Source organism: Paraburkholderia sp. GAS448 (assembly GCF_050435685.1).
In the GTDB taxonomy this organism is placed as follows: domain Bacteria; phylum Pseudomonadota; class Gammaproteobacteria; order Burkholderiales; family Burkholderiaceae; genus Paraburkholderia.
Genome location: NZ_JBNDKT010000005.1, coordinates 397,213 through 453,929, shown reverse-complemented (window position 1 = coordinate 453,929; position 56,717 = coordinate 397,213). Strand labels below are relative to the sequence as shown.

Annotated in this window: 54 protein-coding genes and 1 pseudogene (2 of these 55 only partly in view); 17 read left to right on the top strand and 38 right to left on the bottom strand. The window is 63.1% G+C overall.

Translation table 11 applies throughout. The annotated features are described in order from the left end of the window. From P3T23_RS13465 to P3T23_RS13440, 6 genes are all read right to left on the bottom strand, one after another. Positions 1–828, bottom strand: partial view of an anti-sigma factor family protein gene (locus P3T23_RS13465; protein ID WP_429316650.1) — the 5' portion only. 45 nt of this gene lie to the left of the window's left edge; only the first 828 of its 873 coding nucleotides appear in the window; it begins with the start codon at positions 826–828; its stop codon lies off the left edge, out of view. Continuing rightward, positions 825–1,343, bottom strand: coding sequence for an RNA polymerase sigma factor (locus P3T23_RS13460; protein WP_429316649.1), 519 nt, complete (start codon positions 1,341–1,343; stop codon positions 825–827). Before P3T23_RS13460 ends, P3T23_RS13465 begins: the two co-directional genes overlap by 4 nt. A gap of 129 nt (positions 1,344–1,472) precedes the next feature. Next, entirely contained in the window at positions 1,473–2,201 is a 729-nt protein-coding gene (locus P3T23_RS13455; RefSeq protein ID WP_429316648.1) for an anti-sigma factor family protein, read from the bottom strand. Between the two features lie 446 nt (positions 2,202–2,647). Next, the gene (locus P3T23_RS13450; protein WP_429316647.1) at positions 2,648–2,845 is read right to left on the bottom strand and encodes a DUF3562 domain-containing protein; all 198 of its coding nucleotides are present in this window, start codon (positions 2,843–2,845) and stop codon (positions 2,648–2,650) included. A gap of 558 nt (positions 2,846–3,403) precedes the next feature. Next, positions 3,404–4,045: a DsbA family oxidoreductase gene (locus tag P3T23_RS13445; RefSeq protein WP_429316646.1), complete on the bottom strand. Its 642-nt coding sequence runs from the start codon at positions 4,043–4,045 to the stop codon at positions 3,404–3,406. A gap of 1,023 nt (positions 4,046–5,068) precedes the next feature. Continuing rightward, positions 5,069–5,860, bottom strand: a complete 792-nt coding sequence (locus P3T23_RS13440; RefSeq protein ID WP_429316645.1) for a carboxymuconolactone decarboxylase family protein — start codon at positions 5,858–5,860, stop codon at positions 5,069–5,071. Positions 5,861–5,979: 119 nt separating this feature from the next. Here P3T23_RS13440 and P3T23_RS13435 point away from each other — a divergent pair, with 119 nt between their 5' ends. Further along, positions 5,980–6,933 (top strand): LysR family transcriptional regulator, encoded by a 954-nt coding sequence (locus P3T23_RS13435; RefSeq protein WP_429316644.1) that lies wholly within the window; start codon positions 5,980–5,982, stop codon positions 6,931–6,933. Between the two features lie 52 nt (positions 6,934–6,985). On the opposite strand, the gene P3T23_RS13430 is transcribed toward P3T23_RS13435, so the two are convergent. Beyond that, entirely contained in the window at positions 6,986–8,677 is a 1,692-nt protein-coding gene (locus tag P3T23_RS13430) for an acyl-CoA synthetase (RefSeq protein ID WP_429316643.1), read from the bottom strand. Between the two features lie 224 nt (positions 8,678–8,901). Here P3T23_RS13430 and P3T23_RS13425 point away from each other — a divergent pair, with 224 nt between their 5' ends. Together P3T23_RS13425 and P3T23_RS13420 are read left to right on the top strand one after the other, a co-directional pair. Beyond that, entirely contained in the window at positions 8,902–9,651 is a 750-nt protein-coding gene (locus tag P3T23_RS13425) for a Crp/Fnr family transcriptional regulator (RefSeq protein ID WP_429316642.1), read from the top strand. Between the two features lie 58 nt (positions 9,652–9,709). Continuing rightward, positions 9,710–11,725 carry a VTT domain-containing protein gene (locus tag P3T23_RS13420; RefSeq protein WP_429316641.1) on the top strand — a complete coding sequence of 672 codons (2,016 nt, stop codon included), beginning with the start codon at positions 9,710–9,712 and terminating at the stop codon, positions 11,723–11,725. Between the two features lie 87 nt (positions 11,726–11,812). On the opposite strand, the gene P3T23_RS13415 is transcribed toward P3T23_RS13420, so the two are convergent. The 5 genes from P3T23_RS13415 to P3T23_RS13395 form a co-directional block, all read right to left on the bottom strand. After that, positions 11,813–12,118, bottom strand: a complete 306-nt coding sequence (locus tag P3T23_RS13415; protein WP_429316640.1) for a hypothetical protein — start codon at positions 12,116–12,118, stop codon at positions 11,813–11,815. A 278-nt stretch (positions 12,119–12,396) separates the two neighbouring features. Next, positions 12,397–12,699: a hypothetical protein gene (locus P3T23_RS13410; protein WP_429316639.1), complete on the bottom strand. Its 303-nt coding sequence runs from the start codon at positions 12,697–12,699 to the stop codon at positions 12,397–12,399. A gap of 199 nt (positions 12,700–12,898) precedes the next feature. Beyond that, complete coding sequence (locus P3T23_RS13405; RefSeq protein ID WP_429316638.1) at positions 12,899–13,150, bottom strand: hypothetical protein; 252 nt, start codon at positions 13,148–13,150, stop codon at positions 12,899–12,901. Between the two features lie 79 nt (positions 13,151–13,229). After that, positions 13,230–14,387: a patatin-like phospholipase family protein gene (locus P3T23_RS13400; protein ID WP_429316637.1), complete on the bottom strand. Its 1,158-nt coding sequence runs from the start codon at positions 14,385–14,387 to the stop codon at positions 13,230–13,232. A 517-nt stretch (positions 14,388–14,904) separates the two neighbouring features. Continuing rightward, positions 14,905–17,142, bottom strand: a complete 2,238-nt coding sequence (locus tag P3T23_RS13395) for an NADP-dependent isocitrate dehydrogenase (RefSeq protein ID WP_429316636.1) — start codon at positions 17,140–17,142, stop codon at positions 14,905–14,907. A 182-nt stretch (positions 17,143–17,324) separates the two neighbouring features. On the opposite strand from P3T23_RS13395, the gene P3T23_RS13390 reads away from it, so the two are divergent. Further along, complete coding sequence (locus P3T23_RS13390) at positions 17,325–18,296, top strand: LysR family transcriptional regulator (protein WP_429316635.1); 972 nt, start codon at positions 17,325–17,327, stop codon at positions 18,294–18,296. 6 nt (positions 18,297–18,302) lie between these two features. On the opposite strand, the gene P3T23_RS13385 is transcribed toward P3T23_RS13390, so the two are convergent. The 11 genes from P3T23_RS13385 to P3T23_RS13335 form a co-directional block, all read right to left on the bottom strand. After that, entirely contained in the window at positions 18,303–18,707 is a 405-nt protein-coding gene (locus P3T23_RS13385; RefSeq protein ID WP_429316634.1) for a helix-turn-helix domain-containing protein, read from the bottom strand. After that, entirely contained in the window at positions 18,704–19,864 is a 1,161-nt protein-coding gene (locus P3T23_RS13380; protein ID WP_429316633.1) for an NAD(P)/FAD-dependent oxidoreductase, read from the bottom strand. Before P3T23_RS13380 ends, P3T23_RS13385 begins: the two co-directional genes overlap by 4 nt. After that, on the bottom strand, positions 19,861–21,231 hold the full coding sequence (locus tag P3T23_RS13375) for an NAD(P)/FAD-dependent oxidoreductase (RefSeq protein WP_429316632.1): 1,371 nt from the start codon (positions 21,229–21,231) through the stop codon (positions 19,861–19,863). The genes P3T23_RS13380 and P3T23_RS13375 overlap by 4 nt, the downstream gene beginning before the upstream one ends. Further along, positions 21,216–21,527, bottom strand: a complete 312-nt coding sequence (locus tag P3T23_RS13370) for a (2Fe-2S)-binding protein (protein ID WP_429316631.1) — start codon at positions 21,525–21,527, stop codon at positions 21,216–21,218. Before P3T23_RS13370 ends, P3T23_RS13375 begins: the two co-directional genes overlap by 16 nt. Further along, on the bottom strand, positions 21,524–23,371 hold the full coding sequence (locus P3T23_RS13365; RefSeq protein ID WP_429316630.1) for an ABC transporter ATP-binding protein: 1,848 nt from the start codon (positions 23,369–23,371) through the stop codon (positions 21,524–21,526). The genes P3T23_RS13370 and P3T23_RS13365 overlap by 4 nt, the downstream gene beginning before the upstream one ends. After that, on the bottom strand, positions 23,368–24,318 hold the full coding sequence (locus P3T23_RS13360; RefSeq protein ID WP_429316629.1) for an ABC transporter permease: 951 nt from the start codon (positions 24,316–24,318) through the stop codon (positions 23,368–23,370). The genes P3T23_RS13365 and P3T23_RS13360 overlap by 4 nt, the downstream gene beginning before the upstream one ends. Next, positions 24,315–25,271, bottom strand: coding sequence for an ABC transporter permease (locus P3T23_RS13355; protein WP_429316628.1), 957 nt, complete (start codon positions 25,269–25,271; stop codon positions 24,315–24,317). The genes P3T23_RS13360 and P3T23_RS13355 overlap by 4 nt, the downstream gene beginning before the upstream one ends. Before the next feature lie 122 nt (positions 25,272–25,393). Continuing rightward, positions 25,394–27,010 carry an ABC transporter substrate-binding protein gene (locus P3T23_RS13350; protein ID WP_429316627.1) on the bottom strand — a complete coding sequence of 539 codons (1,617 nt, stop codon included), beginning with the start codon at positions 27,008–27,010 and terminating at the stop codon, positions 25,394–25,396. Positions 27,011–27,065: 55 nt separating this feature from the next. After that, positions 27,066–28,343: an NAD(P)/FAD-dependent oxidoreductase gene (locus P3T23_RS13345; RefSeq protein WP_429316626.1), complete on the bottom strand. Its 1,278-nt coding sequence runs from the start codon at positions 28,341–28,343 to the stop codon at positions 27,066–27,068. A gap of 64 nt (positions 28,344–28,407) precedes the next feature. Then, positions 28,408–29,076 carry a haloacid dehalogenase type II gene (locus P3T23_RS13340; protein WP_429316625.1) on the bottom strand — a complete coding sequence of 223 codons (669 nt, stop codon included), beginning with the start codon at positions 29,074–29,076 and terminating at the stop codon, positions 28,408–28,410. Positions 29,077–29,287: 211 nt separating this feature from the next. Continuing rightward, positions 29,288–30,766 (bottom strand): aldehyde dehydrogenase family protein, encoded by a 1,479-nt coding sequence (locus P3T23_RS13335; RefSeq protein WP_429316624.1) that lies wholly within the window; start codon positions 30,764–30,766, stop codon positions 29,288–29,290. 269 nt (positions 30,767–31,035) lie between these two features. Between P3T23_RS13335 and P3T23_RS13330 the strand changes: the two genes are divergently transcribed. From P3T23_RS13330 to P3T23_RS13315, 4 genes are all read left to right on the top strand, one after another. After that, positions 31,036–31,896, top strand: coding sequence for a GNAT family N-acetyltransferase (locus P3T23_RS13330; RefSeq protein ID WP_429316623.1), 861 nt, complete (start codon positions 31,036–31,038; stop codon positions 31,894–31,896). A gap of 5 nt (positions 31,897–31,901) precedes the next feature. Beyond that, positions 31,902–32,828 carry a 2-hydroxyacid dehydrogenase gene (locus tag P3T23_RS13325; protein ID WP_429316622.1) on the top strand — a complete coding sequence of 309 codons (927 nt, stop codon included), beginning with the start codon at positions 31,902–31,904 and terminating at the stop codon, positions 32,826–32,828. A 169-nt stretch (positions 32,829–32,997) separates the two neighbouring features. Next, positions 32,998–34,395, top strand: coding sequence for an aspartate aminotransferase family protein (locus tag P3T23_RS13320; RefSeq protein ID WP_429316621.1), 1,398 nt, complete (start codon positions 32,998–33,000; stop codon positions 34,393–34,395). A gap of 53 nt (positions 34,396–34,448) precedes the next feature. After that, entirely contained in the window at positions 34,449–34,946 is a 498-nt protein-coding gene (locus P3T23_RS13315; protein ID WP_133666997.1) for an Lrp/AsnC family transcriptional regulator, read from the top strand. Here the strand turns inward: P3T23_RS13315 and P3T23_RS13310 are convergent. Next, on the bottom strand, positions 34,943–35,881 hold the full coding sequence (locus P3T23_RS13310) for a LysR substrate-binding domain-containing protein (protein WP_429316620.1): 939 nt from the start codon (positions 35,879–35,881) through the stop codon (positions 34,943–34,945). The two genes, P3T23_RS13315 and P3T23_RS13310, sit on opposite strands and share 4 nt — an antisense overlap. Before the next feature lie 121 nt (positions 35,882–36,002). Here P3T23_RS13310 and P3T23_RS13305 point away from each other — a divergent pair, with 121 nt between their 5' ends. Genes P3T23_RS13305 through P3T23_RS13290 form a run of 4 tightly spaced genes read left to right on the top strand, consistent with a single transcriptional unit; the run spans position 36,003 to position 39,972 of the window. Next, the gene (locus P3T23_RS13305; RefSeq protein ID WP_429316619.1) at positions 36,003–37,085 is read left to right on the top strand and encodes a tartrate dehydrogenase; all 1,083 of its coding nucleotides are present in this window, start codon (positions 36,003–36,005) and stop codon (positions 37,083–37,085) included. Between the two features lie 60 nt (positions 37,086–37,145). After that, the gene (locus P3T23_RS13300) at positions 37,146–38,618 is read left to right on the top strand and encodes an NAD-dependent succinate-semialdehyde dehydrogenase (protein WP_429316618.1); all 1,473 of its coding nucleotides are present in this window, start codon (positions 37,146–37,148) and stop codon (positions 38,616–38,618) included. Further along, entirely contained in the window at positions 38,615–39,631 is a 1,017-nt protein-coding gene (locus tag P3T23_RS13295) for a M14 family metallopeptidase (RefSeq protein WP_429316617.1), read from the top strand. The genes P3T23_RS13300 and P3T23_RS13295 overlap by 4 nt, the downstream gene beginning before the upstream one ends. Continuing rightward, positions 39,628–39,972: a cupin domain-containing protein gene (locus tag P3T23_RS13290; protein WP_429316616.1), complete on the top strand. Its 345-nt coding sequence runs from the start codon at positions 39,628–39,630 to the stop codon at positions 39,970–39,972. The genes P3T23_RS13295 and P3T23_RS13290 overlap by 4 nt, the downstream gene beginning before the upstream one ends. 126 nt (positions 39,973–40,098) lie before the next feature. Here P3T23_RS13290 and P3T23_RS13285 read toward each other — a convergent pair whose 3' ends face one another. From P3T23_RS13285 to P3T23_RS13260, 6 genes are all read right to left on the bottom strand, one after another. Next, positions 40,099–42,024 (bottom strand): bifunctional sugar phosphate isomerase/epimerase/4-hydroxyphenylpyruvate dioxygenase family protein, encoded by a 1,926-nt coding sequence (locus P3T23_RS13285; RefSeq protein ID WP_429316615.1) that lies wholly within the window; start codon positions 42,022–42,024, stop codon positions 40,099–40,101. 120 nt (positions 42,025–42,144) lie between these two features. Further along, positions 42,145–42,975, bottom strand: coding sequence for a 3-keto-5-aminohexanoate cleavage protein (locus tag P3T23_RS13280; RefSeq protein WP_429316614.1), 831 nt, complete (start codon positions 42,973–42,975; stop codon positions 42,145–42,147). Between the two features lie 227 nt (positions 42,976–43,202). Next, complete coding sequence (locus P3T23_RS13275; protein ID WP_429316613.1) at positions 43,203–44,423, bottom strand: porin; 1,221 nt, start codon at positions 44,421–44,423, stop codon at positions 43,203–43,205. A gap of 61 nt (positions 44,424–44,484) precedes the next feature. Next, a complete protein-coding gene (gene aroQ, locus P3T23_RS13270; RefSeq protein WP_429316612.1) occupies positions 44,485–44,922 on the bottom strand; it encodes a type II 3-dehydroquinate dehydratase in 438 nt (145 codons plus the stop codon). A gap of 214 nt (positions 44,923–45,136) precedes the next feature. Beyond that, complete coding sequence (locus P3T23_RS13265) at positions 45,137–46,531, bottom strand: MFS transporter (RefSeq protein ID WP_429316611.1); 1,395 nt, start codon at positions 46,529–46,531, stop codon at positions 45,137–45,139. An 85-nt stretch (positions 46,532–46,616) separates the two neighbouring features. Continuing rightward, positions 46,617–46,868: an SDR family NAD(P)-dependent oxidoreductase gene (locus tag P3T23_RS13260; RefSeq protein WP_429316610.1), complete on the bottom strand. Its 252-nt coding sequence runs from the start codon at positions 46,866–46,868 to the stop codon at positions 46,617–46,619. A gap of 208 nt (positions 46,869–47,076) precedes the next feature. On the opposite strand from P3T23_RS13260, the gene P3T23_RS13255 reads away from it, so the two are divergent. The 3 genes from P3T23_RS13255 to P3T23_RS13245 all read left to right on the top strand — a co-directional run bounded on the left by P3T23_RS13255 (position 47,077) and on the right by P3T23_RS13245 (position 49,932). Beyond that, the gene (locus P3T23_RS13255) at positions 47,077–47,223 is read left to right on the top strand and encodes a hypothetical protein (protein ID WP_429316609.1); all 147 of its coding nucleotides are present in this window, start codon (positions 47,077–47,079) and stop codon (positions 47,221–47,223) included. Between the two features lie 133 nt (positions 47,224–47,356). Next, the gene (locus tag P3T23_RS13250) at positions 47,357–49,075 is read left to right on the top strand and encodes an FAD-dependent oxidoreductase (RefSeq protein WP_429316608.1); all 1,719 of its coding nucleotides are present in this window, start codon (positions 47,357–47,359) and stop codon (positions 49,073–49,075) included. 41 nt (positions 49,076–49,116) lie between these two features. Beyond that, positions 49,117–49,932 carry a sugar phosphate isomerase/epimerase family protein gene (locus P3T23_RS13245; protein ID WP_429316607.1) on the top strand — a complete coding sequence of 272 codons (816 nt, stop codon included), beginning with the start codon at positions 49,117–49,119 and terminating at the stop codon, positions 49,930–49,932. A gap of 75 nt (positions 49,933–50,007) precedes the next feature. On the opposite strand, the gene P3T23_RS13240 is transcribed toward P3T23_RS13245, so the two are convergent. Beyond that, complete coding sequence (locus P3T23_RS13240) at positions 50,008–50,841, bottom strand: shikimate dehydrogenase family protein (protein WP_429316606.1); 834 nt, start codon at positions 50,839–50,841, stop codon at positions 50,008–50,010. 497 nt (positions 50,842–51,338) lie between these two features. Here P3T23_RS13240 and P3T23_RS13235 point away from each other — a divergent pair, with 497 nt between their 5' ends. After that, positions 51,339–51,692, top strand: a complete 354-nt coding sequence (locus P3T23_RS13235) for a DUF4148 domain-containing protein (protein WP_429316605.1) — start codon at positions 51,339–51,341, stop codon at positions 51,690–51,692. Between the two features lie 67 nt (positions 51,693–51,759). Beyond that, a complete protein-coding gene (locus P3T23_RS13230; protein ID WP_429316676.1) occupies positions 51,760–52,110 on the top strand; it encodes a DUF4148 domain-containing protein in 351 nt (116 codons plus the stop codon). 78 nt (positions 52,111–52,188) lie between these two features. Here the strand turns inward: P3T23_RS13230 and P3T23_RS13225 are convergent, their stop codons facing one another. The 7 genes and pseudogenes from P3T23_RS13225 to P3T23_RS13195 all read right to left on the bottom strand — a co-directional run. Continuing rightward, entirely contained in the window at positions 52,189–52,680 is a 492-nt protein-coding gene (locus P3T23_RS13225; protein WP_429316604.1) for a hypothetical protein, read from the bottom strand. 30 nt (positions 52,681–52,710) lie between these two features. Next, on the bottom strand, positions 52,711–53,784 hold the full coding sequence (locus tag P3T23_RS13220) for an extracellular catalytic domain type 2 short-chain-length polyhydroxyalkanoate depolymerase (RefSeq protein ID WP_429316603.1): 1,074 nt from the start codon (positions 53,782–53,784) through the stop codon (positions 52,711–52,713). Between the two features lie 92 nt (positions 53,785–53,876). After that, positions 53,877–54,044: a hypothetical protein gene (locus P3T23_RS13215; protein ID WP_429316602.1), complete on the bottom strand. Its 168-nt coding sequence runs from the start codon at positions 54,042–54,044 to the stop codon at positions 53,877–53,879. 135 nt (positions 54,045–54,179) lie between these two features. Further along, positions 54,180–55,538: an MFS transporter gene (locus P3T23_RS13210; RefSeq protein WP_429316601.1), complete on the bottom strand. Its 1,359-nt coding sequence runs from the start codon at positions 55,536–55,538 to the stop codon at positions 54,180–54,182. Positions 55,539–55,600: 62 nt separating this feature from the next. Next, positions 55,601–55,824: pseudogene (locus P3T23_RS13205) on the bottom strand (porin); the annotation flags it as partial. Between the two features lie 295 nt (positions 55,825–56,119). Continuing rightward, on the bottom strand, positions 56,120–56,377 hold the full coding sequence (locus P3T23_RS13200; RefSeq protein ID WP_429316600.1) for a hypothetical protein: 258 nt from the start codon (positions 56,375–56,377) through the stop codon (positions 56,120–56,122). A gap of 226 nt (positions 56,378–56,603) precedes the next feature. After that, on the bottom strand, positions 56,604–56,717 hold the 3' portion of the coding sequence (locus P3T23_RS13195) for a pyridoxal phosphate-dependent decarboxylase family protein (RefSeq protein ID WP_429316599.1). The gene runs 1,308 nt beyond the window's last position; only the last 114 of its 1,422 coding nucleotides appear in the window; its start codon lies beyond the right edge, outside the window; the stop codon is at positions 56,604–56,606.

Below are 56,717 nucleotides of genomic sequence, written 5' to 3'. Positions count from 1 at the left end.
CTCTGCGGTCAACTGTGCGTAGACATCGTGCGCGAGTTCGAGCAGCACCTTGCGATCGATACCGCCCGACACCGCATACCCGAAATCGCCGTCGATCCAGTAGAACACGTTCACGGGACCGTCCTCATACAGCTTGAACGCAGTCGTATCCGAACTCACCTTGCGGTGGGAGATGCACAGCGTGATGCGTTCGCCCTTCTCGTTGTGATACATGAACTGAGCGACCGGACCGTCGTCGCCCGGCAGCAGCCGCCCACCCATCAGTTCGAAGCCTGTGCGCGTGAGGATGGGCGGCCGGACGTTGGTGCCGAGACGGTTCGATACCCACTTCACGAGTTCCTGTTCCCTGTCCGCGCCCACTTCGACAGGCCGTGTCACTTCCGGCGCGTACATCACATGCGCGATCGCCGACTGTCGGGCGAACACCTCCGCGGCGTCCGCACTCACCCGACGGGCAGATACATCGCCGCCCGTGCCCGCAAACGGCGCCTGGCGGCCCATGCCCATGTTGGTGCCGACACCGATGCCGATGCCGAGTATCAGCGCCGCCGCCATTCCGGCGAACTGCGGCCAGTTCGCCGCGTCGAGCCAGCGCCTGCGCGCCGGCGGACGCAGGCGGGCCGGCACCGGTTCGCTGAGGATCCGGTCGTAGCGTTCATGAAACATGCTGTTCAGCGCGAAATAGTCGCTGACGCGCGCAGCCAGTTCGGCGTTGCTTTCCAGCAGCCGGTCGATTTCATCGCGACGGTGCGCAGCCAGCGAACCGTCGACGTAGGCGTGCAGTTCTTCCTCGCTAACCGGCGTGCCCGGGGTTCCTTGTTCGTTCATCGCACCACCTTTAATTTCGCGCCCGGCTGCGTGCCCGCCATCAATGCGCGCAGCCGCTCGCGGCCACGCGAAAGACGCGACATCACGGTGCCGATCGGCACACCCAGGGCAAGCGCCACATCGGCATAGCTCATTTCTTCGAGGCCGACGAGCAGCACCACTTCACGCTGGTCATCAGGCAGGCGCTGCAACGCGTAGTCGAGATCGCGCACTTCCAGCGATTGCGACTGGTTACCCGACACGGCCCACTCGACTTCCGGCAGGCCCTCGTCGTCGACCGACACGTGGACTGCGCGCGCGCCGGCCTTGCGAACCTGATTGACGAAGACGTTGTGCATGAGGGTGAAGAGCCAGGCGCGAAGATCCGTCTCCGGCCTGAACTGTCCGGCATTGCGGAGCGCGCGCTCCAGGGTGTCCTGAACCAGATCGTCTGCCAGTTCGCGGTTGTTGATCAGCGCGCGTGCGTAGCGCCGCAGCCGCGGCACGTGATCCATTAATCCGTCACGGACGTTCATCGTCCTTCCTTTCTCTGTCAGCCCCGGCGCCGCCTCACGCAGACGCATCATGAATAGATAGCGGGCAAACACCGTTTTTTGCCGTTTATTCCCGCGTTCCGGATTTTTTGTTTCGCTCGGCCGCCGTGCTCAGTGCGGCGCCATCAGATCGGCAGCGCGCATCAGCCCCCGCGTATTGGCGCGGCCGGCGAGCACGAATCGGGTACGCACTGTGGTCCAGTTCAGCACCCGGCTTGCGCCAACCCGGCGCGCCTGCCAATGCGGTTGCACCGTCGCAGTCAGGTCCGGCACCGATAACAGGACCGCCAGCTCGCCGGCCGCATTGCGGTAGACGAATCCGCTGGCACGCGCAAATGGACCGACTCTCTGCGAAATCGGGCCCATTGCGCGCAGACCGACGCTGGAGAGATCGGGCGCGGCGGCAAGGGTCCCGCCATCTACACCGCGATCTGGCGGCGCTTTCATCGCCGTGGCACGTTCGAGCGCCATGATCGCAGCCGCATCCAGTGCGTCGTCCGGGACGTGCGCCGCCCCTACGAAGGCACCCGCCGCCAATAGCACCACCAGCAAGACCGCCGCGAGGACCCGCGCACGGCGCCGCAGGCTGCCGGCCAGCGACGCGCCATGGAGCCGGAGGGATGAGAACGGCGCACGATCTTCATCGTCGGCATTTTGAAAGCTCGATTGCATCTGCCGGTTCAGCTTGCCATAGAAAGCGACGCGTCGTGCTTCGTCGGGCCGGTCGTGCAGATAGCGCTGTATCTGCGCGGCGCGCTCGGGCGGGAGCAGTCCGTCGACGAAAGCCTGAATGTCGGTTTCCGACAGGACGGATTCGGCGGCGGAGCGGGAAGGTCGCATGTCTGCTTTGCTGGAAAAAAATTGCTGTCACCCGTGTCAACACGACGCGGGTCAATTTATTCCATTCCGCAGACACATTTTCGCGTTGATTTCCATGCACGCGCGCTTTACGACGCTCGCCCAACGTGGATGGTTGGCTCAGGATCGCAGAGGTTTATTCCCGCCTTGTCCAACTTATTTCGATATCCTCTTTAAATAAAATGCACAACGCCCAGCAGAATGCGGCCGCGCTCGCGAAAAGCGGTGCGGCATCCACGGGAAGCAACTGATTGCGCGTCGGACTGGCCTGCGCTGCGGGCAGGCCAGTGCTTCCTCCGCTTGATCGTGCCGCTTGCGAGGCAAGCAAACCGGATCGTATTGCGGTCTGAAAGAAGCCCGACTATTACACCGTGGAAAGCGCGGCGTATTGAGGCGAGATCTCGAAGTACTTTTACAACCGGCGGGCGTCAGTGTTTTCCGCCGGAGCCGTTGCGAAGATTTTCGCGTACACGTTTAGCGACGAGCACATGGAGATAGTCACGTATCACAGCGCCCTCGTTGTACTGCGCCCATGTGTCGGCATACATTCTGGACACGGTTTCCTGGGGCGTACTGGTCTGCCGGGCAATTTCCTCGACGACTTCCTCAACGTTCGGCTTTGCCATGGGAGCGCTCTCCGGGGGTTGGACGATCCAGGGAAATGACTGCGGAACTTCATTAGAGGATGCAACACATCGGGATGCAAATTGAATCATGCTATCAAAGGGCCGGTTGGATTATTCCTCAGGTTTTGAACGAATGCCGCCTGTGAATGCACAAGCTTCCTGCAAGCTTCCCGATTCCTCACATCTTTGCGGACTTCCAGACGCTAGTAGTTCGTTTCACCAAAGACGTTACATATTAAGTGACGCCGAGATCGACCTTGCGTCCGGGATGACGATTGGCGGTGCGATCGCTGCTGTGTCGCCGCCAACCGGATCGCGGTGAGTTCGGCGCGTCGCAACCGCACACGTTGGACTGAGGTATCTGCCGCCCGCATCTGACAGTCCTCGCGCCTTCGCGAGGTCCCGCGTTTACCAGTAGTATGCTTCGCCAGGTTTGCGCCGGTGAGTACGTTCTGTTGCAAGGCGGGCCAGTGAACGACTGCCTCTCGCAGCCGCTCACCGTCGTGTAATGAACGCCTGAAATCAACGACGAACTGTCATTGCGATGCCGAAGTCACGTTACGCTTCGGCCAGGATCTGTTGAATGGCTTGCTCGAATACTTCGACGGGTTGTGCGCCAGTCAGCAGATAACGGTTATTAACGATGATCGACGGGACTGAATGAATGCCCATTGCCTGGTATTTCTCTTCTTCTGCACGAACCTCATTGGCATAGTCGCCACCTTGCAGAACAGAGCGCGCCTCAGCGCCGTCGAGTCCCACCGATTCCGCCGCTTCGACCAGAACGTCACGGCTGCTCGTGGGCTTGCCCTCGCCATGATAAGCCTGCAGAAGCGCCTGTTTAAGCTGTACCTGTTTGCCTTTGAGACGGGCCCAATGCATCAGGCGGTGCGCATCGAAGGTGTTATAGATGCGCTTGCGAGTGCCGAAGGTGAAACCCACATCCGAGCCGCGCCGCCGGAGCTCGGCCTGCGCCTCTACAACCTGTTGCGGCGTGCGCCCGTATTTCTTGCCTATATGTTCGACAAGGTCCTCACCCTCCTCGCCCATCTGCGGATTCAGTTCGAAGGGATGCATGACCAATTCGGCATCGACGGCATCGCCAAGTCGTGAGAGTGCAACTTGCAGCGAGGATAGACCGATAGCACACCATGGGCACGCTACATCGGAGACAAAATCGATTTTGATCGGTTGTTTCATTGCTTTCCTGATGATGAACACCTGTTGCGTCACCGGTTCGACACGCGGACAGCAGCCGCACACACCGTAGCCGGTTTTGAAAATGCTTGCCCGACCGCTTGCCGAACAACTGCGCCCCAGACGTTTCGGTCGTGATCGGGGATGTGCTCTATTGTGAACGAGTTTCGACGCGGAATTATCGTGGCCCGTGTCAATTCAATTGTTCCTTCAAGTCAAGCATGCGTCAGATCTGTGCCGGTTGGTACAGGCATGATTCCGGAGCAAAGATCGCACCGGCCCCGAGGCGAACGCTCGCCGTGCAATCGGTTCCGTTGCCCTAGAACCGATGTCTCACCCCGATGGCAAAGAGACCTTGCGTATCCGTGCCAGAGTTCAAGTACGCGAAAATCGCGAACTGTGCGGGAAGAAAACTGGTCTCGTGGACAAGGAAGTATTTGAGCGAGGCATGGTTACCCCTCAAAGGACGAACAGTCGCGTCTCGCCACTCAGGCCACCTCATAAGCAAATCTGACGATATGACGCCCATGAATCATGGCAGGTCGCCCGGCTTGCGATATCAATATCGTGAGCCGTTCCGATTCGGAGACACAACCTGTCGTGCTAACCGCGAGGCCGACGCGGCAGCCTTCGACGCCGGCGCGGAGATGTCGATCACGGTAACGGACATCGATTTCGGGCTATCGGAGCGACCGCAAAGAACACTGTGGCGCCGGACCCGAATGAAATCATCGCTGGATTATTAGCGCAGACATTCGTACTACGAAGACGCGCCGGTCGCAGATCATGGCGACCAGGTAATCGTAACGAACTCTGTGTTTCCGTTCATGCAACAACATGCGTGCCCGATGCGACAATTCAAGTTTCAGCGATCAGTTGATCAAATCGTTCCGATGGATTCACTGGATCTTTATGCATCGAGTTCGGGGGGCATCGCGGAATTCAATGCCTCACCCGTTGTCTTCCGCCGGAACAAGGTCGATCTTGGCGTCGCTTAATATGTAACGTCTTTGGTGAAACGATCTACTAGTGGATACCGTGCTCGCGATCGTTCAGCACGTCTTTCGCCGCGAGAGCGGCGTTGATCGCACGAGGAAATCCGGCGTACGCAGCGATCTGCGTGACGATCTCGACCAGTTGTGCACGCGTGCCGCCGACGTTGAGGAAACCATGCATATGAACCTTGAGTTGCGGCGTAGCGCTACCCATCGCCGCCAGCGCGGCGACCGTCACCCGTTCGCGCGAAACGAGGTCCAGAGCGGGACGCCGGTACACTTCGCCGAAGCCGAATTCGATGATGAAACGTCCAAGGTCGGGCGCGATGTCCTTGAGCGACTCGATCACACGCTCGCCCACTGCGCCATCGATCGCGCGCAGGCACGCAAGGCCGTCTGCGTAACGCGTTTGCCCCGAGGCGACCGGTTCTGCGCTTACCGTAACGCCCCTTTCGCCGAACACGGCCTTCGCGGCATACACGCCGTTCAGTGCTGCCGGAAAGCCCGCATACACGACAAGATGCGTCATCAGCTCGACGATTTCCTCGGGCGTACAACCGACGTTCAACGCCCCGGCGATATGGAATTTCAGTTGCTGCTCGGCGCCGCCCATCGATGCGAGCGCGGCCACGGTGACCTGCTGACGTTCACGCAGATCGAGTCCTGGACGCGCATAGATCTCGCCATACGCGAAGCTGATGGCCATGCCGGCGAGATCCGGCGCAACGTCTTTCAGCGCATCGATGATCGAAGGTTGTTGGGTCTTTTCAATCGCAGCGAGATATTCGCGGCCGAGCGCCATGGTTGATTGAGCGTCGTTCATCGTGTCCTCGGGAAAGTCGTGCCGTGCGTCATTGCCGGCCCGTTGACAAGGAAGATAGCGATGCCGTCCAGGATGCGCCAATGCCTTCGGCGTGATACCTTTCTGGTATCAGATACTCCGTGAATACGTTCATGCAGGCTCGAGTCGAGCTCTGGCAACTCAGGTATTTCGTCGCCGTCGCGGAGGAACTGAGTTTTCGTCGCGCAGCGGAGCGTCTTTCGATCACGCAGCCGCCTTTGACGCGGCAGATCCAGGCCCTCGAAGAGATCGTCGGCGCACGGCTCTTTGATCGTGACCGGGCCCGCGTGTTGCTGACGTCGACGGGAACGCATCTTCTGAAGGAGGCCCGCAAGCTGCTCGGGGATGCCGATGCGATGCTGGTGCGCGTGAGGCAGCGCGCGGAGCAGCGACTCGAGCTCCGACTCGGCATCACAACGGTTCTGGATCCGGCGTTGTTCACCTCGCTACAGCCCGCGCTGAAGGCGCGCGAGCCGTCGCTGCGACTGGTGCAGAAGCGTCAGTACTCGCAGCAGTCGGTCGCGGACATTCGCCGCGGCGCGCTCGACGCTGCGTTGATCGGCCTCCCATCGGAGACCGACGGCCTGATCGTCGAGCGTCTGCTCGTCGACCCGCTGGTCGTCGCGCTCCCCGCGGATCATGCGTTGAGCAAACGCCGGCGCATCTCGCTGATGGAACTCGCCAGCGACACGCTATTCTGGCCGCAGCGACGCATCAATCCTGCTTACTTCGATCACTTCGAGAAGCTGTTTCAGGCGCGCGGCTTCAATCCGTCCCGCGTCGCCGAGCCCGCCGATCATCACGTGCTGCTCAGCCTGATCGCAGCCGGCGAAGGCATTGCACTGATCCCTTCATCGCTGAAATCGATTGCGCGGGCGGGCGTCGTGTATTGCGAATTGAAGGAGCAGGCCGAACTGCGAATCGAGGTGGCGCTGGCGTGGCTGCCGGACACGACGAATCCCGCGCTTGCTGTGTTGCTTGATGTGCTGCGCACTCAGCGCGGCATCGCAGAGACGCAGCGTCCACGCAGCGGGCGGGTCGGGTCGAAGGGATAAGCCGTTCGGGAACGCGGCGGCGGCCGTTGCGCGGCCGCCGCGCTCACACCGCTTAACTCTTCGCCTTGCGTGACGCCTGATCCTGCGCAGCATTCCCGCAATCGCCGGCAAGATCGATCGCGCTGCCGGAGCGCACCCGCGCGCGCAACTCGAACTTCTGGATCTTCCCGGTCGATGTCTTCGGCAACTCGCCGAAACACACCATCTTGGGCAGCTTGAAACCAGCCAGAAACAGCCGGCAATGGGCAATGATTTCTTCGGCAGTCACCTGCGCGCCGTCCCTCAGTTCGATGAAGGCGCACGGCACTTCGCCCCACTTCGGATCCGGCATCGCCACGACTGCCGCGACGGATACTGCCGGATGCCGGTACAGCGTGTCCTCCACTTCGATGCTGGAGATATTCTCGCCACCCGAGATAATGATGTCCTTGCTTCGATCCTTGATGCGGACGTAGTTATCCGGCATCAGCACACCGAGATCGCCCGTATGGAACCAGCCACCGCGAAACGCATCGCTGGTTGCCCGTTCATTCTTCAGGTAACCCTTCATACAGATGTTGCCGCGGAACATGATCTCGCCAAGCGTTTCGCCGTCGTTCGGCACCGGCTCAAGCGTATCGGGATCGAGCACCGCGACACCCGACTGCAGGTGATAACGGACACCCTGACGGGCATTCAGCCGGGCACGCTCGTCGTCGCCCAGTTCGTCCCAGCAGGCCTGTTTCGCGCATACGGCTGCGGGGCCGTAGACCTCGGTGAGCCCGTACACGTGCGTCAGGTCGAAGCCGATCTCCTTCATTTTGCCGATCACCGCAGGGGAAGGCGCGGCGCCCGCGACCATCGTGCGCACGACGTGGTCGATTCCTTCACGCCACTCGGCGGGTGCATTGGCAAGCGCGCTCTGCACGATCGGCGCACCGCAATAGTGGGTGACGCCTTCGCGGCGAATCAGCTCGAACACGTGCTTCGCGTCGAACTTTCGCAGGCATACATTGACGCCCGCCCGGGCCGCGACGGTCCATGCGAAGCACCAGCCGTTGCAGTGAAAGAGCGGCAACGTCCAGAGGTACACGGCATGCTTCGGCATGTCCCATTCGAGAATATTGCTGAGCGCATTCAGATACGCTCCTCGATGGTGATACACGACGCCCTTCGGGTCGCCCGTGGTGCCGGACGTATAGTTGAGCGCGATCGCCTCCCATTCGTCCGCTGGCGGCGTCCAGTGAAAGGCCGCGTCGCCCTTTGCGAGGAAGGCTTCGTAATCGGTTGCGCGAGCAAAGCGCTCGGGGTCGGCAGGCATCACGTCGCTCACGCTGATGATCGTGAGGTCCGGAAAATCAAGCGATGCCCGATGCGCGAGTTCAGCGTACTCGGTGTCGACGATCAGCACCTTCGCCTCGCCGTGCCGCAACATGAACAGCATCGACGAAACGTCGAGCCGCGTATTCAGCGCATTCAGCACCGCGCCGAGCATGGGCACGCCGAAATGCGCCTCGATCATCTGCGGGATGTTCGGCAGCAGGACGGCGACGGTGTCGCCACGCTGCACGCCCGCCTGACGCAGCGCGTCGGCCAGCTGCCGCACGCGGTCGTACGTTTCGCGCCAGGTTCGGCGTACGTCCCCATGGACGACCGCGAGACGCTCACCATAAACTTCTGCGGCACGGGCGATGAAATCGACCGGTGTCAATGACACGTGATTCGCCTCGCACTGCCCTAGCCCGTCCTCGAAAATATGCGGCATGACCTTGTCTCCGTTGATTTTGCGTACGCTCGTGTTTTTCGGGTATTTTATCTAGCGTAGCGACATCGCCGACGGCTGTCTGTCACCGCGATGACAGAGTCCCGTTGCTCCGCAGCATCCGGGGCTGTCCAGCGCCCGCGTTGCTGCTATCCCCGGCACTGCTCCTGCGCTACCCTCGCAGTGCCGCAGCATTGCTGCCTGCAGTTTGCACCGGTCCGATAACCATGAACGATACAGACAACCCGCCCGTCTCAACCTGCGACGCGCCGGATGTGCCCGAGGAATCCGGACAGTTCAGCGTGGCCGCGCTGTTTGCTTCATGCGCCTGGTTCCGCACACTGGCTGCCGGGCATCAGGAACTGGCGCTCGCGACTTCGCATGCGGAGTATCGCGAAAGCGGCGCGTGGGTGGCGCATCGCGGCGCGCCTTCCGACTACTGGATCGGGGTCCACTCCGGGCTTCTCAAACTGGCCGTCTACAATACGTCGGGACGCAGCTGCACGCTGTCCGGCGTGCCTCCGGGCGGCTGGTTCGGAGAAGGCAGCGTGATCAAGCGCGAACTCCGGAAATACGACGTCGTGGCCATCCAGCGCTCGCTTGTGATGTTCGTGCCTCTCGCGACGTTCCATGAGCTGCTGTCTACCAGCCTGCCCTTCACCGGCTTTGTCATTCACCAGCTCAACAACCGGATGGGCGAATTCATCGCGTCGATCCAGAACAGCCGCCTGCTCGATGTCGATGCAAGAGTGGCGCAGGCGCTCGCGCAACTCTTCAACCCGGATCTGTATCCCGAGACCGGCCGCGTCCTCGCGATCTCGCAGGAAGAGGTCGGGCTGCTGGCCGGCGTATCGCGGCAACGGATCAATCAGGCCTTGCAGGGCCTCGAGAAAGCCGGCCTGGTCCGGCTTTCGTACAATCAGATCGAAGTGCTCGATCTCGTCAAACTATCTGCCTATGGACGGGAGCAAATGTGACACGCGGCCGGATGCCTGACAGGCGCATGGTTGGCACGGCGCAGCTGCGGAGGCGCTGATGGAGCACGCCTATTTCAAACTGCTGCATCTTCTGGCCGCCAATCCGGGCTGGGCGTTCGTGGTCGTGTTTCTCGCGGCCTCCTTCGAATCCGTCGCGTTCATCGGCACGTTCGTTCCCGGCAGCACCGCGATGTTCCTGGCGGGCGCGCTGATCGGCGCGGGCGCACTGAATCTGGGGTGGGTCATGGTCTGCGCCATCGTCGGCGCGGTGGCGGGCGATGCCGCCAGCTACTGGTTCGGCGCCCGTTACAGGGCAACCATCACGCAGTTGTGGCCATTTCGCACCCATCCGGGCCTGCTCGTCACAGGGCAAAAGTATTTCGAAATGCATGGCGCCAAAAGCGTGGTGTTCGCCAGGTTCATTGCGCCGCTGCGAGCGATTATTCCCGTCGTAGCAGGGATGCTGGGCATGCGGCCCGCGCGCTTCCTCGCAGTCAATATCGCTTCGGCCCTGCTGTGGGCGCCGGTGCATATCCTTCCAGGCGTTGTGTTCGGCGCGTCGATCGAACTGGCCGGCGCGGTGTCTTTCCGACTTGCGGTCGTAGTCGCGATTATCGTTGCAGCGGGATGGATAACGTTCAAGCTGGCCCGCCTTGGCCTGTCTCATGCGAAAGCCTGGACCAACTCTTCAAGGCGGCGTGTGCTCAACTGGGCGCGCCGTAAGCCACGCTCACGGGCCCGCCGGCTCGTGCTGCGCTTTCTCAACCCAGCCAATCCCGTCACCGGACTCATCGTCACGATTTCCGTGCTGCTACTCGTGTCCGGCGCCGTGTTCTTTTCGACGCTGCGGGACGTGACGCAGGGCAATCCGGTCGTCCAGATGGACATGTCGGTTTACCGGTTCCTGCAGTCGTTTCATTCTTCGTGGGGCGACGCGCTGTTGTCGGTGGTCTCCATGCTCGGCAGCGTACCCACGCTGGCATCGCTGGTCGTTCTGGTCGTCGTCTGGATGGTGCTCGAGCGCCGCTGGCACACGGTCGCTTACTGGCTCATCGCCGTCGGGTTTTCCCAGCTGCTGGTTTTCTCGATCCAGGTTGCGCGCGAAGGCCCGCAACTGACAGCGTTCGGACCCGGCTTTCATACGTTTCCCAGCGACCATGTGGCCGCGACCGTGGTCATTTACGGCTTTCTCGCCTTTTTGCTTGTGCGGCGCGTAGGCCTCCTGACGGGCGTGCTGGTTGCAACCGCGACCGTCGCCATCGTAACCGGGGTGGCACTTGCCGGACTCTATAACGGGCGGTTTCTGTTTACCGACGCGGTGGGGGGCGCGGCCCTCGCGGCCGTCTGGGTCTTCGCCGTCGCGCTGACCGCGGTCTGGCGCTTTCCGTCGAAACCCGCCGGGCGTCCGCTCATGCCGATGGCGGTTCTGGTCGTGATCTGCGCGAGCGTCGCCGCGCAGCCGGGAACGAGGCGACGCGAACAACCTGCCGCCGTGGAGACGCCGTCAGCCATTGTCGTCACGCCCGCTCAATGGACCGATACGGTCTGGAAATTGTTCTCGTGCTATCGATCCAACATGGAGGGCGACCCGCGCGAACCGATCACCATCCAGTGGGCCGCGACTTCGACACAGATAACGGCAAAACTGCTGGCACGCGGCTGGACGAGAGGCGCGCCGCTTTCCACGCGCAGCGTGCTGTCGCTCGTGTCGCCGAACGTCGCGGCCATCGATCTTCCCGCGCTGCCGAAGCTGAACAACGGCGAACCTTCCACGCTCGTGTTTGCGCGCGCGTACGCTACCGCCGACCAACGCGATGTGCTTCGGCTCTGGCCCACGATGTACGCAGTCGAACAACCTGGCGGCCTGCCGCCGACACCCATCTGGCTCGGCTCGGTCGTACATGAACGGTTACGGCGTCCATCGTGGCCGTTCAACGTGCTACGTCCGGATGAACGGAACAATCCGATGATACTCGGGCACGGTAATACCATGCGTTGGCGCGACCTGCAGGTTGCACGCAACGAGAGCTGCCAGGGCGTGACGGTGACGCTCATCGCGTCGAAGGGGGAGTGATGCGCGGGCGTGACTGCGGGGTAGACCGTGTCGGGATGCGTCAGTCGCGGGCGTACTGACACACGAACTCCAGCGATTCGCCTGCGCTCAGTGCCTCTCGATGCGCCAGAGCAACGAGAACGTTATGCCATCCTCCGTCACGAAATCGGTGGATCGGCAGTTATCCGAAAGCGGATCGCAAAAGATGGTCAGAGACTGCTTGTCTGCGAACGTCATTTCCACCGTGGGGTTGCCGGGTGCGTGAGGCGTAACCGGGAGTATCCGGTAAGAAAACGCCACGGTCCTGGCTTCGGAATGCGTGCGGTCGCCTAGAATCACGAGCCTGCCCGTCGCGGACGGAGCAGGGTCGAAGCGCAACACGGCCGTGTCTCCCTCATGCGTGAGACCCATCATGGAAAATGCCTGATCAGTGTGGGCAGCGAACGCAGGCCAGCACGTCAGAAGCGCAAACAGGGCGCAAAACCATCTGCGGAACATGTCGTTTGCCTCGGAAAAGCGGAGGCGATCGTAGCATGAAAGCGCGCCCCGCACCTTTCAATAGCCTGATGATCTGCGCGTTATTCATGCGCTGAAAGCTCCCCTGACCCGGCACACCGAACAGCTCGGTGCCGCTACGGTCGAGCCGGGTTCAGATCGATTCGCTGCCGGGCATCTTTGGCACGGGCAAATGCTCAAAGCGAAGTGAGCACCCAGCCTTTATTCCGGTGTCCATCGACGGAATGCTCGAACCCTGAATCGAACTTCCATTCCCACGCAGGAGACGGCATCTGCTCGCCGCCACTCGCCTTGCACGCCTCGATCTGCTTCAGCGTCTGCTGCTTGTCTGCCAGAAAGCGCATGCCTCCGAACACGACATTGAACAACGGCACGGCGCTGTCCAGCATAAAGATCTTCACCACGCGTCCCTTCGCGACCTCGTGAGCGGTTGATCCTCCAACGGAGGTCGGGAACGTTACTTCAGCTACTTTCATCATTAACGGCTTCCTGAGACGCGCCCGGATTGTGGGCATAGGTGCAATCGCGACACCTGCATTTACGGCCTGCGCGCACATTACTGAAGGTGTGCGAGCGGGTGATCGGGTATTGATGGATGCACGATGCGTTTCGAGCGATTGTTCTGACGAAACGCTCCCGCTTTGCCTTTTTCAGGCAAGGCTCATGCGGGGCTATCTGCTATGCCGAATCGTGCCTCGCGCAGCAAAGGTCGATTCCGTCGATCGGGTCGAGTTCGCCCTGCTCGACCATGCGCGCGATGAAGACGAGCGCCTCTCCCTCTTCCTCGTTCAGGGAGGGCAGCCTGTGTGTCTGCCTCGCCGCATCGGGCAATGCGCCTGCCAACCCGGACCGGGCGGAACTCGCGGCCATTTCACCCGCAACAGGACTGCCGGCAGATTCCATTAGTCTTCGCTCGAGATGCTTTTCCATGAAAAGATTATCGACAGGCGGCCAGAATTCTTTAGAACAGCGGCGGCCAGCCTGCCGGGGAAAAGTCGCTCGAATAACGTCAGCCTGTCTGGGTACTCATCCGGTAGATCGAGATGCCTTCCATCGGGTCGGGCGCGTCGCGCCACGGTGACTGCTGCAGCACGCGTGCCGTGTCTTCATAACCCGTGGCCCAGCGGCGCCTGATTCCACTCGACGTAAAATCGATATCCTTGTTGAGGTCGTCGCCCTCGAATCTCGGCGCGTCGAGTTCCACCACCTGCATCGTTGTGCCACATCCCCAACCCAGCAGTTCCTTAACTTCGGCGGATTCGCGCTGTGCTTCCGGGATGTGCCGGCCGAGTTCCCGAATCACATGGCGCAGCCGATGAATCTGCCTCTGCCGTTCGAGATGGCTTTCCGCGCGGCTCGAATACTGGATGTCACGCTGCCGGCTCATCACCTGCCAGATCGACGCGGGTTCCGGCCCGCTAGCCGGCCACAATTGCACCGCGAAAATCACCGAGCTGCGGCGAGGATGATCGTCTAGAACCGCTTCGAGCGGCGTGTTGGAATAGATCCCGCCATCCCAGTACGGCTCATCGTCCAGTCGCACCGAAGGAAAGCCGGGCGGAAACGCCGCGGATGCCATGACGTGATCGACATCCATGGGGGCGTCCCGATTCGTGAAATAGCGCATACGTCCGCTGCGGACATTGACGGCGCCCACTGTCAACCGCGTATTTTTCTGATTCAGATAATCGAAATCGACAAGCGACGCCAACGTTTCGCGTAGCGGGTGGGTCGAATAGAACGCCGCCTGGTCGGCTCCGACAGGTGCGTGAAGGCCTGCCCACGACGCTGGCCTTGGCGCAAAAAATGACGGTATGCCTTGCGTCACGATTGCCAGATCGCGCATCCAGTTGTCGAAGCCCGGCAGCCAGCCCGCCGTCCCGCTATCGCGACGGGCGACGCCGTCCCAGAACTGGGACAGCCGCGCCAGCCGATCCTCCGGCCGGTTGCCCGTAATGATCGCGCCGTTTATCGCGCCGATCGATGTGCCTATGACCCAGTCGGGCTCGACCTTCGCATCGTGAAGCGCCTGGTAGACACCAGCCTGGTACGCACCCAGCGCTCCGCCGCCCTGAAAGACAAGTACGACCTGTCCGGGAATGTCAGGGCAGGCGGCTTGCTGATCAGGTGGCGGATCGTCACGCTCGCTACGCGTCTTCTTGCCCATTGCTCGACTCCCTTGTGGACACTTCAATTCCCGTGATTCTGCCACTGGCACGGGTCGATATGACGTGATCGCCGGACTGGCTGTCGCCGACCGCTCGCGACGGTTTTGTATGCGTATTTCCGGTCGGGGACGGTCGCTTGCCAGCGTGTGCAGCGCGTCGGCCGGGGCTTAATACTGCCTTATCCGGTGCCCATGCGCAAAAAAGCGCGCTGAACGGGGTGGCGTGGGATGGTGCATCCCCGGCGTGAAGATCTCCGGGCGGACGACCCTGACTGTTTCATATGACGTGAACCCGGTCGCCGTATAATCAGGATTACTGATTCTTTGGGCCGCGTGAATCAACCTACACTGCCCCGCAATTCATGCATCGGGCGATCTCCTCGTCAGAATCGACCACCTTGGCAATCAGAGATCTCGCGCCTTCTGTACAAACCACCCTTCCGGCTCACAACCGGAAGGGTGGCGTTCAGCGAATCAAGTACAACACGCTACGTCGACTGACCGTGCTGCCAGGTTCTTAACCGTGAACAACAGCCAGCGCCGCGTTCAGCGTCTTGCTCGGGCGCATCACAGTGTCCAGCTTCGCGAAGTCAGGCTTGTAGTAGCCGCCGATGTCTGCCGGGTTGCCCTGGACAGCCGACAGTTCTGCAACGATCGTCTGCTCGTTTTCGGTCAGCTGCCTGGCGAGCGGTGCGAACTGTGCGGCAAGCGCTGCATCGTCTTTCTGCGCCGCCAGTTCCTGGGCCCAGTACATCGCCAGATAGAACTGGCTGCCACGGTTGTCCAGCTGACCGGTCTTCGGCGACGGGCTCTTGTTGTTGTCCAGCAGCTTGCCCGTGGCGGCATCCAGCGTTTTGGCGAGAATCTTGGCCTTCGCGTTTTCAGTCTTGAGACCCAGCTCTTCCAGCGACACAGCAAGCGCCAGGAACTCACCCAGCGAATCCCAGCGCAGGTGGTTTTCTTCCACCAGTTGCTTGACGTGCTTCGGAGCCGAGCCGCCCGCGCCCGTTTCGTACATGCCACCGCCTGCCATCAACGGAACGATGGAGAGCATCTTCGCGCTGGTGCCCAGTTCCATGATCGGGAACAGGTCGGTCAGGTAGTCGCGCAGGATGTTGCCGGTGACCGAGATCGTATCCAGGCCGCGGATGACGCGCTCCAGCGTGTAACGCATGGCGCGCACCTGCGACATGATCTGGATGTCGAGGCCCGTGGTGTCGTAATCCTTCAGGTAGGTCTCGACCTTTTTGATCAGCTCGGCTTCGTGCGGACGGTACGGGTCCAGCCAGAAGACGGCCGGCATACCCGAGTTGCGGGCACGCGTGACGGCCAGCTTGACCCAGTCGCGGATCGGCGCGTCCTTGACCTGGCACATGCGCCAGATGTCGCCTTCTTCAACGTTCTGCACCAGCAGCACTTCGCCGGTGGCGAGGTCGACGATGCGGGCTTCGCCTGCTTCCGGCACTTCAAAGGTCTTGTCGTGCGAGCCGTATTCCTCAGCCTTCTGCGCCATCAGGCCGACGTTCGGCACGGTGCCCATCGTGACCGGATCGAAGTTGCCGTTGGTCTTGCAGAAGTTGATGATTTCCTGATAGATACGGGCGAACGTGCTCTCCGGGATCACCGCCTTGGTGTCCTTCGGACGGCCGTCCGCGCCCCACATCTTGCCGCCGATGCGGATCATTGCCGGCATCGACGCGTCCACGATCACGTCGTTCGGGGCGTGCAGGTTGGAGATGCCCTTGGCCGAGTCCACCATCGCCAGTTCGGGGCGATGTTCGTGGCAGGCGTGCAGGTCGCGGATGATTTCTTCGCGCTTCGAGCTCGGCAGCGTTTCGAGTTTTTCGTACAGGTTGACGAGGCCGTTGTTGACATTCACGCCCAGTTCATCGAACAGCTTGCCGTGCTTCGCGAAGGCTTCCTTGTAGAAGATCTTGACCGCGTGGCCGAACACGATGGGGTGCGAGACCTTCATCATCGTGGCCTTCACGTGCAGCGACAGCATCACGCCGGTCTTGCGGGCGTCTTCCATCTGTTCTTCGTAGAAGTCGCACAGCGCCTTCTTGCTCATGAACATGCTGTCGATGATTTCGCCGTCCAGCAGCGCAACCTTCGGTTTCAGCACGATGGTCTTGCCGCTTTTCGTGACCAGTTCCATCTTCACGTCACGGGCGCGGTCCAGCGTCATGGACTTTTCGCCGTGATAGAAGTCGCCGTGCTTCATGTGAGCGACGTGCGTGCGCGAAGCCATGCTCCACTCGCCCATGCTGTGCGGGTTCTTGCGGGCGTAGTTCTTGACTGCTGCCGGTGCGCGGCGGTCCGAGTTGCCTTCGCGCAGCACCGGGTTCACGGCGCTGCCGAGGCACTTCGAATAGCGCTGGCGGATGGCCTGCTCGGCGTCGGTCTTCGGGTCTTCCGGGAAATCCGGCACCTTGTAGCCCTTGGCCTGGAGTTCCTTGATCGCGCTCACCAGCTGGTGCACGGACGCACTGATATTGGGCAGCTTGATGATGTTGGTGTCGGGCAGGTGGGTCAGACGGCCGAGTTCGGCCAGGTTGTCCGGCACCCGTTGTTCTTCGGTCAGGAATTCGGGGAACTCGCCCAGGATACGGCCCGCCACCGAAATGTCGCTGGTGGTGACGTCGATGCCGGCCGGCGCGGTGAAGGTGCGGATGATGGGCAGGAAGGCACTCGTGGCCAGCAGCGGGGCTTCGTCGGTCAGCGTGTAAATGATGGTAGGTTTCTGGCTGCTCATTGCTCGTCTCAAGATCAGAAAACAGGGTGGTGAACGCCACCGGCTGCGTCACAGACCGGCAGTAATACCGAATTTTGCCTGATTTTGAGTTCTGGCGGGCTGAACCAGACCAGTTTGCCGTCATGCAATGCAATCGCAAAACGCAAATTCCCGAATGACTGGATCCGGCATAACATCGCGTTATGCCAAATCTGCGCCGAAAATTACCCAGTGCGAACGCGTTGTTCGTTTTCGAAGCGGCTGCCCGCTGCGGAAATTTCACGCATGCCGCACGCGAGTTGTACGTCAGTCAACCTGCCGTGAGCCGGATGCTCGCGCGCATGGAAGACCACCTGGGCGTCCGGCTGTTCGAACGCGTGCGCGGCGGCATCGAACTGACCGAGAACGGCAGCATCCTCTATCGCAAGATTTCCGAGGGGTTTGCCGGCATAGAGAGCGCGATCGCCGAGATCGAAGCACGTGAGACCGGCGTGGAAAGCGTGACGCTTTCGGTGTCCACGGCGTTCACGACCCACTGGCTGATGCCGCGCATGGACCGTCTCAATCGCGCATTTCCGAACCTCGATCTGCGGTTTCAGCTGATTTCCGGCCGCATCGGCGGCCCGCTGATCGATGTCGATCTTGGCATGCGGTTTCTTGCGGAGGACGAGATCGACGACACCGCCGCGCTCGTCATGCCCGAGGTGCTGCTGCCGGTGTGCAGCCGCAGGTATTGCGAGCAGGCTGAGCAGAACCGCCACAACGGCGAGAGCGATACGTTCATCGTGATGGACGATGACGAACGCGGCTGGCAGGACCGCTTCAGGACGTTTCCGGACAAGCGGCGGCGCAACGCCGCCACGCTGCGACTGAACGACTATGCGATCGTCGTTCAGGCAGCGCTGCTCGGGCAAGGGATAGGGCTAGGCTGGCTCAACGTGGTCGCGCACTGGATCACCGAAGGCGTACTGCTGCCGGCAACCGAAGAGATTGTCGTCACGAGCCGCCGCTGCTGTCTCGTCGCGCCCCCGAACAAGCCGATGCGGCCGGTGGTGGCGCGTCTGCGCGACTGGATCATCGACGAAACGCGCGGGGACATCCGCGAAGTGGATCGGGCATGCCCCGCGCTCGGCATTCGCGAGGCGCTCAAACGCGCCGGACTCCCGCTCGGCTGACCCGCTTCACGACATCGTCGCTCCCGATGCGTTCGCGTCCGCCGTCATTGGCTGCCGAACGGCCGGTGCGCCTCGCATGATTTTGCGCGCCGCTGCACGCTCGACGAACATGCTGGGCGTCATGCCGCAACACCGCTTGAAATGCCGACCGAAATGGCTCTGGTCGAAGAAGCCCACCTCGGTCGCCACCGCCGATCCTGGCACGCCCGCAAGAAGCAGCGACTGCGCATGCTGGATGCGCAGTCTGCACAGGTAACGATACGGTGAAGAACCGAATCGCTGCCTGAATGCAGTCGCGAAGCGCGACACGCTCAGCGCCGACAGCGCCGCCAGTTGTGCGAGCGTGACGGGCTCGTTGAAATGCGCTTCGATGAACGCCCGTGCTTCTTCGAGTGGTTCGGAGTGTTTCATGACGTGCCACATTCGGAAGGAACCGCGGGTTGGGCTGCAAAGCGTGAAATCGAAAAGGTCTCGAGCGGAATCGACGTGCTGCCCGTATCGACGAGTTCCGCAAGCGTCTCGCCGACACCTGGGCCGATCTGGAAGCCCGACCCGCTAAAGCCGAATGCATAGAAAAGTCCCGGCTGCTTCGAGCTTGGCCCGATGACCGGCTCGCTGTCGGGGAGATAGCTTTCCACGCCGCTCCACACACGAATGACATGAAGCGGCGCGAGCGCCGGCACCAGTCTGCGGAACTGCGCAAGCTGCCGCACCGTGTTGAGCGGCAACACCGACGCGCGCTGCGTGTCGGCATCCGCCGGCCCGGCAGGACCGCCGCCGAGAACGATGTTGCCGCGCGGAATCTGGCGGAAATAAACACTCTCTTCCTTGATGGACGTATAGACACCCATCGACGAGCGGAACACATACGGCACGGGTTCGGTCACGGCCATCTGCGGACCGCGCGCGGCAAGCGGCACAGGTTCGCCGAACTGCGCACTCAACCGGTCCGCCCACGCGCCAGCGCAGATCACCAGCTGCGCTGCCCGATAGACGACGCCATCCGCGCTCTCGACCCGGAAACCACCGCCCTCCTTCTCGACTCGCACGATCTCCACGTTCTCGAGCACCTGTGCCCCCATCCTCGCCGCTGCACGCCCGAAAGCTGGCGCGGCAAGGCGAGGATTCGCGTGACCATCGAGTGGAGAGATCGATGCGGCCAATACCTCCCGCCCAAGAAACGGAAAGCGGCGAAACACCGCTTCGCCCTGCAATACTTCCAGTTCGAGGTCGAAGGCGCGTGCCTCTTTGGCATAGGTCTCGAAGTACGCGGCGTCGTGCGGGTGATAGCACACTCGCGTATGCCCGGACGGCAGAAACTCGATATCCTCTCCCAGCCATTCGGCCGCCTGCCGCCAGGTGGCGAGCGCGCGATTCGCCATCGCCAGTTGAGAAAGCGCGCGCCCTTGACGACGGATGCCGCCGAAGTTCACCCCGCTCGCCTGCTGGCCCGTCTGGCCACGCTCGAGAAGCAGCACCGAGCGCCCGCGGCGGCTCAGAAAAAATGCCGTGGTGGCGCCCATGATGCCGCCGCCGATCACGATCACATCCGCTTCGCTCGCAGTCATTCGCAGGTGTCCTCGACAAGCGCCATCGGCAACGGTTTGACGGGCGCCTGGCCGCGCAGCCGGCCTACGGCGGAAAGCGGCACGCACGCCGCGGCCGCGATGATCTCGGCGCCGGCGTGCCCGCAATAGCGCCCCTGGCAGCGTCCCATGCCGACCCGCGAAAATGCCTTGGCGCGGTTGGCTTCGCGCGCACCGGCTTCACGCACGACACGGCGCAATTCGCCTGCCGTGATGGCTTCGCAACGGCAGACGAGCGTGTCGTCCGGCACGGCGGCCGCCAGTTCCGCCGGCCACGGAAACGCGGTGCGCAAGCCAGCGGCAAAGCGCGTGAAGCGCTGCAGTTCCGCGCGTAGCGTATCGATACCCTCGACGGCCATGCCCGCGTCGCGCATCGCCGCAAGCGCGGCAAGGCGTCCGGAACGCTCAGCCGCATCGGCGCCGCGCACGCGCGCGCCGTCCCCCGCGAGATAGACGCCCTTGACGCTGCTTCGTCCGTCTTCGTCGGTGTGTGGCAGCCATTGCTGCGAGGCTTCGTCGAAGTGGAACTCGCACCCGGCCAGGTCGGCGAGCTGGGTCTCCGGGCGCAGGTGATAACCGAGTGCTACGGCGTCGCACGCACGCTCGAACAACGCGCCGTCCTGCAGCTTCACCGCGACGCCGGTCACGCCATCCTGAGACGTTCCCTTGATCTCAACGGGCCGCACGCCTCGATGGACCGGCACCTTCGCTCGCCGCAGCACGCGCATCAGCGCGAGTCCCTTCCAGAGCGCCGCGGGAATCGACAGCAGCGCGGGCAACGCGCGCAGCCGCTGCAGCGCGGTCGACGTATCCAGCACGGCGCACACCTGCGCACCGGCCTTCACGTATTGCGCGGCCACGAGATACAGCAAAGGGCCGGTGCCCATCATCACCGTGCGCGCACCCACCGCGCACCCTTGCGACTTCAGCGCGACCTGCGCGCCGCCGAGCGTGTAAGTCCCCGCGTGTTGCCAGCCCTTCACCGGCATCAGCCGGTCGGTCGCCCCGCTACAGACGATGAGCGCATCGAACTTCAGCGCGTGATAGCGCGTGCCGCTGACAAGATGCACCATGCCGGGCGAGATATTCCAGACGAGCGTTTCCGGCAGATAGTCGATACGAGACCTGAGCGCGTCGAACGTCGCGTGAACGGATGCGGCACGGGCGGCCTCGGTTCCGTACAGCGCGTCGTAGGTGCGCGAAAAGCCCTCCGGCTGCCGGCGATAGATCTGGCCACCGTCGCGCCGCCCTTCGTCGATGACGATGGGCCTGAGCCCCGCTCCTGCGAGCGCCTGCGCGGCGCGCACGCCGGCCGGACCGGCGCCGATCACGATTACCCGCGCGGCCATATGCCCTCTCCTTCGGTGAGCCGCGTCACGATCGACATGCCGGGCGCAGCCGGTGTGCTGCATGCACGCAGCCGCTCGCCGCCGGTGGTCCACACCCAGCAATCCTGACAGGAACCCATCAAACAGAAGCCGGCGCGCCGTCCGTCGCCGAATTCGGAATCGCGCAACGCGGACACCGTGGTCAGCAGCGCAACCATCAGCGTGTCGCCTTCGGCGGCCTCGCACACCACGCCATCGATGGTCACCGGAAAGGTCTTGCGCCCGGTTTCCGCCACTCGAACGAATCGTGCGTTCATGCGGGAATCACCTCCAGACGCTGCAGACGGTCAAGCTCCTCGCTCGAATGGTGACAAAGGATCTCGGCGCCCGACTCGAGCCGCCTGAGCGACGGCGCCGTGGCGTTGCATTTTCCTTCGATGCGCACCGGACAACGCGCGCGGAAGCTGCACAGTTCCGGGCTGTCGTCGCTGGCACTGAGGGGCGGCAAAGCAGCGCTGCTGACGCTGCAGCGCGCGTCGAGCCAGCCGGGCCTGAGCGCCGGCACTGAATTGACCAGTAGACCGGTGTAAGGGTGATACGGCGGCGCGGCCAGCACATCGCGCTGCCCGGCCTCGACGCGATGCCCGGCGTACAGCACGATTACATCGTCGCAGATGGCGCGCACCGTGGAGATATCGTGGCTGATGAACATATATGACACGCCGAGTTCGCGGCGCAGTTCGCCCAGCAGGTCGAGAATCGCTGCACCTACCACCGTATCGAGCGCTGAGGTCACCTCATCGCAGAGAATCAGCGCGGGTTCCGCTGCCAGCGCCCGCGCGAAGTTGACCCGTTGCTTCTGGCCGCCCGACAGACCCGCCGGATTACGTTCAGCGATCGAAGCTGGCAGCTTCACCAGATCGAGCAGTTCCAGCATCCGCTTTCTGGCTGCCGCCCCGCGCAGACGGTGATAAAACGCCAGCGGCCGGCCAAGGATGTCTGCAATCGTGTGACTGGGGTTCAGCGCGGTGTCGGCATTCTGGAACACGATCTGGATCTGCCGGTACTGCTCGTGCGTGCGCTGCGAAAGCTCCGCGGGCAGCGGTTCGCCGTTGAACAGCACCTCGCCTCTGGCGCGCCCGAGCAGCCCTGCAATCACGCGCGCGAGCGTGGTCTTGCCCGATCCCGACTCGCCGATCACACCCAGCGTGCTGCCGCGAGGTATCGACAGGCTCACGTCATCCAGGATGCGTGCGGCCGGCAGGCCGGTAGTCCGGTCGATCCGGCCATAGCCCGCCGACAGGCCGCGGATTTCGAGCAGCGGAGGCACAGCAGCGCTGGTGGCCGGGCGTGCATCGGCCGGCGCGTCGGGATGGCGCGACGCAGCAAGCAGCTGGCGCGTGTACGCATCGACGGGCGCATCGAGCACCTGCGCGATTTCGCCGTTCTCTTTCACGAGCCCGCCGTTCAGCACGACGACACGGTCCGCCATCTGCGCCACGACGGCGAGATCGTGCGACACATACACCGCTGTCGTGCCCAGCTCGCGTATGACACGCTTGAACGCGGCCAGCACTTCGATCTGGGTCGTGACGTCGAGCGCGGTGGTCGGCTCATCGAATACGACGACCGCCGGGTCCGTGATGAGCGCCATGGCGGCCATCAGCCGTTGCAGCTGACCGCCCGAGACCTGATGCGGGTAGCGCTCGCCGATCGTTTCAGGGGTCGGCAGCGCGAGCGAACGGAACAGGGCGATTGCCTTCTTGCATGCCACATCGCGCGTCATCAGCCGATGCAGCAGCGCGGGCTCGATGACCTGGTCCATGATGGTTCGCGCGGGATTGAAGGCCGCCGACGCGCTCTGTGCGACATAGGCGACTTTCCGTGCGCGCAACGCCCGGCGGCCGGCCTGATCCAGCGACAGCACATCGACCTCGCCGATCCGCACGCTGCCGCCGCTGATCGAGCAGCCTGCGCGGGCGTAGCCCAGCAGCGACAGCGCGATCGTCGTCTTGCCCGAGCCCGACTCGCCGATCAGCGCCAGCACCTCGCCCTTCTTCACCGAGAAATCGACGCCCTTGACGATTTCAACGACCGGGTCGGGTGCCGCGCCCGCGACGACGCGCAGACCTCGTACTTCGATCATGTTGCCGGCATTCATTGCGCGCCTCCCTGTCCGCGACCGTGGCGACGGCGCAGATTGTCGATCAGCAGATTCACCCCGATGGTCAGCGACGCGATCGCCACCGCGGGCATCAGCACCGCAGGCGCGCCTTCCGACAGGCCACCGATGTTTTCCCGCACGAGCGAGCCCCAGTCCGCGTTCGGCGGCTGCACGCCCAGACCCAGAAAGCTCAGACCGCTCAGCAACAGCACGATAAAAACGAAGCGCAGGCCGAAGTCGGCCAGCATCGGATGGATCATGTTCGGCAGCAGTTCTACGCGCGCGATGTAAGGCAGCCGTTCGCCGCGCGCCCGCGCGACCTGCACGTACTCCAGCGTCATCAGGTTCACCGCGAGCGAGCGCGAAATGCGGAACGCGCCGGGAATGTAGGCCAGCGCGGCAACCCCCATGAGCATCGGAATCGACGATCCGAACGCGGCAATCACGACGAGCGCGAGCACTTTGCTCGGGATGGAGATGAGCGCGTCGAACAACCGGCTCAACACCTCGTCGATCCAGCGGTTCGACACCGCGGCGAGCAGCCCGAAGCAGGTTCCGATGAGGCTGGCCAATACCGCCGCGGCCAGCGCCAGGCCGACCGTGTAGCGCGTGCCGTAGAGAATCCGGCTCAGCATGTCGCGGCCGAGATAGTCGGTGCCGAGCAGATGCGCCACGCTATAGGTGCCGAAGATCTCCGTCGAGGTCAGCGCACCACCCTTGTACGGCGCGACAAGCGGTCCGATGAACGCCACCGCGAGCCAGAACACGACGATCACGAGGCCGATCAGTCCGAGCACCGAGAGACGTCGCGCCAGCCGTCGCAACAGCCGGGGCGCGGCCGTCGCGGCTTCGGTTGCGGGCGGTTCGTCGAAGGGGTCGTCGCGGGACACGTCGTAGATCTCCGTGCCGGCGTGAGGAAGATGGGGATTGACTGGACGGTTCATCGTTGACGCAGCCTCGGGTTAGACACGATTTGACACAGGTCCGCGATCAGCACGAGCGCGAGATACGCCGCGCAGAAGACCATCACGCACCCCTGAACGAGCGGCATGTCGCGGTTCGTGACCGCATCCACCATCAGGCTGGCAAGGCCGGGATAGTTGAAGATCGACTCGACGATCACCACCCCGCCAAACAGATAGGACAGGCTCAGCGCGACCGCATTGGCGATCGGGCCGATCGTGTTCGGCACGACGTGCCGCAACACGACGCGGGTGGGCGTTGCGCCCTTCAGCACGGCCATCTCGACGTACGACGAATTGAGCTGATCGAGCACGGCAGCGCGCGTCATGCGGGCCATCTGCGCCACGATCACGCAGCACAGCGTCATCACAGGCATCGCATAGATGCGCAGCAGTCCGCCGAACGACGATACTTCCGACAGATAGGAGAGCGCCGGCAGCCAGCGCAGCTTCACGGCGAACACCAGCACCGCGATGGTGGCAATCAGAAACTCCGGCACAGCGACCGCCGAAAGCGTGATCACGTTGAGCGCACGATCGAGCAGCGAGCCGCGGAACATCGCCGACAGGATCCCGATGGCGAGCGCGACCGGAACCGACACCAGTGTCGTCAGACCGGCAAGCACGAGCGAGTTCGGCAGACGCGTCGCGATCAGCTGGCTGACCGGCATGCTGTTCGACAGCGATATGCCGAAGTCGCCTCGCACGATATGCAGAAGCCATTCGACGTAGCGTTGCAGCGCGGGCTGATCGAGCCCGAACTGATGGCGCAGTGCCGCGACGGCTTCGGGTGTGGCGGCCTGGCCGAGCGCCTCCTGGGCGGCGTCGCCCGGCAACAGGCCGGTAATGGCGAACACCACCGCCGACACCAGCAGCAACGTGAGTAGCGCGAGGCCGAGCCGCGCGGCAATGAGTCGTTGCGCGTATGCTTTCATCGAAATTGCCTCCTGGGGTAAAGCCGCACGCTCATGGAATGCCAGCGTGCGCGTTGCTGCTGATCGACCGTGAGCCGTTTGCCGGCCTGGGGTTCATTCAGGCTCCTGCAACGGCCAGCAGGTCAGGCTTCGAGCCAGACGTTCTCCGCAAACGTGAAGCCCATCAGGCCGGCCAGCGGAATCGAGCCAAGGCCCTGCAGTTTCGTCGTGTGCGCATCGAGCGAGCTCAGGAACATCGGAATGCCGATCCCGCCCGTTTCGTGCACGAGAACCTGCATGTCGCCGTAGATCTTCTTGCGCTTCGCATCGTCCGGTTCGCCACGGGCGGCAACCAGCATCTGGTCGAACTTCGGACTCTTCCAGTTTGCTTCATTCCACGGGGCATCGGACTTGAAAAACTGGGTGAACAGCACATCCGCGCTCGGACGCGCATTTACCGCGCCGTAGCCAAGCGGATGCTTCATCCAGTGATTCGACCAGTAACCGTCGGCCGGCACGCGCGTGACCTGCAGGTTCAGGCCCGCCTGCGGCGCAGCCTGTTGCAGCAGCATCGCCATTTCGACGGAGCCGTCCGCTGCCGGCGACGCAAAGATCTGCACGGGCGCGCTGCCCACCTTCGCCTTCTGGAAGTAGAACTTCGCCTTGTCCGCATCGAACGTGCGTTGCGGCAGACCTGCGAGGTAGTACTTGTTGGTCGGATCGATCGGCTGGTCATTGCCGATCGCGCCGTACCCCTGGAACACCGCGCGGCGCATCTGCTCGCGGTCCTGCAGGTACATCATGCCCATGCGGAAATCCGGGTTGGCGGTAATGCCGCCTTCGTCGCGCACGATGAGGTCCGTGTATTGACCCGTCTTCGTTTCCAGCACGGTGAAGCCGCTGGTGCCTTTGATACGGCCCGTCGAGCGCGGACTCACGGCATTGATGAGCTGGACGTCGCCGGACAGCAGCGCATTGACGCGCGCCGATTCGTCGCCGATGCCGATCAGTTCGATTTCGTCGAGGTGCGGCAGACCCGGCTTCCAGTATTTCTCGTTCTTCACGCCGACCGTATGAACGCCGGGTGAGAACTCCTTGACCTTGAACGGACCCGTGCCCACTGCCGTCTTGAAGTCCTTCGTGCCGTCCTTGATGATCAGGAAGTGCGAGGTGGCGAGAATCACCGGCAGGTCGGCGTTCGGACCCTCGAGCGTGATCGTGACTTCGTTCGGGCCGCTCGCCTTGACTTCCTTGATCTGGTCGGCGAGCGTCTTCGCTTTCGAGGCCGTCGCGGGATCCTTGTGGCGCATGATCGAGTAGACGACGTCGGCGGGCGCGAGCGACTTGCCGTCGTGGAACTGCACGCCCGGGCGCAGCTTCACCACCCACACCACCGCGTCCTTCGTTTCGAGCGATTCAGCCAGCGCCATCTTCGCGCCGAGATGCGAATCGAGTTCGGTCAGACCGTTGTAGAACATGTTGCAGCGGACGTAGTCCGTGCCCAGCGCGCCTTTTGCCGGATCGACCGTATCGGCGGCCGAAGCGGACTGCATCGCCACCCGGATCTTGCCGCCCTGCTTCGGCTTCGCCTGCGCGAAGGCCGCGCCGCTCGCGGCGAAGAGACCCGCGCCCGTCATCGACATCATGCCGGCGGCCGTCAACGCGCGCAGCACGTCGCGTCGCGACGCGCCTTTCTTCGTCAGGCGCTCCAGTTCGAAACCGGGCTCTACAGCAGCAAATTGCGAGTCTTCCTTTTTCATCGAACTTCTCCGCGAGTGTAAGCAGGGATGGCTGTGCGCCAATCCATCGTTGGAATCAGTAAAAAACGTCTTTGATGCGGTAGTACGTGCCCACGATGGGAAGAAACCAGGGCTTGCCGGTGTGTCCCGGTATCGCCGGCCATTTGAGATCGCGCCATGGATTGGCGTCTTCGCGGCCTTCGATCACGTCGGCCATCACCTGCCCCATGTGGGTCGACATCTGCGTCCCGTGGCCGCTGTAGCCCATCGAAAAATAGATGCCTTCGTGCTGGCCGGCGCGTGGCAGCCGGTCGGCCGTCATGTCGACGAGCCCGCCCCAGCAATAGTCGATGCGCGCCGACGCGAGCGGCGGGAACAATGCAACCAGCCCTTCCTGCAGGATGCGTCCGCTCTTCGCGTCGGACGGCTGCTCCGACGCCGTGAAGCGCGCCCGGCCGCCGAACAGCAGGCGCGCATCCGGCGTCACGCGAAAGTAGTTGTGCATCAGACGCGTGGTCGTGTACGCGCGCCGGTTGGGAAACATGCGTGCGAGCAACGCCGCATCGAGCGGCTCGGTGACGACGATGAACGAGCCGACGGGCGCGAGCCGCCGGCGAAACCAGCCGAACGGTCCATGCCGCGACGGGCCGGTTGCGACGAACACCTGTTTCGCCTGCAACTCGCCGCGCGCCGAAACGATGCGGTAACCGCCATGGCCGTTCCTGACGATCGCGGACACCGCCGCATGCTCGTAAAGTCTCGCGCCTTTGCGTGCGGCCGCTTCGGCGAGGCCAACTGCGAACCTGCCCATGTGCATCTGGCCGCCATGCCGTTGCAGCAGACCGCCGTGGAAGCTGTCGGACTGCACTTCGTCGCGAATGCGCTCGGGACCGATGAGGTCGATATCCGGATCGACTTCACGGCGAATCAACTCGGCGGTTTTCGCAAGGTGGTCGAAGTGATGCGGCTTCGACGCGAGTTTCAGCTTTCCCGACGCCAGATAGTTGCAATCGATGCCCTCTTCGCGAATCAGCCGCTCGACGGTATCGACCGCCGCCGCATACGCGAGATAACAGCCTCGCGCACGTTCCAGTCCCAGTTGCCCGACGAGCGCCGCGAAATCCTGTGCGACGCCGGTATTGACCTGTCCGCCGTTGCGGCCGGACGCGCCGCCGCCGATCCGTCCGGCATCGAGCACCGTCACGGAGGCGCCCCGGCTGGCCAGTGCCTGCGCCGCCGACAGGCCTGTGAAGCCGCCGCCGATCACGGCGACGTCGGTCTGGCCGTCGACCGGACCCTCACTCGCCGACAGCAAGGGCGGTGCGGTATCGAGCCAGTAGGAATCGAGCTTCATCCGGTGCGTCCTGAAAGTGGGCGATGACGTATCCAGGGCCGCCGCCTGCGGCGACCCGTCGTGATTACAGGCCGAGTTCGGCCGCCAGATGCGGAATGTCGTTGACTTCGTAATACTGGTAGTACGGCGTCGACGGTTCGTGGCCGCGGTTGACGAAAGCCTTGTGCCTGATGCCCAGATCGTGCGCGGTCATCAGGTCATAGCGCAGGCTCGACGAGACGTGCAGCACGTCTTCCGGATTGCAGTTGAGCTGGTCGAACATGTATTCGAAGCCCTGCATGCGCGGCTTGTACGACTGCGCCTGCTGCGCCGTGAACACCGCGTGGAACGGTGCGCCGAGCTTGTCGACGTTGCTCTGGATCTGGTCGTTCGAAGCGTTTGACAGGATCACCAGCCTGTACTTCTTCGCAAGGCGCGACAGACCTTCCGGCACGTCCGGATGCGGGCCCCACGTCGGCACTGCGGTATAGATCTTTTCGGCCCGTGCTTCGTCGAACTTCACGCCCACGCGCCTGCAGGCACGCTCGAATGCATTGACGACGACATCGCGATACGGTTTCCATGCCCCGAGCACTTCGTCACGGCGATAGCCCGCGAAGAACGAGACCAGCTTTTCGAGGTCCTCGGTACTCAACTCGTCGCCGTACAATTCGCGCGTCATGTCCGCCATGCGGAATCTGGTGAGGGTGCCGTAGCAGTCGAAGGTAATGTATTTCGGCTCGAACTCGATCATGGTGGTCAGTCCTGTCGTGGTGGTGGATGGCAGATGCCATCCGGTTGCGTAGACAAAGGCTTGTGCCTGCAGAAGATTTAATCAGCGCAAAAACAAAGATGTCTCTGATTAGGGCGCCGCGAATGACACAAAGCACGCGTTTTGATGCCGTCTGACAGCAGAGTCTGCGGCGCCCGGAACGGCTGTTCGCTGACGCGCCGCAACATCTTCGTCAGCCGTGCAGATCGATCAGCACGCTCTTGAAGCGCAGGTTCGCTTCGTAGGCCTGTTTGCCCAGGTCCTTGCCGATGCCGGAGCGCTTGTAGCCGCCCGTCGGGATCATGAAGTCGGCGCTGCGGCCATAGCGGTTGACCCACACCGTGCCGGCCTCCAGCCCGCGCACGAAACGCAGCGCCCGGCCGAGATCCGCTGTATGCACCCCTGCCGCGAGGCCGTATTCCGGGTGCTGGGCGAGTTCGAGCGCTTCTTCTTCCGTGTCGAAGGTCTGCAGGGTCAGGACAGGCCCGAACACTTCTTCGCGCACCGCCTCGGCTTCCCGCGTGACGCCGGAGAGCAAGGTCGGCATGTAGAAGGCGCCCGGGGTAGCGGCGTCTGCGCGCTGGCCGCCGTAGCGCAGCGTCGCGCCCGAATCGAGCGTGCGCCCGACGATCGCGTCGATGCGGGCCGCCTGGGTTTCGGAGATGATGGGGGGCAGCGTCGTGCCGGCCTGCCAGGTCGCTCCAGGCTTCAGCCCGGCGAAAATCCGCTCGATGCGCTCGGCGAGCGGCTCCGCGATACTGCGTTCGACCAGCAGGCGCGAGCCTGCCACGCACACCTGGCCCGCATTGGTCGTGATCCCCGCTGCGATGCGGCGGGCGACGTCGTCGAGGCGCGGGGCATCGGCAAACACGATCTGCGGACTCTTTCCGCCCAGCTCCAGCGTGACGGGTTTCGTTCCGGTCTGCGCGCAGGCGGCCATGATCGCCGCACCGGTTCGGGTCGACCCGGTGAAGGTAATCTTGCCGACCTTCGGATGACGCACAAGCGCATCGCCGGTTGTACGGCCATCGCCCTGCACGACGTTGAAGATGCCGGCCGGCACGCCCGCCTGCACCGCGAGTTCAGCGAGACGCAGCACGGAGAACGGGGTCATCTCCGACGGCTTGAGTACGATCGCGTTACCCGCGGCCAGCGCGGGCGCAATCTTCCAGGACGCCATCACCAGCGGAAAATTCCACGGCGCAATCGCGCCGATCACACCGTACGGCTCGGCAATCGTCATACCGAGATGATCCTGATCGGTCGCGGTGACGTCGCCTCCCACCTTATCCGCGAATTCGGCGTAGAAGCGGATGCCTTCTGCCGTGAACGGCACGTCCCATGCAATGGCATCGCGCACGGGACGGGTCGAGCCGAGCGCCTCCAGCGGACCCAGCGTCGCCGCATCGGCCGCGACGAGATCGGCGAAACGGCGCAGGATCCTGGCCCGCTCGCGCGGCGCCATGCGCCCCCAGCCGCTCGTGCGGAACGCGTGCCATGCGTTCGCGACGGCCCGGTCGACGAGCGCGGCATCGCCGAGCGGCACGGCCGCGTAGGCAACGCCGTCGGACGGGCGGAGGACATCGATACCGCGCCCATATTCGTCGACATATTCGCCGCCGATGAAATGCCCACCTCGAACGACGATGTCGGCCGGATTGAAGCTGTCCATAAAAGAAGGTCCTCGCTGGCAGGCCGACCGCAAACGTGTACGGGAGCAACGTGATCGGCATGACAGGATCGTAGGACTGTTCACCCAGCATATTTCGCCGACAAAAATCCGCGTTCAGCACATCGCACGCGTCGTGGGTGGCCCGAACAGCACGTTTTGCATCGATTCCCCGTTTCCGGCCGCAGGTGACAGGCGATAGAAAGATCGTCCTAGTCACGCCGCGCGCCGGGTGACAGAGTGGAGCCGTTCCAGCCATCGAGGGGTCAGGTGTGTCCGCTCCAATAACCTACAGACGCTTCACCAGCGACGACCTTGCAGCCGCGCACGCGCTCACGGTCGAGCTCAAATGGCCGCATCGCGTGGATGACTGGCGCTTCGTCGCAGAGGCCGGCACCGGGTTCGTCGCTGAACAGGCGGGCAGCGTGATCGGCACGGCGCTGTGCTGGAAGTACGGGGACGAAACGGCGTCGCTCGGGATGGTCATCGTGTCCCCGGCACAACAGGGGCAGGGCATCGGCAAAAAGCTGATGGAAAGCCTGCTCGAAGAACTCGGCCCGCGCATCACCTTTCTGCACGCAACACCTGCCGGGCAGCCGCTCTATGAAAAGCTGGGCTTTCGAGCCGTCGGCACACTCGACCAGCATCAAGGCGCGGCCTTCCAGCCGCCGCTCGTCTCCCTGCCGCCGGGTGAGCGTCTCCGGCCGCTCGGCGCGAGCGACATGCCGCGCCTCATCGAACTGGCGTCGCGGGCGAGCGGGCTGGACCGCAGCGCGATCCTGCCCGCGCTGATGGAAACCGCCGACGGTATTGCGCTCGACCGCGATGGCGAACTCATCGGCTTCGCGCTCTTCCGCCGCTTCGGCCGCGGGCATGCCATCGGCCCCGTGGTGGCGCCGGCTTCCGTCGATGCGTCGCGTGCGAGGGCGCTGATCAGTCACTGGCTTGCGTTGAACGCGGGCATGTTCGTCAGGATCGATGTGCCCGGCGATTGCGGCCTGACCGGCTGGCTCGAGGAACTCGGACTGCTGCGCGTGGACACCGTCATCAAGATGGTACGCAACGGGTCTGAAACGCATCCCGACGATCCCGACTTCCGCCAGTACGGCATCATCAACCAGGCTGTCTGCTGACCCCCATGGCATTTCTCTACAAGGCCGATCCGGCACGCGGCGAACAGTGGGCGAAACTCTTCGCGCAACGGGCGCCAGAACTGTCCTTCCGCCTCTGGCCGGATGTCGGCGACCCTGCCGAAATCCGCTATCTCGCCGCCTGGCAACCGCCCGAGGACCCCGCGCGCACGCTGCCCAATCTCGAAGTGGTGTTTTCCGTCGGCGCGGGTGTCGATCAGTTCGATCTGTCGAGCGTCCCGCCGCACGTGCCGGTGGTGCGGATGATCGAGCCGGGGATCGTCGAGGGCATGGTCGAATACGTCACGCAGGCCGTCCTGACCGTGCACCGCGACCTGTTCGATTACCGTCTTCAGCAGCAGAACAAAACCTGGAAAGAGCTGCCTGTGCGCGCCGCTGCCTCGCGGCGTGTCGGCGTGCTTGGGCTCGGCGTGCTCGGTACGGCCGTGCTCGAACGGCTGCGTCTGTTCGGCTTCGCATGCGCGGGCTGGAGCCGCTCGCCGCGCGACATCGAAGGCGTCGAATGCCATGCAGGCATCGAGACCCTCGACGCGTTTCTCGCGCGCACCGACATCCTGATCTGCCTGCTGCCGCTCACGCCCGCCACGCGCGGCATCCTGAATGCGCAGCTGTTCGCCACGCTGCCGCGCGGCGCGTCGCTGATCCAGACCGGACGCGGTCCGCATCTGGATCAGGCCGCCCTGCTCGCGGCGCTGGATAGCGGGCAGTTGCAGAACGCGATTCTCGACGTGACCGATCCCGAACCGTTGCCCGCCGATCACCCGCTGTGGACGCACCCGCGCGTGCGCATCACGCCCCACATCGCGAGTGCCACGCGCCCCGAAACGGCGGTCGAAGTCGTGCTCGACAATCTGCGCCGATACCGCGCCGGACTGCCGATGCTAGGCCAGATCGACCGGAGTCAGGGCTATTGAAATCCGGTGGCCGGGTGCAGAAGGCACCTGAAGCGCGCGGCAGAAAATGCTGCGCGGGTGCAGCAAAACGCGTGGCATGCGCTTTTCAGCGGTTTTTTTAGCGCAACGTGTGAAGGCGATGGGTCGGTAGTATGAACCCGTCCACAGCCCACCCGCACGAGAAGCCACCATGCCGAACTCCTCACTCATCGAAGCCGATCGCCGGCACCTGATTCATCCCGTCATCAACTACCGCGCCCACGAAGCGCGCGGCGTCACCGTTCTCGAATCCGCCTCCGGCTCGTTCCTGCGTGACGCAGACGGCAACGAATTACTCGATGCTTTCTCGGGGCTCTGGTGCGTGAACGTCGGCTACGGCCAGCAGAGCATCGTCGAAGCCGCGACGGCGCAAATGAACAGGCTGCCCTACGCGACCGGCTACTTTCACTTCGGCTCGGCACCGGCGATCGAACTCGCAGCGAAGCTGGTCGAGCTGTCGCCCGCTTCGTTGCAGCATGTGTACTTCACGCTCGGCGGCTCGGACGCCGTCGATTCCGCGTTGCGCTTCATCACACACTATTTCAATGCCACCGGCAGACCGTCGAAGAAGCATTTCATCGCGCTGCAGCGCGGCTATCACGGTTCGTCGGCGATCGGCTCGGGGCTGACCGCGCTGCCCGCGTTTCATCGCCATTTCGACCTGCCGTTGCCGACCCAGCATCACATCCCGTCACCGTATGCGTACCGCAGCGAGTTCGCCAACGACGGCGCGCTGATCGCCGCTTCGGTCGCCGCGCTCGAAGCAAAGGTCGCGGCGCTCGGCGCCGATAACGTGGCGGCCTTCTTTTGCGAGCCCATTCAGGGCTCGGGCGGCGTGATCGTGCCGCCGGTCGGCTGGTTGAAAGCCATGCGCGACGCGTGCCGAAAGCTCGGCATCCTGTTCGTCGCCGACGAGGTCATCACGGGCTTCGGCCGCACGGGGCCGCTCTTCGCGTGCGAGGCGGAAAACGTCGAACCCGATCTGATGACGGTCGCGAAGGGGCTGACCTCCGGATATGCGCCGATGGGCGCGGTACTGATGTCGCACGAGATCTACGAAGGCATCGCCGACGCCGATCCTGGCGCCATCGTCGGTCATGGCCACACGTACTCGGCCCATCCGGTCAGCGCGGCGATCGGCCTCGAAGTCATGCGGCTTTATCATGAAGGCGGCCTGCTCGCGAACGCCGCCGCGCTCGCGCCGCGCTTCGCCCGCGGACTCGATGCGCTGCTCGCGCATCCGCTTGTCGGCGACTCACGTCATCGCGGCCTGCTCGGCGCGCTCGAACTGGTGTCCGACAAGGACAGCAAGGCGGGCTTCGATCCATCGCTGAAACTGTCCGACCGGATCGCCAGCGCGGCCTACCGCAACAAGCTCGTGTTCCGCGCATTCGGGGACAACATTCTCGGCTTTGCGCCTGCGTTGTCCTATACGGCGGCCGAGTTCGATCTGCTGTTTGAACGCCTCGAAAAAACGCTCGACGACGTCCTCGCAGCACCCGATGTAAGGGCCGCGCTGGACCATAGAGCCGGTGTCATCGCATGCTAAAGTAGAGTTCACCTAGACACGAAGCGGCCGACGGCCCGAGCGACCACGTGACAATGAGCAGCGACTGCAAGCTTGACCGGATTGATCTGCGTATCCTTTCCCAACTTCAGAAGAAAGGCCGCATAACGAACGTCGAGCTTGCCGACGCGGTGGGCCTGTCGCCCAGCCCCTGCCTCATCCGTGTCAAGCGTCTGGAGAAAGCGGGCTATATCGTCGGCTATGGCGCGCAGATCCAGCTGGAGAAGCTTGGCGACGTTCAGATCGTCTTCACCGAAGTCACGCTGGCGGACCATCGTCGCGAAGACTTCATCAAGTTCGTCGCCGCCATTCGCGACGTCGACGAGATCATCGAATGCCATCTCGCGAGCGGCGGCTACGACTACCTGCTCAAGTTCGTCACCCGCAGCGTGAGCCATTATCAAAGCGTGATCGAGGGTTTGCTCGAGCGCGATATCGGCATCGAAAAGTACTTCAGCTACGTGATCATCAAATCGCCGTTCGTGAAGAATCACTATCCGCTGGAAATCCTCTTTTCGCCGCATCAGGGCTAGCGCGACGTATCCGCCTCGGCGCCCACGGCGAGGCCCGCCTGCACGAACGCCTCGCACAGGAAGTCGACACACACGCGCACTTTCGCCGACTGCGCGAGGCGCGCCGGATACACCGCCCAGACGTTGGCGGGCTGCGTGACATCGGGCAGGATCTGCTGCAACTGCCCGCTTTCGAGCAGCGGCCTGACATCCCACATCGAACGCAGGACGATGCCGCGTCCGGCGAGCGCCCATTGCACGGCCACTTCACCATGATTCGTGGACAAAGGCCCGGTCACCTTCACGGAAACCGCTTCGCCGCGCACATCGAGCCGCCACAGCCCGAACGGATGGTCGCGCTCCTTGATCGCGAGACACGAATGCGACGGCAGATCGGTGACCTGCTTCGGCGTGCCGTGGCGCGCCAGATACCCCGGCGACGCGCACAGCACGCGATGGTTGGGAGCGAGCCGCCGTGCGATCAGATGCGAGGCAATCTCGTCGCCGATGCGGATATCCAGATCGAAACCTTCGCCGGCCACATCCACCAGCCGGTCGAACAGATCCAGCCGCACACTGATCTGCGGATAGCGGTCGGAGAACTGCGCGAGCGCGGGAGCAACGAAATGCCGGCCAAAGCCGAAGCTGCTGGACACACGCAGCGTGCCGCGCGGAATGCGGCGCGTCGTCGAGACGTCCTCGACGAGCTGGTCGACGTTGTCGAGAATTTTTTCGGCCCATGCGTAGACCCGCTCGCCGGCCTCGGTGATCGCCACACGCCGCGTCGAACGATGCAGGAGCCGCGTGCCGAGGCTCGCTTCGAGTACGCCCACGCGCTTGCTCACATACGCCGGCGATACCGCGAGGGCTTCCGCCGCCGCGCTAAAGCTGGATTTGCGTGCGACCATGCAGAACACGCGCAGGTCGTCGAGTTCTGGCGTTCGAGGCGCGTTCATCGGCGGATATCTTTATGCACGAATCGTGCATGGTGGATTAACCAAAAGACTCATTTTAAGCCGTTTCGATGGGAATAAAATGGGCTCTGTTATTCGCATGCATTCAGGGAGAGAGGACGACATGACCAGCAAATACAGGATCGCAGTGATACCCGGCGATGGCATCGGCGTAGAAGTCATGCCGGAGGGTTTGCGCGTGCTCGACGCAGCGTGCAAACGCTTCGGCATCGAGCTCGACTACAAGCACATCGAATGGGCCAGCTGCGACTACTACGAAAAGCACGGCCAGATGATGCCGGACGACTGGAAGGCGCAGCTGTCGGACTGCGACGCCATTCTGTTCGGCGCCGCGGGCTGGCCTGCGAAGGTGCCGGATCACATCTCGCTGTGGGGCTCGCTCCTCAAATTCCGGCGCGAGTTCGACCAGTACATCAATCTGCGTCCCGCGCGTCTCTTTGAAGGCGTCCCCTCTCCGCTCGCCGGGCGCCGCGCAGGCGACATCGACTTCTGGATCGTGCGTGAGAACACCGAAGGCGAGTATTCGTCGGTTGGCGGCGTGATGTTCGAGGGTACCGAGCGGGAATTCGTCGTACAGGAATCCATCTTTACGCGGCATGGCAGCGAGCGCGTGCTGAAGTTCGCGTTCGATCTCGCCCAACGCCGGGAGCGCAAGAAAATCACGGTCGCGACGAAGAGCAACGGCATCGCCATCAGCATGCCGTGGTGGGACAAGCGTGCGGAAGAAGTCGCGGCGCACTATCCCGACGTCAGCTGGGACAAGCAGCACATCGACATTCTCTGCGCGCGCTTCGTGCTGAACCCCGACCGCTTCGATGTCGTCGTCGCCACCAATCTCTTCGGCGACATCCTGTCTGACCTGGGGCCTGCTTGTACGGGCACGATCGGTCTCGCGCCGTCAGGCAACCTGAATCCCGACCGCCGGTTTCCGTCGCTCTTCGAACCCGTGCACGGCTCGGCGCCCGACATCGCGGGCAAGAACATCGCCAATCCGATTGCCATGATCTGGTCGGCCGCGATGATGCTGGACTTCCTCGGCCACCACGAAGGCAGGGAGCGCGACGCGCACGACGCGATTCTCGCCGCCATCGAAGCGACGCTGAAAGAAGGCCCACGTACCGGCGATCTCGGCGGGCAGGCCAGCACGACCCAGGTCGGCGAGGCGATTGCGCAACGTCTCCTGTAACACCGGCAAAACGAGTCACACCAGCAACACCCGCCACGCCCGTAACAAAGGAGCGAAGCAATGACACGCAGATTCGAACTGGACGAACTCATCCGTTCCGACAACTTCATCGACGGCCGATGGACACCGGCCAGCCATGGCGCGCGCTTTGCGGTCACCGACCCGGCGACCGGCAACACCATCGCCCAGGTCGCGGATAGCAGCGAGGCCGACGCCCGCGCCGCCACCGACGCCGCCGCCCGCGCCTTTCCCGGCTGGCGCGACACGCTGCCCAAAGAGCGCGCGGCCATCCTGCGCCGCTGGCACGATCTGATCGTCGCGAATCAGGAAACGCTGGGCGCGCTGATCTCGCTCGAACAGGGCAAGCCGCTTGCCGAAGGGCGTGGCGAAGTCGCGTACGGTGCGTCCTACGTCGCGTGGTTCGCGGAAGAAGCCACGCGCATCTACGGCGACATCATTCCGCAGCAACAGCGCGGCAAACGCATGATGGCCGTCAAGGAGCCGATCGGCATCGTCGCTGCGATCACGCCATGGAATTTCCCGCTCGCCATGATCGCGCGCAAGATCGCGCCGGCTCTCGCGACGGGCTGCACGGTCGTCGCCAAGCCTGCCGAAGACACACCGCTGACAGCGTCGGCGCTCGTCATGCTCGCGCACGAAGCGGGTGTGCCCGCGGGCGTGCTGAACCTGATTACGGCGTCACGCGAACATGCGGTCGCGACTGTTGCCGACTGGCTGCACGATGCGCGCGTGCGCAAGATCACCTTCACCGGTTCGACCGCGGTCGGCAAGTACCTCGCGCGTGAATCGGCGGAGACGCTCAAGAAGCTGTCGCTGGAACTCGGCGGCAACGCGCCCTTCATCGTGTTCGACGACGCCGATCTCGACGCTGCCGTGACGGGCCTGCTCGCCTCGAAATTCCGCAACGGCGGGCAGACCTGCGTGTGTCCCAATCGGGTGTATGTGCAGGCCGGTGTCTACGAGCGCTTTGCCGCGCTGCTGGGCGAACGCGTCGCCGCGCTGAAAGTGGCGCCCGCGACCGACCCGGACGCGCAGATCGGTCCGATGATCAACACACGCGCGGTCGACAAGATCGCCCGCCATGTGGATGATGCCCTCACGCACGGCGCCCGTATCGTAACGGGCGGCAAGCGCCTCACTGAACTGGGCCCGCACTACTATGCACCGACCGTGCTCGCCGATGCGAAGCCCAACATGCTGTTGAACGCCGAGGAGACCTTCGGGCCGGTCGTGCCGCTCTTCCGCTTCGAAAGCGAAGCCGAAGCCGTTGCAGCGGCTAACAACACCTCGTTCGGGCTGGCGTCGTACTTCTACAGTGAAAACGCGAAGCGGATCGATCGGGTGTCGCAGGCGCTGGAAGCGGGCATCGTCGGCATCAACGAGGGCGCGGTGGCGAGTGAAGCCGCACCGTTCGGCGGCGTGAAAGACTCCGGCTATGGCCGCGAAGGATCCCGCTACGGCCTCGACGACTATCTGTCGATCAAGTACCTCTGCCAGGGGAATCTGGCATGACAGGCGACGCCTATCCCATCGAAGTCCGGTTTCCCGACATCTCCGCGCACGAACAGTCCGACTGCGGCGTGCCCTATGTTCATACGTTCGACTCCGGCATGCCGGGGCCGCACGTGATGATCAACGCACTCACGCACGGCAACGAAGTGTGCGGCGCAATCGTGGTGGACGAACTGCTGCGCCATTCATTGCGGCCTCGTCGCGGCAAGCTCACGCTGTCGTTTGCCAACGTCGCCGCGTATCTATCCTTCGATCCAGCGAAGCCCGACGCGTCGCGTTTCGTCGATCAGGATTTCAACCGGGTCTGGACCGCCGCGGTCCTCGACGATACCTCGCGCACGTCCTCCGAGCTCAGCCGCGCGCGCGAGATGCGGCCCGTCATCGATACGGTCGATGTCCTCCTCGACCTGCACTCGATGCACGAGAAAAGCGCGCCCTTGATCGTCTCCGGTCCGTTGCAGAAAGGCATCGATCTGGCGTTGCGCCTCGGCACACCCGATACGGTCATCTGCGACGAGGGCCATCCGGAAGGCCGCAGGATGCGCGATTACGAAGGGTTCGGCGCGGACAGCAGCCCGAAGAACGCACTGCTTATCGAATGCGGACAACACTGGGAACAGCGTGCCGTCGATGTCGCAAGAAACGCGACTGCGCGCTTTCTGCTGCTGGCCGGCATCGTTGACGGGACAGATCTGCCGCAGGGCTGGATCGCCCCCTTGCCGCCCGTCATGCGCGTGGTGCGCGTGACCGAGCCCGTGGTTGCGACCAGCCTCGATTTCGCCTTTGCGCAGCCGTTCACAGGGCTCGAAACCATCGCCGAGGCTGGCAGCGTCATTGGGTGGTCGAACGGACAGCCAGTGCGCACGCCCTATGACAACTGCGTGCTCGTGATGCCTTCGCTCAGACAATTGCGTCCGGGCGTAACCGTGGTCCGGCTTGGCAAGATCGAACGCACCGTCGAAGCCGCCCCTCAAGGCGGATCCGCTAACACCCACCAGGGAACAGGCTCGTGAAGGTTCAGCAAATCAGGCAAAGCGTCAACCTGGAAGGTCTCGAAGACTGGGGCACGGCCGGGCTTCCGGGTGCACCCGTCGTCAAGGTGTCGGGCGTTCAGCGCGTGATCGAAGGCCGCGAGGGGATCGATACCGGCATCTTCGAATGCAGCGCCGGCACCTATCGGCGCTCGGTCAAACAGGCCGAAGTCATGCACTTTCTGGCTGGCTCCGGCCGCTTCACGCCCGATGGCGAAGAGACGATTCACTTTACGGCCGGCGATACGTTGTTCTTCGAAGCCAACACGGAAGGACTGTGGGAAGTGGATGCGGCCATGCGCAAGGTGTATGTGATCCTCTGATGCGGGCGACGCCCTTGTCGCCCCAGCCCCGCAGGCGCGCATTCGACCCGTCCGCGTCTGCTGAACCGGTCGCAGGCGACATTCGCGCGCGCAGGTCAATTCCTGCGCGCCGAATCCGACATCAAATCAGTTCCCCTGAGCCTGCGAAGCCATCCGCGCGGGCGCGTTGAGCGCGCCGTAGGCGTCGTACTCGTTCACGCGCTGAACGACCTCGAAGAACAGACCGTCCTCGACACTCTCCGTGTAGATATGGAAATAGTCGCCGTTTGCGGTGCGGTCGAACAGCACGCCCGCGTTGCGTAGACGCGCCAGCAGATCATCGTCGATGTCGAAGCGCGTGACCAGGTCGTCGTAGTAGTTCCCCGAAATCGGCACGAAGCGCACGCCGTTGGACTTCAGTCGCGCGACCGCGTCGAAGATGTCGTCGCAGCTGAGCGCAATGTGATGCACCGTCACTCCGCCACCGGCGCTCACGGTGCGCGCCGTGCGTGTCCTCTGGCTCAAGGAAACGTTGAGCACAAGACGCACGCTCCGGTCCGCGTTGGACACGCCGCGGCTACGGACAAGGCCAAACGGGTCGGCCAGCTCGAGGCTCTCGCCCGGCTCGAGGCCGAGCACCGCGCGCGCAAACAGGACCCAGGTATCCAGCTGATCGACAGCGAGGCCGAGCGCCACATGATCGATGCGCTTCAGCCCCGCGCTCGCTGCGGCACCGTCGGGCTCGTCCTCCAGCACAAAGTCGGCCTCGTACAGGCCATCCGCTCCGAGCGCGGACGACACGAAGCTGATCAAACTGCCGCCGGGTGAAATGATCGCGGGGACCTGCTGTTCATGCGGCCCGAGCGGTCCGTCATACCGCTTCGAATGCATCGCGTTGGCGCGGCCCACCGCGCGTGCCGGATCGGTCGTGCGCACGGCGAGCGCACATACCGACAGGCCATGTTCTTCGAAGCGCCGTCGCGCAAACGAGTTCGGCTGCGCGTTGACAATCAGGTTGGTGTCGCCCTGCCGGTACAGCACGACGGCCTTCGAGCGATGCTTGCCGGCGCGACGAAAACCGAATCGACGCAACAGCATGCCGAACGTTTCGGCAGACGCTTCGTCAGCGGCGAACTCGATGTAGGACAGTCCCGCGATATCGGGCACGGGCGGCGGACTGGACAGTTCGACGCGTTGCAGCACGCGCTCGCGCCGCGCCGCGAATTCGGTGTTGTCCTGCTCCTGCGCCGGCCGCTGCAACTTCAGGCGCAGCTGGCTTTCCAGATACAGCAGCGAGCGCATCGCATCCACCGCGATGCGCCGATTGGGCGTCTCCCGAAAAACATCGTTGAAGATCTCCAGCGACAGCGGCCCGGTATAACCCGCCAGCAGCACCTTCTCGAAGAAATTTTCCAGATCGAACTGGCCCTGGCCCGGAAATGACCGGTAGTGTCTCGCCCATTGCAGCACGTCCATCGACAATAACGGCGCGTCGGCCATCTGCAGGTAGAAGATCTTGTCCCCCGGGATGTCCGCGATACCCGACGGGTCATCGTTCAGCGATAGCGTGTGGAAGCTGTCGAGAATCAACCCAAGGTGCGGATGCGCGGCGCGCCGCACAATCTCCCACGCTTCGCCGTAGAGGTGGGTCGCACGCCCCCACGCCAGCGCTTCGAACCCTACCCTGAGATTGCGCTTTGCCGCGCGCTCGGCAAGCTCGTGCAACTGTGCGGCCGCGAGTTCCCTGTCGTCGATGACGAGCGGCGAGGTGTTCGAGCAGCACAGCATCATCGGTACGTCCAGTTCCTGCATCAGGTCGAACTTGCGCTCGGCCCGCTCGAGCGAGCGCCGGAACTGCGCTTCGGGCATCCCTTCGAAATCGCGGAATGGCTGATACAGATCGATGGTCAGGCCAAGGTCGGCCACCATGGCCCGCACGTCCGCCGCGGAGCCCTTGTAATTGATGAAGTCGTTTTCGAACAGTTCGATTCCGTCGAAGCGCGCGGCCGCAATGGCCTCCAGCTTTTCGGGCAGCGTCCCGCTAAGCGATACGGTTGCAATGGTTCGGCGCATGATTGTGATTCCGTCTTACGTTATCGAAGCCCCGCATGATGTCTGCGTGCCCGCCGCCGCGCGGGCACGGTTCACTTCAGCCGCCGCGCCCGGGTCGGGCCGCGGCGGCAACCCGTCGCACTATAAAGGCAGCAGACCCAGGATTTCGCGTGCCCTGGCAGCGCTTGCCACCTCCCGCCCATACTCGCCGCACAATGATGCGACCCGCGAGACCAGTTGCGCGTTGCTCTTCGCCAGCGTGTCCTTGTCCCAGCGCACGTTGTCCTCGAGACCCGTGCGGCAGTGGCCGCCCATCTCAAGCGTCCAGTGATTCACTTCAAGCTGATGCCGCCCGATGCCTGCGGCAGTCCAGCTTGCATCCGGCAACAGGGCGTTGAGTTGCTGCACCTCGAATTCGAGAATCTCGCGCCGCGCCGGAAGCGCGTTCTTCACGCCCATGACGAACTGGACGTGCACGGGCGATTTCAGCAGCCCTTGCTGCACGAGGTCCACCGTGCTGTAGAGCATCGCCAGATCGAAGATTTCGATTTCCGGCTTGACGTCGTAATCGAGCATCATCTTCGCGAGGGAGCGCACGAAGTCTGGCGGATTCTCATAGACGGTGGTCGGGAAATTGACCGAGCCCGTGGCAAGCGACGCCATATCCGGACGCAGGTCGAGCATGGCGCCGCGCTGCTCGAACGAGCGACCTCGGCCGCCGGTCGAAAACTGGATGATGATGTCGGGGCAATGCTTGCGGATGCCCTCCTGAAGCACCGCAAAGCTCGACCGGTCGGAACTGGAGTTCTCCTGTTCGTCCCGCACATGCAGGTGAACGAGCGATGCGCCTGCCTCGTACGCCTCGTGAGTGCTTTCGACCTGTTCGGAAATGGTGATCGGCACGGCCGGGTTGTCTTTCTTGCGGGGCACCGAACCGGTAATAGCGACCGAGATAATGCAGGGTTGGATCATGAGTGACACTCCTCGAACAGCGTTCCATCCGGTCTGTCTGCCAGCCGACTTGCCGGCGCGCCGGGCTTGTGGGCGCCCGGCGTTCGTCTACAAAGTCTAGTCAGTTCAGACGCGATGCGCACCGGGAACGCGCAGCGCGTCGCAGCGCCGGAAATAAAGGTTGCAACCGTCTGGCTGCGGGCCCAACGGACGCGGCCGGCGCGACCGCATCCCCGATGGCGTCCGTGTCAGAAGGTAAACGCCATACCCACCATGCCGACGAACTGCCCGTTCGTCGACGAAGGCGTCGAGTTCTGCGAGTCGCCGACTGCCGGGGCAGCATTGATGATGTTGCCCGCGCCCTTGAGGCCAAGCGTCTGGCCGCTCGCGTGCTGATAGGCCTGCAGCGCGTAGAGCGTGGTGCGCTTCGAGAGGTGGTAGGCCTCCTTCAGCGAGTACTGCTGGTAATGCGCCGCGTCGTTGATGCCGTTCGCCTTCGAAGCCAGCGTGTAGGCGAACGCGCCGGCCACATCGAAGGCCGGCGTGAAGCGGTACACCGCCAGCGCCGCATACGTGTTGAAGACCGCCGTATTGGTGAAGATCGAGCGGGCGTTCGGCACGTATTTGACGTTCGAATAGTTCAGGCCCAGCATCAGGTCGCCCAGCGTGTAGTTGCCGGCCACCGACGCATGCTCGACCGACGCCGCGGACTGGTAGCCGTTGTTCAGCGCGGAAACGCCGAAGCTGCCCGTCGAGGCCGGGTCGAACAGCGAGGTAGCGGTCGGGGCCGTTGGCAGATTGGTCTGCGCGTTGTCCATCTTCAGGTAGCCCGCGGCCACGCCGACCGGACCGTTCGAGTAGCGCAGCGCGCCGCTGATCGTCTGGCCTGCGCCGGTGCGGCCGGCAATGCCGCCGAGCGCGTACATCGCGCTGGCCTGGAGGCCGTTCCAGATCGGCGTCGAATAGATCATCGCGTTGTTGATACGGATCGTCGTATCAAGGCCGTCGATATCGCCCGGGTGTGCGCCGGTCGCGCCGGTCAGCCAGTTGCTCGAGGCCAGCGGCCCGACGAACTGGTAGTACGGCGTGTACTGGCGGCCCGCGGTGAACGTGCCGTAGGTGTTGTTCTGGACACCGACGTAGGCCTGGCGGTTGAAGATCTGTGTGGACGACGACAGCGCGCCGGTATTCAGGTCGAAGCCGTTCTGCAGATCGAAGATGACCTTGGTGCCGCCGCCGATGTCCTCAGCGCCGCGCAGGCCCCACTTCGACGCGTACAGGTTGCCCTGACGCAGATACCAGTTCGCATGGCCCGAGCTGGTGGAGTTCAGGCCCCTCTGGTTATTCGCGTAGACGAGCGCATCGTCGACCATGCCGTACAGCGTGACACTGCTTTGCGCGAACGCCGACGCGCCGTTGATCGCGATGCCCGCCAGCATCAGACTCTTGAGCTGCTTACTCCACTTCATTTAAGACCTCCAGACCTGAACAGTTGTTTTCAATGCATTTTTATTGACCGCGTTACGTCTGCTAGCTGATTGCAGCGACCGCGGCCCTCAAACCAAGCAGATAGCTGTCGACGCCAAAGCCGCAAATCTGCCCCTTGACGATCTCGGCAAACACCGACTGATGACGGAAAGCCTCACGCGCATGAATGTTCGACATGTGTATCTCGACAACAGGCACGGTCAGGATCGCCAGCGCGTCGCGGATGCCGTAGCTGTAGTGAGTCCAGGCACCGGCATTGATGAGCACGGCATCGACGTTGTCGGTGAAGGCCTGGTGAATGCGTAGACACATGTCGCCTTCGCTGTTGGTCTGGTACGACTCCACTTCGACCCCCAGCTCCTTGCCAAGCGACTGCAACTGACCATCAATCTCGGCCAGCGTCACGGTGCCGTACTGAGCCGGGTCACGCTTGCCGAACATGTTGTGATTGATGCCATGCAGCATCAGGATCTTTTTCACGAGTGCTCCGTTTGTTGAAGGATTTGGCGCGCCACCCGCGCGACGCTGACGTCGAACGGTCTCCACCAGGCGCGCTCTTCCGCGCTGGCGCAGGTCTCTAAACGCATGCTCGGCACGGATAACGAGCCGAAGGTGCGGCGATGAGGTGGCAGGCCGCTATAGCCGGCCCCCGCCACCGCAATCCGTGTCGTCCGCGTGCCGTGCCCTGGAGGGCCTAGGCCGCCTTGGCGTGCGCGTTGGCAAGCGTCTGCGCACGCATCCGCTTGTAGTCCTGCTTGTCGACCGGCACCGAGCCTCGTTCGCCGAGGTCGTTAAGGTGAAGGCGATACGTCTCCCGGACGCTGTAGGCCGCGATCGCCGCGATTATCGTGATGCCGAGGGCCATCGCCCCGACCGTCGTCGGAATGCCGGTCGATCCCGGCGGCGCCACGGCGGCGAAGAGCGCCGGCAGCAAAGCGGTAATGGTGGTGCCGATATTCTGCGCGATGGCCATGGCCGAGACACGCGAACGTGTCGGGAAGAGCTCGGGATAAAAGCTCGGGAAAATCGCGTTGTAGCCCTGGTAGACGATGCCCCACATCAGCACGGACATCAGGATAGCCAGCGGCACGTTACTGATGCTGATGGCGTAGAGATAGCCGAACGACAGCAGCCCGGACCCCAGTGCACCGCCGATGATCAGCGGCCGCCGGCCGATCTTGTCCGACAGGTTGCCCACTAACGGAATGACGACCACCGCCACGATGTTGCCGATCACCGGGATCCAAAGATAGACGCTCTTGTGGAAGCCGATGCCGTACGATGGCTGAACCGCGTATGCCGCGCCGAAAATGGTGGTCACGACCGGAATGACGTTCATCAGGGCCATGCAGACGACGGCGATCATTTCCTTCCAGCTGTACTTGAAGGCTTCCACGATCGGCGACTTCGGGACCGCGCCCTCCGTCTCGAAGGCAGGCGTTTCCCGGACCTCACGACGAATGATGTAGCCGGCGAGGAGGACAACGACGCTCAGCAGGAAAGGAATACGCCAGCCCCAGGAGTTGAACGCGTCCTCGGGCATGTAATGTGCAAGTGGCAGGAAAACTGCGGCGGCAAGAATCTGTCCGGCCTGCACACCCTGAAGCGTAAAGCTCGCGAAATAGCCGCGCCGCCCAAATGGTGCGTGCTCGAGGATCATCGAACTGGCGCCGGAGATCTCCCCTGCCACCGCGAAGCCCTGGATAAGACGCAGGACGACGAGCAGTACCGGAGCAAGCAGGCCGACCTGGTGGTACGTCGGCAGCAGGCCTACGGCCATCGTCGAAAAACCCATCAGGAACATGCACAGCAGCAGCACTGTCTTGCGCCCCTTGGTGTCGCCCCAGTGCCCAAGCACGAAAGCCCCGATCGGCCGCGCGACATATCCCACGCCGTAGGTCGCCAGCGAGGCAATGATGGCGATCCTGGGGTTGCCGGAGGGAAAGAACAGTTGAGGAAAAATCAGCGACGCGGCCGTGGCGTAAATGAAGAAGTCGTAATACTCCAGCGCCGAGCCGATCCATCCGCTGGCGGTCGCCTTCTTCGTCTGATGTATGCCGTGTGGCTCGTGATCCGTCAGGCTAGCCATTTTGCGTCTCCAAGATTGACAATGAATTGCGGTGGGTGTGCCCCCACGCGTCAGCGAAAAGCGATGCGGTGCAACTGCGCCTGCTTCACCGATCCTGCAGGTACGTTCGGTCTGTATTAGTAATAGTGGATATGCATGCCGCCGTCGACCTGGATTGCAGTTCCAGTGGCGGGATCTGCGCGCGTAATTCGTCGGCGCGCGCTGCATCGATCTGCCGATCCGCCAGCACCACATCGAAGCCTCGTGCTGCGAGCGCCAGCGCGATACCCCGGCCGATTCCGCCCATTCCGCCGGTCACGAGCGCAACGCGAGAAGCCGGGTCCAAAGTATTCATCATGCGCAATTAGCAGAACACACTAGATAGTTGACCGGTGGTCGAAACACTGGGTAGACCCAAACCTGCGCCGCTGCCGCGTGGCAGGAAGGCATGTGCAGAAAGTACGCGATAGCTTGATCTTGAACAACGGCCCTCAACATAGAATGGGCGCTATTCGCGCACCGCGCGCGAATTTCGCCCTGAAGGCGGGTTTATACGGAGCGAGAACATGAACGCGAAAGACCGGGTCGCCGGCGCAACGAAGGCGCTGGCGATCATCGAGGTCTGCGACGAGTATCATTTAGTTGAATACAATTCCACACTAAAATTTTATTACGAAAGTTCCGGTTTTGTGCAAAACTGTCGACCGCGCTGAACTCGCCGTACCGCGATCGCTCCGCGGCTGCAACGAGGCGCTACACCGTGTCCCGCTATCAGATCGACACACCATCAGCCCCTGTTCCGCCTCATTTGCCTGAGCAACCGCACCGCCGCAAGGAATCCGCTGCATGTCCGCCGACGCCCCCCTGCAAGCCACCGAACACTGCGATGTCCTTGTCATCGGCTCAGGGGCGGCCGGCCTCGCCGCAGCGGTGACGGCCGCCTGGCATGGCCTGAAAGTGATCGTGGTCGAGAAGGACCCTGTATTCGGCGGCGCCACTGCCTGGTCCGGCGGCTGGATGTGGGTGCCGTGCAACCCGCTCGCACGACGGGCGGGCATCGTCGAGGATCGTTCGCTGCCTCGCACGTACCTCGAACACGAACTGGGCGACCGTTTCAGGCCAGCCCTCGTGGATGCGTTTCTGGATGCGGCGCCGAACATGGTGTCCTTCTTCGAGAAGCACACCTCGCTGCAATTCGCCGACGGCAATGCGATTTCCGACATCCATGGCGACACGCCCGGCGCGGGCACGGGCGGGCGCTCGGTGATCGCAGCGCCGTACAACGCCTACGAGGTCGGCAAGCTGCTCAAGCGCCTGCGCAAGACCATGCGCGAAACGTCGTTCATGGGCATGCCGATCATGGCGGGCGCGGACCTCACCGCCTTCCTGACGATGACCCGCTCGTGGAAATCCCTGCTCCACGTGACGAAGCGCTTTAGCCAACACCTTCTCGATCTGGCCTTGACCGGACGCGCCATGCATCTTGTGAACGGCGTGGCCCTGGTGGCGCGGCTGGCAAAGTCGGCAGAAGAGCTGGGCGTGCAGTTGCGGGAATCGACACCTGCCAAAAGCCTGATCCACGAAAATGGCCGCGTAGCAGGCGCCGTGGTCGAGACCGCTACAGGCCGCCGCGCGATCCGCGCACGAAAAGGCGTCGTGCTGGCCGCCGGCGGCTTTCCCAACGACATCGAACGGCGCAAGGCCATGTTCCCGCGCACGCCGACCGGCCGCGAACATCTGGCCTTGCCGCCGCTCGCGGCCAACGGCGACGGTTTGCGTCTGGGCGAAAGCGTCGGCGGCGTCGTTGCGCAGGATCTGGCGTCGCCCGCGGCGTGGTGCCCGGTTTCAAAGGTGCCGTACAAGGATGGGACGTTCGGGCATTTCCCTCACATCATCGAGCGCGGCAAACCCGGAATCATCGGCGTGCTGGCCAATGGTCAGCGCTTCGTGAACGAAGCCGGCGGGTATTACGACTATGCCCGCGCGATGGTCGAGGCCGCCCCCGGTGAAGAAGTGGCGTCCTGGCTGATCTGCAGCCATCCCTTTCAGCGCCGCTACGGGTTGGGGATTTCGCGTCCGTTCCCGGTGCCGGTCGGACCGTTCATCCGCTCCGGCTACCTGAAGACGGGCAACACCATCGAAGAACTGGCAATCGCCTGTGGCATCGACGCTGCCGGCCTGCGCCGGACCGTCGACGACTTCAACCGCCATGCCCGCAACGGCGAGGACCCGCAGTTCGGCCGCGGTTCGACTCCTTACAATCGCAAGCAGGGCGACGCGTTGCACAAGCCCAACCCATGCGTCGCGCCGATCGAACAGGGTCCGTTCTATGCGGTGAAGGTAGAGGCAGGAAGCTTTGGGACGTTCGCGGGCCTGAAAACCAACGAGCATGCTCAAGTGCTCGACGCCTCCGGTCAGCCTGTCGATGGCCTGTATGCCGCCGGCACCGACATGGCCAGCATCATGGGTGGCTATTACCCGGCAGGCGGCATCAACCTCGGGCCTGCCGCCACGTTCGGCTATATCGCCGCGCGTCATATGGCCGGCGTCACGCAATACGAATAGCCACACTCGTCCTCATCCTCAGACGCCAAGGGTAACTGCTCATGAATCAACGCATCATGTCGCTTGCAGCTCTGACCGTGCTCGAGCTGTCGCCGCCCGAAATGATCGACGTCGCTGCCCGCGCCGGCTATAGCCACGTCGGTCTGCGCACGGAGCCCGCCACGCCGGAGGAATATCACTTCCCGCTGCTGCGCGATGCCGATCTGCGCCGCGAGACCACCGCGCGCCTTCGCGACACCGGCATCAAGGTGCTCGACATCGAAATCCTGCGGCTCAAGCCCGATACCGTCGTCGCCGACTTCGAACCGCATCTCGCGCTCGGTGCCGAATTCGGCGCGAGCGAATTGCTGGTTGCAGGCAACGATTCCGATGAGCACAGGCTCACCGAAAACTTTGCGGCGTTGTGCGACCTGGCCGCGCGGTATCGCATTCGCCCGCATCTGGAATTCATGCCGTGGACCGACGCCCGCGACCTGACCCAGGCCGTGCGCATCGTCGAAGGTGCTGGCCGGGAGAACGGCTGCGTGCTCGTCGATGCCTTCCATTTCGACCGTTCGGCATCGCGTCTCGACGATCTGCGCAAGCTCCCGGCTTCGCGTATTCACTACGCCCAGTTGTGCGATGTAGCCGGCCCGCGGCCCGACGACATGGCCGAGATCCTGCGGCAGGCGCGCAACGAACGGCGCTTTCCCGGTGACGGCGACTGCGACCTGGCCGGCCTTCTGCGCGCGCTGCCCGCCGACCTGCCGCTAAGCCTCGAGATTCCCACGCGACAATTGCTCGAACAGGGTGTCAGCGCACTGGAACGCGCAACGATGGCGCTCGACAAGACCCGCGAGGTACTGGCGCGGCTTTGATGCCGCCTGCCATGGCCCGACTCCGGGCGCAGGCGGGCGGTTCCCGGTGCTGCAAGCTCACGTCGGCGCGCCCAGCTACTGTTTGATCTCGGAGACCGCTCGAAGTGCATCGGGCGTGGCCGTGCCGAAGCCGAAAAACTCCAGGTAAGCTGGAATCATCTCGAACAGCATGTCGGTACCGACCTGCACCTGACAGCCTTTGGCTAGCGCCGCCTGCAGCAACGGCGTGTATTCCGCCTTCATCACGACCTCGCCGACGAAGGTGGTCGGCGCGATACGGTCGATATCGAACGGCAGCGGATCTCCTTCCTTCATGCCGAGGGGCGTTGCATTCACGATCAGGTCGAAACCAGCGGGATCGTTCGAGCCGGTGGTGACCACCAGTTGCGGGTAGTGCTTGCGCAGACGCCCCGCGAGCGCCTCGACCGAAGCCTGGGCGGTGTCGAAGAGCGCCATCTCCGCCACGCCCGCCCCGGCCAGCGATGCCGCGATCGCCGAGCCCACCCCGCCGCTGCCGAGCACCAGCACGCGGGCGCCCTTCAGCGCGCGTCCCTTGCGTTCGACACCGCGTACGAAGCCCGCACCGTCGAACTGGTCGCCGAGCAGCGTGCCGTCTTCCCGTTTGAGAACCGCGTTGCACGCGCCGGCAATACTGGCGGTCGGTGTCACTTCATCGACAAGCCCGACGGTCGTGATCTTGTGGGGCATCGTGACGAGCGCGCCACGAATGTTGGTCAGGCGGAACAGCGATGGAAAAACCGTCGGGTAGTCGTCGACCAGCACGCCCATCGGCATGACGACCGCATCGATGCCTTTTTTCTCGAACCAGGGGTTGTAGATAAACGGCGCCTTGAAATTCTCGGTCGGGTAACCGAGGTGGGCAATCAAAGTGGTCTTTCCGCTGATCATCGCAGTCTCCTTGAATGTTCCTGGGATCGGACATCGATTTCGACACGCTGCAAATCACTGTGGCTGAAAAATGTGTAACTGTGCGCCGCGCACTGACCGCCATGACGACCGGCACGGCCAGTCGACGTAAGGCATACGGCACGTCTGCCTCATGACACTTCCGATGATGAACCGACTCGAGCGTGACTGCACGTCCGAATTATTCCGCATCGCGAAACCTGCAACGAAAGAGACCAGGGGCCGGTCACCGGCCAGAAGCCGCTTTCCCGCCCTTCCGCGGGCTGACTGCCGTGCGAACGATCGATCGCGAAAAAAAATGGAATAAGCGTCGGAGGTAGGTGTTCGCCCTCATGTAGACGCTAACGCGAACGGACATAGTCCAGCGGGGCGCTGCCAGAACCCGAATCAGATTTTCCAGGCACGGAAAAGAAGCAGCACGGGTGGTTTTCCCTTCAGAAGTTAGACGGAATCAATCCAGCATAATTTAGGAGTACGGCATGAACAGCAAATTCACAATCGCTCTATCGATGTTCCTCCTTGCTTCGGCGGGAATCGCGACCAGCGCGTCGGCGCAGGAAAAGACCCGCGCAGAAGTCCGCCAGGAATTGATCCAGGCGGAAAACAACGGCTCCCGCTTCGTGACCGAGACGTCATACCCCGACGTCAATCCGGTCTTCGTGCAACAGGCGGCACATCAGAAACAGCAGAACGACAGCGGTTATGGCTCCGGCATGTCGGGTTCGAGCGCGGCAGGCCAACGCGTAGCAACACGCGTTGCCGGCAATACGGGCAGTCCGGCCACCGCCTGCGTCGGTCCGGCTGGTTTCTGCACGCCGTACTTCGGCAGTTAAGGCGTTTCACTTTTCAACGGGCAGTTGATCTCTCAACCGCTCACTACCAGTCAATCAAGGACTATCAATCATGAAGATGCTCGCTTGCCTCACTCTTGCCAGCGCACTGGCAGCCCCGGTCCTCAGCTTTGCTCAAACCGCCCCAGCCCAGATCACACGCGCCGAGGTCCGCGCGGATCTGGTGCGTGTCGAGCAGGCGGGTTACAACCCGTCGCGCAGTGATGACGCCGACTACCCGGCGGACATCCAGGCGGCCGAAGCCAGGGTGGCGGCGCAGGATCACGCACAGGTCACCAATGATGCCGTGGGCGGTATGCCTCTCACTGGAACGACGTCGTCCGGCACGCCGAAACACGCAGCCGAACAATCGTCCTGCGTCGGCCCTGTCAGCTTCTGCAACGTGTTCTTCGGCAGTTGAGCCGCCCGACTGCAGGGGAGACTGAGCAGACAAGTTTGCCTGCTCCCCGGCGGCTTTGCACTTGCCTCGCCCGTCAGATCACCGGCCCTTGACGGAGCTGGATAACGGCCCGAGTTTCTCGTTGAGCCAATAGGCGTAAGCGACCTCGACGTTCTCCTGCAATGCCACCAGATTAGTGGTCTGGTTGAAGAACAACTGACCGATCTGGGCCATGAGGTTGAACTCCTGCTCGACGAGCTTGGAAACGGTGTTCGCACCTTTGATGCTGGCGCGCTCCTGATTCCAGACTGTCCAGCCTCGCAGCCAGTCCTGTTGTTGCTGCATCAGCCGTTGCAGGATTGCCTGCTGCATCTGGAAGAGTTCGTCCCAGGTTTGCAGATTCATGCCGAAGGCGAGCAGTTTCCCGGTGTCGATCCCGTTACCCGCAGCGCGGACCGCCCACCCGCCCAGCAGGACGGGGGCTTTCAGCGAGTCCTGCACGGCGGCGGCATGTGCAGCCGGCACAGACCGTTGCAATGCCGACGCAGCGGGTACCAGCGAGGTGGATGGAGGCGTCGGAGAGTCGTCCATGGCAGGCTCGGTTTGTTTGAGGTGGAGGCGCTAACCGCCAAGCCGGCTCAACATGCGATACAGCGCCTTGATCTGAATGGCGTCACGCGAGTAGTAGTCGGGCTGCTCGGGGTCGAGGCTGGTATAGCCCCACCAGTCCCAACAGCCATCCGGGTTTTGCAGACCGCCGCCGTCCGCGCCCTTCGCCTGCGGATAGAGCACGATGATGTCGTTGCTGTCCGCCATCTCGTTGTAGCCCGTCGTGGTGATATAGCGATTGCCGTAAGGCGCCTGGTTGGCGACGTCGGCCTGGCCGTAGACGTAGTTCACGTAGCCGTAGCCCTGCTTGCAGCCGTGCAATACGATGTGCACCCGCGCCGGCTTCTTTTCCTCTTCGACCGCGCGAGGCACGTAGGCGTAACCGAAATCGCTCATGCTTGCCCGCTCGTTTTTGTCGAAGAATTCGCGCTGGTCGAAGCGTATCAATCGCCCGTTCAGGTACTTCGACGGTGCATTCAGGCCGGCGTAGATGTGTTTCAGAATCTCGTGGGACTGCATGAAGTCGCCTTGATTGATGTACGGCGGCTGGTTCACACCCAGCAGCGAATCTTCAGGGTTGTCCGTGATGATCGAATGGCCAGCAGGGACGGTGTCCACAAACTTGATGTTCCCGGGTGCCACGCCCAGCCGTTCGTAGAATTGCTGCGTGCACCTGACCACGTCCGAATACACGACCGTGTCGCGACTGCCCGTGAAAATGTACACCCGGTCGTCGGCGAGGTTTGCGATCTCGTCGATCCTGCCTGCCTGCGCCGTCTCGCGGGCCAACTGCGCAAGATGACCGGCATTCGGCCCGGTTTGCGCGGTCAAGGGACTCATGCAGATGTATTCCGCACTTTGCACGTAGGCATCCGCGGCGAGCACCGCTGCCCCGCGGAACGATTCGGCGCAGCGAAACGGGCCGCCGGCCACGACGCCGACGCCGGAAAAACTGGAGGAATGCGCGAGATGCAATTGCACCGTCATGAAGGCTCCCGAAGAAAGCCCGGAAACCGAACTCTCGCCCTTCTTGACGTTGTACGTGCCCAGTTGGACGATGCGCGAATTGTCGGTATCGCTCGCCATCAGCATCTCCCCGTGACAACACCCGTAGCCGCACAGCAACCCGCCAGCCTGACGACGCGGCGTAACCGTTTCCTGGAGCGCTTTTCGATACGTCAAAGCGCTCCGGCTATATTGGTATAGGCGACGTTGCGCGCTGCAGCAAGGGTATTTTTTCGCGGATTGCCCAGGCGGCCGGGCGTCACGGGAATAGTCCGCGAGCGTCTGATATCCGGCGATACGTTGCGAAAACCGTGCGGGCGCAGCCAGCGCGCGATTTTCATGAATCGCTTTATGCTTAAGCGATATTCGCTAGCGGTTTGTACGCCGCTTTGTCATGCGTGATCGCACACCCCGCAAACGCAGCGGCCCACGCTCATCGCGAGCGCGGGCCGGGCATCCGTTTCGAGCGTGGCTGATCAGTGGCCGAAAGATCCGGCCTCCTGCGAGGAACCGGTGACGGTGTGCGGCCGTGCGGCCTGCTTGATCAGCAGCGCGATGCACGAAATCACACCCGCGCCCGCGACGATCGCGAAGATGGCGGAGAAACTGAAGTGTTCGCGTGTCAGTTCTGCGACGAGGAACGATCCGGCGATGCCGCCAAAGCGCCCCACCCCGAGCATCCACGCCACGCCGGTGCCGCGCCCTTGCGTTGGGTAAAATGCGGCGGCCAGCGCAGGCATCGACGACTGCGCCGTGTTCATGAGCACGCCCGCGACGAACACGATGAACACCAGCGCGCCGACGTTTCCGACAGCCTGACCGATGAAGTAGACGCTCACCGCGGTCAACGCATAGCACGCCGCAATGATGCGGTTGGCGTTGAAGCGGTCCATCAGCACGCCGCACAGCACAGCACCGACGCCGCCGAGCGGGAACAGCGCGGAAATCAGGGTGGCGCGCTGCGGAGTGAGGCCGGCGTCCTTGAGCAGCACCGGCATCCAGTTGATCGACGCATAGAAGATCACGAGGCCCATGAAGTACGCGACCCACAGCATCACGGAACCGACGATATACGCGCGCGACAGCACGACGCCGAGGCCCTTGCTGCCCGTTTGCGGAGCGTTCTCGGTCATCACGAAGGAGCCGGCTTGCACGGCATCGCCTGAAATACGCGCGAGCGCTGCGCGGACCCGTTCGACCGGGTGACTGTTCGCCACCATGTAGCGTACGGATTCCGGCATCTTCGCGAGAAGCAGGACCAGCAGCAGCAAAGGCGTGACACCGCCAAGGACCAGCACGCTGCGCCAGCCGAAATGCGGGATCAGCCACGCGGCGAGAAAACCGCCAAACGCCGCACCCAGCGGAAAGCCGCAGAACATCAGATTGATCAGCGTCGCACGGCGCCGGTCAGGGCAGTATTCGCCCATCATCGTCACCGCGTTCGGCATCGCCGCGCCAAGGCCCACGCCGGTGATGAAGCGCAGTGTCGTCAATTGCTCGATGCTGCTGGAGAACGCCGAGCCGAGACACGCCACGCCGAATAGCAAAACCGATCCAAGCAGCAGCGAGCGCCGCCCAAGGCGGTCAGACAGCGGCCCCGAGACGAGCGCGCCGCACGCGAGACCAAACAGGGCCGCGCTGAGCACCGGTGCAAGCGCCGGCTTGCTGATGCCCCATTCGGTAATCAGCGACGGCGCAATGAAGCCGATCGCCGCGGTGTCGAAACCATCCAGCAGGACGATGACGAAACACATGAAAAAGATGAGCCATTGAAATCCGGAAAACGGATGCTCATTGATGAAGGTCTGTATGTTGACGGCGTTGCTACGGCTCATGGCTTGTCTCCTTTGCGTGCGGCAGGCACGAGGGCCGCCGTCCTTTTTACGATCGTGCCGCTTCAGAACGGGTGCACGATGCCGACGCCGGCGGCAAACTGTCTACCCGATGAAGACGGCGTGGTCTGGGTGCCGTCGCCGATCGTCGCGGTGGCGCTGATGAACTGGCATCTGTGCCGGGCGTGTTGCCACGCGCGCGCTGGAACGCCTGCGACGCGTACATGCCGGTACGCTTCGAAATCGAATAGTACCCGGACAGCTTGAGCTGGTGGTACTGCGCGACACTGATCGTTTCCCGTATCGACCGGGCTGCTGGTCTGGCGACCCGGTCGTCAAATCTTTGGCCTTCGTCTCTGTTCGCATACCGAACTCGCATTCTTGATGCGAACGGCCCGAACTGTAATGAATCCGCTAGCACAGGGTCAACGCGGGATAACCCCCATTCAATTTTTTATGCGACAGGCAACCCGCTTTTAGGTGGACGAACGAGGGGGTGTCGAAACCCGCGTACGCAGGAAACGCAGTGCAAACCGAAAGAGACCTGGCATGGTCGCGGGACTCCAGGCAGGCACCTGCCTGAATCATGGTCTGCAGCTCACCACGAGCTTCCTCGTCACGAAGCTGCCCGAGTCGGTATAGGTCTTCTTCTCCTGACGGTCGACCACGTCGTATCCGCTGGAGCAGGCGTTCGCGGCCGCCTTGTCGCAGTCGTGCCAGGTCCGCAGAAGGCCGCCGCAGGAGATGATCGCACCCTCGCGGCCGCTCGCTGTCCGCGTGTGGTTGACCATCGCGCCGCAGCCGGTCAGGGAAACCACAAGGAGAATTGCGATGCTTCGCATGACATCCCCTTCGGTATGGGTTAGCTGCCAGATTAGATCACAACGCAGCCGGATTCCGCCCGGTATCCAACAATAGAGGCACGGCTTACCCAGGCACGGTCGATCACCGGCTGATCTGTCCGCGTGCCCGGGGACAGCGCGATCCATCGCGCAACTGGCGTGCATAGGGAAGCACCGGCCCTGCTGCCGTGAACGAATCCGCGAAAACTGCGCGATAAAGCGATGTTTACCCGTTCTGCGCTCGCAACACTTGCGCTACTGCTGCCACTGCACGCGCTACATCCTGAGAACTGGTCTGCCAGTTGCACACTGACACCCGCATGCAACGCTTCCCCCGCCA

Bases quoted from the DNA above. Each gene is read 5' to 3' on its own strand.
- P3T23_RS13460 (WP_429316649.1), bottom strand. From the start codon at position 1,343: ATGAACGTCCGTGACGGATTAATGGATCACGTGCCGCGGCTGCGGCGC.
- P3T23_RS13455 (WP_429316648.1), bottom strand. From the start codon at position 2,201: ATGCGACCTTCCCGCTCCGCCGCCGAATCCGTCCTGTCGGAAACCGAC.
- P3T23_RS13450 (WP_429316647.1), bottom strand. From the start codon at position 2,845: ATGGCAAAGCCGAACGTTGAGGAAGTCGTCGAGGAAATTGCCCGGCAG.
- P3T23_RS13445 (WP_429316646.1), bottom strand. From the start codon at position 4,045: ATGAAACAACCGATCAAAATCGATTTTGTCTCCGATGTAGCGTGCCCA.
- P3T23_RS13440 (WP_429316645.1), bottom strand. From the start codon at position 5,860: ATGAACGACGCTCAATCAACCATGGCGCTCGGCCGCGAATATCTCGCT.
- P3T23_RS13430 (WP_429316643.1), bottom strand. From the start codon at position 8,677: ATGCCGCATATTTTCGAGGACGGGCTAGGGCAGTGCGAGGCGAATCAC.
- P3T23_RS13425 (WP_429316642.1), top strand. From the start codon at position 8,902: ATGAACGATACAGACAACCCGCCCGTCTCAACCTGCGACGCGCCGGAT.
- P3T23_RS13420 (WP_429316641.1), top strand. From the start codon at position 9,710: ATGGAGCACGCCTATTTCAAACTGCTGCATCTTCTGGCCGCCAATCCG.
- P3T23_RS13415 (WP_429316640.1), bottom strand. From the start codon at position 12,118: ATGATGGGTCTCACGCATGAGGGAGACACGGCCGTGTTGCGCTTCGAC.
- P3T23_RS13410 (WP_429316639.1), bottom strand. From the start codon at position 12,699: ATGATGAAAGTAGCTGAAGTAACGTTCCCGACCTCCGTTGGAGGATCA.
- P3T23_RS13405 (WP_429316638.1), bottom strand. From the start codon at position 13,150: ATGGAAAAGCATCTCGAGCGAAGACTAATGGAATCTGCCGGCAGTCCT.
- P3T23_RS13400 (WP_429316637.1), bottom strand. From the start codon at position 14,387: ATGGGCAAGAAGACGCGTAGCGAGCGTGACGATCCGCCACCTGATCAG.
- P3T23_RS13395 (WP_429316636.1), bottom strand. From the start codon at position 17,142: ATGAGCAGCCAGAAACCTACCATCATTTACACGCTGACCGACGAAGCC.
- P3T23_RS13390 (WP_429316635.1), top strand. From the start codon at position 17,325: ATGCCAAATCTGCGCCGAAAATTACCCAGTGCGAACGCGTTGTTCGTT.
- P3T23_RS13385 (WP_429316634.1), bottom strand. From the start codon at position 18,707: ATGAAACACTCCGAACCACTCGAAGAAGCACGGGCGTTCATCGAAGCG.
- P3T23_RS13380 (WP_429316633.1), bottom strand. From the start codon at position 19,864: ATGACTGCGAGCGAAGCGGATGTGATCGTGATCGGCGGCGGCATCATG.
- P3T23_RS13375 (WP_429316632.1), bottom strand. From the start codon at position 21,231: ATGGCCGCGCGGGTAATCGTGATCGGCGCCGGTCCGGCCGGCGTGCGC.
- P3T23_RS13370 (WP_429316631.1), bottom strand. From the start codon at position 21,527: ATGAACGCACGATTCGTTCGAGTGGCGGAAACCGGGCGCAAGACCTTT.
- P3T23_RS13365 (WP_429316630.1), bottom strand. From the start codon at position 23,371: ATGAATGCCGGCAACATGATCGAAGTACGAGGTCTGCGCGTCGTCGCG.
- P3T23_RS13360 (WP_429316629.1), bottom strand. From the start codon at position 24,318: ATGAACCGTCCAGTCAATCCCCATCTTCCTCACGCCGGCACGGAGATC.
- P3T23_RS13355 (WP_429316628.1), bottom strand. From the start codon at position 25,271: ATGAAAGCATACGCGCAACGACTCATTGCCGCGCGGCTCGGCCTCGCG.
- P3T23_RS13350 (WP_429316627.1), bottom strand. From the start codon at position 27,010: ATGAAAAAGGAAGACTCGCAATTTGCTGCTGTAGAGCCCGGTTTCGAA.
- P3T23_RS13345 (WP_429316626.1), bottom strand. From the start codon at position 28,343: ATGAAGCTCGATTCCTACTGGCTCGATACCGCACCGCCCTTGCTGTCG.
- P3T23_RS13340 (WP_429316625.1), bottom strand. From the start codon at position 29,076: ATGATCGAGTTCGAGCCGAAATACATTACCTTCGACTGCTACGGCACC.
- P3T23_RS13335 (WP_429316624.1), bottom strand. From the start codon at position 30,766: ATGGACAGCTTCAATCCGGCCGACATCGTCGTTCGAGGTGGGCATTTC.
- P3T23_RS13325 (WP_429316622.1), top strand. From the start codon at position 31,902: ATGGCATTTCTCTACAAGGCCGATCCGGCACGCGGCGAACAGTGGGCG.
- P3T23_RS13320 (WP_429316621.1), top strand. From the start codon at position 32,998: ATGCCGAACTCCTCACTCATCGAAGCCGATCGCCGGCACCTGATTCAT.
- P3T23_RS13315 (WP_133666997.1), top strand. From the start codon at position 34,449: ATGAGCAGCGACTGCAAGCTTGACCGGATTGATCTGCGTATCCTTTCC.
- P3T23_RS13310 (WP_429316620.1), bottom strand. From the start codon at position 35,881: ATGAACGCGCCTCGAACGCCAGAACTCGACGACCTGCGCGTGTTCTGC.
- P3T23_RS13305 (WP_429316619.1), top strand. From the start codon at position 36,003: ATGACCAGCAAATACAGGATCGCAGTGATACCCGGCGATGGCATCGGC.
- P3T23_RS13300 (WP_429316618.1), top strand. From the start codon at position 37,146: ATGACACGCAGATTCGAACTGGACGAACTCATCCGTTCCGACAACTTC.
- P3T23_RS13295 (WP_429316617.1), top strand. From the start codon at position 38,615: ATGACAGGCGACGCCTATCCCATCGAAGTCCGGTTTCCCGACATCTCC.
- P3T23_RS13285 (WP_429316615.1), bottom strand. From the start codon at position 42,024: ATGCGCCGAACCATTGCAACCGTATCGCTTAGCGGGACGCTGCCCGAA.
- P3T23_RS13280 (WP_429316614.1), bottom strand. From the start codon at position 42,975: ATGATCCAACCCTGCATTATCTCGGTCGCTATTACCGGTTCGGTGCCC.
- P3T23_RS13275 (WP_429316613.1), bottom strand. From the start codon at position 44,423: ATGAAGTGGAGTAAGCAGCTCAAGAGTCTGATGCTGGCGGGCATCGCG.
- P3T23_RS13265 (WP_429316611.1), bottom strand. From the start codon at position 46,531: ATGGCTAGCCTGACGGATCACGAGCCACACGGCATACATCAGACGAAG.
- P3T23_RS13260 (WP_429316610.1), bottom strand. From the start codon at position 46,868: ATGATGAATACTTTGGACCCGGCTTCTCGCGTTGCGCTCGTGACCGGC.
- P3T23_RS13255 (WP_429316609.1), top strand. From the start codon at position 47,077: ATGAACGCGAAAGACCGGGTCGCCGGCGCAACGAAGGCGCTGGCGATC.
- P3T23_RS13250 (WP_429316608.1), top strand. From the start codon at position 47,357: ATGTCCGCCGACGCCCCCCTGCAAGCCACCGAACACTGCGATGTCCTT.
- P3T23_RS13245 (WP_429316607.1), top strand. From the start codon at position 49,117: ATGAATCAACGCATCATGTCGCTTGCAGCTCTGACCGTGCTCGAGCTG.
- P3T23_RS13240 (WP_429316606.1), bottom strand. From the start codon at position 50,841: ATGATCAGCGGAAAGACCACTTTGATTGCCCACCTCGGTTACCCGACC.
- P3T23_RS13235 (WP_429316605.1), top strand. From the start codon at position 51,339: ATGAACAGCAAATTCACAATCGCTCTATCGATGTTCCTCCTTGCTTCG.
- P3T23_RS13225 (WP_429316604.1), bottom strand. From the start codon at position 52,680: ATGGACGACTCTCCGACGCCTCCATCCACCTCGCTGGTACCCGCTGCG.
- P3T23_RS13220 (WP_429316603.1), bottom strand. From the start codon at position 53,784: ATGGCGAGCGATACCGACAATTCGCGCATCGTCCAACTGGGCACGTAC.
- P3T23_RS13215 (WP_429316602.1), bottom strand. From the start codon at position 54,044: ATGAAAATCGCGCGCTGGCTGCGCCCGCACGGTTTTCGCAACGTATCG.
- P3T23_RS13210 (WP_429316601.1), bottom strand. From the start codon at position 55,538: ATGAGCCGTAGCAACGCCGTCAACATACAGACCTTCATCAATGAGCAT.
- P3T23_RS13200 (WP_429316600.1), bottom strand. From the start codon at position 56,377: ATGCGAAGCATCGCAATTCTCCTTGTGGTTTCCCTGACCGGCTGCGGC.